Genomic DNA, 56034 nt, shown 5'->3' with positions numbered 1-56034 from the left:
CGACGCCGACGGCATCGATACTCCGTTCATCGATCAGGAACTGGCCAAGGATCCGACGGCGGCGGGCAAGCGGCATGCCGCGACCGCGGCGACCGCCCGTCCGCAGGCCGAGGTGAAGGAACAGGCCTGGGCCAAGGTGGTCGGCGACGACTCGATCTCCAACATCACCACTCGCGCGATCATCGCGGGCTTCGCCCCGGCCGGTCAGTGCGAACTGTTGACGTCGTATGTCGATCGGTACTTCGCGGAGGTGCCCAGCGTGTGGGAGCGTCGCTCCAGCGAGGTGGCGCAGACCATGGTCGTCGGGCTCTACCCGGGGTGGGCCATCAGTGACGACGCGGTTGCCAGCGCCGACAAGTTCCTGGGCGGAGATCACCCGCCGGCCTTGCGCCGCTTGGTGATCGAGGGCAAGGCGGGCGTCGAACGCGCCCTCCGCGCTCGGGCGCACGACGGGAAGTAACCACCGGTACAGACCGACCGAAGGCGACCTTCATCCCCCGAGACGGGGCGAAGGTCGCCTTCGGTCATGTCTGCGGAGGTCGCCGGTACTCCGGAATCAGCGGAACTTGTCGGTATTCGCCGCGGCCCACTGGGCGAAGGTGGTGGCGGGAGCGCCGGTGAGGTCGGCGATGGTGGTGGTCGGCTCGGGACGCCAGCCGACCATCGAGCCGGTCATTTCTACGTACCACTCGGCGGTGTCCATGGTTCGCGCGAAGATCTGGACCGCCTCGTCGGCGGGGACCTGCCGGACGGTGAGAGTGCGGCCGAGGGCGGTGCCGATCTGGGTGATGCGGTCGGCTCGGGTGAGTACTTCCGGGCCGGTGAGTTCATAGGTCTGGCCGTTGTGGCCTTCGGAGAGTAGAACTTTCGCGGCAACACGGGCGATGTCGCCCATGGCGATCGGGACGCTCTCGACCTCCGGGTACGGGTCGCGGATCTCGTCGGACGCGCGGATCTGTTCGGCCCAGACTGTGGCGTTGTCCAGAAAGTCACCGGCGAACAGGTGCGTCCATTCCAGCCCGGATTTCTCGACCGCCTGCGCGATCGGCGTCCAATGCGCCTCGCCGGACAGATCGACGATGTGCCGGATGCCCGCCTGCTTCGCCAGCGAGATGACCTCGTCGATGGTCTCCAGCATCGGCGCGAGATACATCCGGTCCACGCCCTCGAACGCGGCGGGCAGTGACGACACCCGGCCCAGGTAGCCCTCGGCGATCTCGACGCCCGCGGGCAGCGCGGCTCGCTCCGGATGGTTGGTCAGTGCTCTGACATCGTCGGCACCGCCCGCGAGCAGGTGGTCGACGACCATACGTCCGATGTTCCCGGTTGCTCCTGTCACAAGAATTTTCACCCCACCACCGTCCTTGTTTCGCGCGAACGGCGACAACCCCCAAATGTGGTGCTAGCGAACAGAAAATTTTCCGCGTCTAGCCGGATAGCGACCCGCAAACGCCACCGGCGCGCTCACCCGCATGGGTGAGCGCGCCGGAAGCATTGCTCGTGACTCCGCCGCGTGGGCGGAAGGCGTCAGCGGCCGATCGCTGCGGCCATCACGCGGACTGCGGAAACCAGGCCGTCGATCAGCTGGCCCTGCCGGAACGAGCTGGACGCGGCGGTGACGCCGAGCTGGCAGACCCGGTCGTTCGCACGGTCGGCGACGTCGCGGCCGGAGCGCACCTCGATCGCCTTGTCGTTGGGCGAGACGGCGATGAGCACCGAACGCGCCGCCTCGGGGGTCGACGGGAAGATCGCGTCCACACCCGCGGCCGGATCGGCGCCGAGATCGCCGATGTAGACGTTGAACCGCACCTTGGTCGCGCGAGTCGCCTCGGTCAGCACGTTGTCCATGGCGAGCCGCTCGTCATCGCTGAACGGGGCCTCCCGGAACACATCGCCGGCCTCGTGCACGCCGGAGACGCGTCCGCTGGTGGTGACCACATACCCGTGCGGCAGGTCGGCTTCGACCACCGCGGGCCACTTAGAACTTGCCACTTGCCCGGCCTCCGATCAGCTCCGCCTGAGTGGCCTCGATCGCCGCATGATGACCATGCGACGACTCGGCCGAATGATGACCGGTCGAGGTCACCTCGTCGGTCGCACTCCACAGCACCGGCTCCGACGTCCACTGCTGACCGAGGTCGTAGTGGGCGGGCTTCGAACCGGCGAGTGGCTTACCGAGATACGTCAATCCGGCGATCGCGCCGTATATCACCAGCGGGATGCCGAGGAAGACCAGCACAGTCTCGAGAATGCTCACGGTCCAACGGTAGACGATGCTGTGTAGTAGTTCCTCTTCTGGTCACACTCACTGTGCTTCGTGTCGAGTCAGACCAGCCAGGCGGCGGCGTTCGGCGGCAGTTGACCGCCCTCCAGCGGCGCGCTGGCCAGCAGCACATCGCCGGGCGGCAGCTGGGTGGGCGCCTTCGACGCGTTCAGCACGCAGACCAGGCCGCCCTCGCGGCGGAAGGCGAGACAGCCGAGCGGGCTGCCGTACCACTCGATCCGCATGCCGCTGAATTCCGGTCGCAGGCTACGCAATTCGATGGCCATCCGATACAGCGAGAGGGTGGAGCCGAGCTCCTCGAGTTGCGCTTCGACGGTGCGGACGGCCCAGTCTGCGGGCATCGGCAGCCACGGTGTGCCGGTGGTGAAGCCGAACGGCGGTGCGGTGCCCTCCCACGGGAGCGGTACCCGGCAGCCGTCGCGACCGCGTTCGGTGTGCCCGGAGCGCTCCCAGGCCGGGTCCTGCAGCACCGCGTCGGGGAGGTCATCCACGTTGGGCAGGCCCAATTCCGCGCCGTTGTAGATGAATACCGAGCCGGGCAGTGCCAGCTCCAGCAGTATCATCGCACGGGCCCGGTCCTCCCCTACCGCGCCGTCACCGTAGCGGGTGACCTCCCGCTTGATGTCGTGGTTGGACAGCGTCCAGGTGGGCGAGGCGGCGACCGGTGCGACCGCGGCGAGGGAGTTGTCGATCGCCGCGCGCACGTCGTCGGCGTCGAAATCGGTTTGCGCCAGCCGGAAATTGAAGGCCAGGTGCAGTTCGTCGGCGCGCAGGTACTCGCCGAACCGGACGTTGTCGTTGACCCACACCTCGCCGATCGACACCGCGTCCGGGTAGTCGTCGAGCACCTTGCGAATGCGGCGGTGGATCTCGTGCACGGCGGGGTTGTTGAAGCGCAGATCGTCGTCGTCGTTGGCGAGCAGGGCGGTCTTGACCTCCGCCATGTCGGGCAGGCCCGCCGGTTTCGCCATGCCGTGCGCCACGTCGAGGCGGAATCCGTCGACGCCGCGATCGAGCCAGAACCGCAGCGTCTTCTCGAAATCGGCAGCTACCTCGGGGTTTTCCCAGTTCAGGTCGGGCTGTTCGGGGGCGAAGATGTGCAGGTACCACTGGCCCGGCGTGCCGTCGGGTTCGGTGACCCTGGTCCAGGCGGGACCGCCGAAGATGCTCGGCCAGTTGTTCGGTGGCGCGTCGCCGCCGGGGCCGCGACCATCACGGAAGAGGTAGCGGGCGCGTTCCGGGCTGTCCGGACCGGCCTCCAGCGCCGCGAGGAACCAGGGGTGTTCGCTGCTGGTGTGGTTCGGCACCAGATCCATCGTGATCTTGATGTTGCGGTAGTGCGCCTCGGCGATCAGCTCGTCCATCGCGGCGAGCCCGCCGAAGAGCGGGTCGATATCGCGGGGGTCGGCGACGTCGTAGCCGCCGTCGGCCATCGGTGAGGTCATCACCGGACACACCCACAGTGCGTCGATGCCGAGCAGCTCGAGGTAGCCGAGCTTGTCGCGGACGCCCCCGAGGTCACCGACTCCGTCGCCGTCGGAATCCGCGAAGGATCTGGGATAAACCTGGTAGAACACGGCCGACCGCCACCATGGTTGCGTGGTGCGATCCACCGGCACCGGTACGGCGGGTGTATCAGTCACATACGTAATAGTGCCAAAGTTTTGCGGCAAAAACTCTTAGGCGGAGCACCGATCTCGACTTGGGGCAAACTGCCAGCGTCTGCCGGGACGCGCCGAAAACCCTCGGCCCGACTCGGTTCTCGACCGAAACGCCCTCACCAGGGGGCGTTCATCAGCGAATTCGCCGCCATCTCCAGGTAGTCCAGCAACGCCTTGCGATGCTCGTCATCGAGTAGCTCCGGCTCGATCTCCGCCACGGCGATTCGCATGCAACGCAACCACGCGTCGCGCTCCAGCGGACCGATGGTGAACGGGTTGTGCCGCATCCGCAGCCGCGGGTGGCCGCGCTCCTCGCCGTAGGTGCGCGGGCCGCCCCAATACTGCTCGAGGAACATGCGCAGCCTGCGCTCGGCCGGGCCGAGATCCTCCTCGGGGTAGAGCGGGCGTAGCACCTCGTCGGTCGCCACCTCGCGGTAGAACGCCGCGACGATCCGCCGGAACGTGTCCGCCCCGCCGACCGCCTCGTAGAACGACGCTGTCGTCTGTTCCGCCGAAGCCGCTGCTGTCTGCTCGCCCGAAGTCATAGACCCTCTCGATTCGCTGGATGCGCCGACGTCCATTGTGCCCGCGCTCGGCATCGGCAGCCCACACCGCGGTTTTCCGCGGCAGTAAATCGCGGGCCGGCGGCTCTTCAGCCACAGTTAACCGGACATTGTTGAAAATCACCGTGCAATAGCCGTCGTTCCATGGTCAACTGGGTGGCAATCTCTGCCGAGCTAACAGCATGATCCTGCCAATCATGAAATTGAGGTCCAGATGAAGCAGCGGCACAGCGCCAGGTCACACGAGGCGCGGACACACCGACAACTCCAGCCCGCCGACGTCCACAATCGTGGCTCGGGGGCTACTCCGCTGCATATCCTGTCCGATCATTATCCGGGCGCGCATCACGGTCATCCCGATCATGCGCACCGCTCAGCATCGCCGCCCAGTGAGACTCCGAGCTGGTTGAAGCGCCGGGTGCTGCTTCTGAACGCCACCTACGAGCCGCTTACCGCCTTGTCCGCGCGGCGCGCGATCGTCCTGCTCATCTGCGATAAAGCCGACACCGTCCATCACGACGCCGAAGGCCCGGTCGTCCATTCCGCCGAAGCCGCCGTCGCCATTCCCTCGGTGATCCGCCTGCGCACCTATGTCCACGTGCCGTATCGGGCCCGCGTCCCGATGACCCGTGCCGCCCTCATGCACCGTGACCGCTATCGCTGCGGATACTGCGGTGGCAAGGCGGAGACCATCGACCACGTCATCCCGCGCAGCCGCGGCGGCGAACACTCCTGGGAGAACTGCGTCGCCAGCTGCGCGCCGTGCAATCACCGCAAGGCCGACAAGATGCTGAGCGAACTGGGCTGGACCCTGCGCTCACCGCTCGTCTCACCGAAGGGGCCGCACTGGCGGCTGCTGTCCACGACGGCCGACCTGGATCCGATCTGGTTGCAGTACCTCGGCGAAGGCGCCGCCTGACTCACGTGTACTCGATCACCAGGGTTGCCCACGTGGCCGGCTCGAGTGCCTCGAAGACGTGCGGGAGATCGCCCGGGTAGGAGATGTAATCGCCCGGGCCCAGTTCGACGGGTTCGTCGATCAAGCCGACTTTCGCGCGTCCGCTCGCGAGGAGGACGTGCTCGAATACGCCCGGGATGTGCGGGTCCGAGCGGCGCGCGTGGCCCGGTTCGGCGGTGATCCGGAACAGGTCGCGGCGGGAGTTGGGCGGGCTGGCCGCCAGCAGGGTTGCGCGGTAATCGGATTCCGCCGCGGCGACGACCGGGCCCTCGCCCGCGCGGATCACCTGGACGGCCGGGCGCGGTGGGTCGAGCAGGCCGGAGAAGGGCATGTCCAGGGCGACGCACAGGGCCCAGAGGGTTTCCAGGCTCGGATTGCCGGTGCCCGATTCCAGTTGGGAGAGGGTGGATTTCGCGATGCCCGCGCGGTGCGCCACTTCGGTGAGCGAGAGGCCGGCGCGGGTGCGTTCGCGGCGGAGGGCAGCGGCGATCACCGCCTGGGGTGTGCCCGTCGGCGAGTCCTGCTGTGCCACTTGTCCTCCCATCGTGTGGTCTGCCACTCAACAGGAAACCATATTGACGGATCGGGTCGCGATGTTCACCATAAGCTACATGCGTTCGATATGGCGAACACTCGGACGGGATACGTTCTCCGGGATCGTGGCGGTGTGCCTGGCGGTTTTTGTGATCGGTGTGTCGTACGGCGCGACCGCGGTCACCACCGGTCTGCCTGCATGGCTGCCGATTGTGCTCGGCGTGGTGGTGCTCGCCGGGGGTGCGGAGTTTCTGTTCATCGGGATCATCGCGGCCGGCGGTAGTCCGATCGCGGCGCTGCTGGCCGGGCTGGTGGTCAATGCTCGGCATCTGCCGTACGGGTTGTCGGTGCCGGAGGTGGTCGGCACCGGGTGGCGGCGGTTTCTCGGTGTGCATTTGATGAACGACGAGTCGGTGGCGATGTCGCTGGCCCAGTCCACTGCCGAACGCAAACGAGCTGCCTACTGGGCGTGCGGTTTTGGTGTGCTGCTCGCCTGGCCGGGAGGCGCCGTGCTCGGTGTGCTGGTCGGAACCTTCGTGCCCGACACGTCGGCGTTCGGACTGGACGCGGTGTTTCCCGCAGTACTGCTCGCGCTGATCGTTCCCGCGCTGCGGGACACCGCGACGTTGCGCGCGGCCGCGGTCGGCGCTGCCGCGGCGGTGGCCAGCGCGCCATTCTTGCCCGCGGGAATGCCTGTGCTGGTGGCGCTTTCGGGATTGCTCTGCATCGGTCGATATCGGGAAAAGAAAGATATCGCCGAACCTGCTGTGCCAGTGGCAGTTACGAATCGCGAACTGAACGCTGTCGAATCAGGTGTCGAATGATATTGGTCGCCAGCATGATCGCCCTTGCCTTGGGAACCTACGCATTTCGTTGGTCCGGTCCAGCATTGCGCGATCGTATTCGCTTCCCACCCCGCACAATTCGGTTATTGGAAGTCGGCGCCGTCGTCCTGATCGCCGCATTGGTAGCCGTCACCACCCTGCCAACCGCCTCCGGGGAGTTCGGATTCGCCCTCCCCGCAGGCGTTCTCGTCGCCGCCGTGCTGGCGTGGCGCAAACAACCTATCCTCGTCGTGATCCTGGCCGCCGCCGCGACCACCGCCCTACTGCGCCTGCTAGGCCTCCCCTGACCCAGCGATCCGCTGACCGCAGTCGTTCAAGGTTTGCGCCCCACACCTGCCCAGATCCAGGCGGGTCCGGCATCGGGATCGACCTCGTACAGCGACTCCTCGGCGAGTTCGGGATGCCAGTCCTCGAGCGTGACCACGCCCGGCTCCACGATTTCGGTTCCGGCGAACAGCTTTTCGATCTCGGCGCGGGTCCGCGGGACCATGGCTATACCGGCGCGTTCGCAGGCATCCACAGCCTGCGCCGTGGCCGTCGGATTGAAATCCGCGGTGGGGTGACTGATCGTCAGGCTGCTGCCGGCGGGCACCGCCTCCAGTAGCCGCGCGATGATGCCCTGCGGATCGTCCGAATCGCGGAAATACATCATGATCAAGGTCAGTGTGATGGCGACCGGTTGATCGAGATCGAGCGTGGCGGTGATGGCCGGGTCGGCCAGAATCGACTCGGGATCGTGCAGATCGGCGTGGATGAACGCGGTCTTGCCCGCCTTGGCACTTGCCATCACCGCGCGGGCGTGGGCGAGCACGAGCGGATCCTTGTCCACGTAGACGATGCGGGCCGCCGGATCCACGTCCTGGGCCACCTCATGGGTATTGCGGGCGGTCGGCAGCCCGGTGCCGATGTCCAGGAACTGGGTGATACCCAGTTCGGTCATCGCATACCGCACGGCGCGACCGAGGAAGGCGCGGTTGTGCCGAACCATCGTGCGGATGGTGGGGACGTACGAGGCGATCCGGTCGCCGAGCGCGCGATCGACCGGGTAGTTGTCCGCACCACCGAGCCAGTAATCGTAGAAACGAGCCTCATGCGGTTTGGTCGTATCGATGGTGACCGGCAAACGCGGACCTGACCGACCGTGAGTATCCGACATGATGCTCCTTTCTTCGGGGCGGCCGCACAGGAATCTGCCAACCTCACCACATCAATGTGTCTCCGACACATAGCGACCCGCCAGAACGTACTGCGCCAGCATATTCCGGGGACTCCGCCCTCCGCCGCGAATCCGAGCCGAAATGGAACGCGCGCCGACGCCTCGGGTAGGCCGATGTGGGCGGGGAACATCACCGAACACGCTCATTGATGCGTCGGTCGAGGTGACTGAGGGCCAGCAGCGTGAAAATGTCGGCAAGGATCGGAATGGTGAAGCGCAGCGGTCGCGGCCCTATCGAATCGGAGATGGCGGCGATGCTGCCGTCATCACGCTGGCAGGACAGCAGGTAGGTCGCCGCGCGCGCGGCCGGTGCCGGGTCGTCCTGGCGGCACACGGCGATGAGGGCGTAGGCGGTACTGATCGGGTCGCTGGTTTCCCCGTGTTGCTGGCCCCAGCCGCCGTCGGCGTTCTGCCCGTCCAGCACGAGGGTCATGATTCGTTTGGTCAGCTGCCGCAGGTATGCGGGCTGGTGGCCAGGATTGCGGGTGCTGGCGAGCAGTGCGCGAAAGACGGTGTGCAGGCGGCTGCTCGACCAGTCCGGCGGGAAGGACCCGTCCTCGCGTTGCTGGCCGGCCAGGTACTCGAGCCCGGAGATGATGGCCGCGTGGTGGCGTTGCCACTTCGGGGTGAGCGCGTCGACGGCGGCGGCGGTCATGCAGGCTTCCGACGCGGCACCGGCGATGTAGGTGGGGAATCCACCGTCGGGGTTGCGGACCGCCATCAGTGATTGCTCGCCCCGGCGAATCGGTTCGCGGTACCTGACCGGGTCGAGGGTGCCCAGGAACTGGATGGCGACCGAGGTGTCATCGACGTCGGTTTGAAAGGCCAGGTCGGTGTAGGACCAGCCGCCGCCGGGCTGCTGCTGGGACACCAGGTGCCCGGCGACGGAGTGCAGGACATCGCGCGGAGCCCGGGCGGCGGCGAGGGCGACACCGGCGGTGGCGGTGCACCAGGTGTCGGTGTTGGCGACGAACGGCAACCCACCGTCGTCCCGCTGATGGGCCATGGCCTTGGTTACCCCCTCGGTCACGACGTGCTCGGTGTGCGGGAGGCGGTGCAGGGCGTGCAGCGCCCACAGGTGGATGAGGACGTTGTCCTCCCAGACCTGGCTCTGGCGTTGGGTTTCCAGCAGAATCCGCACGTCCTCGTCGCTGATCTGGTCGTGCCGGTCCGCGGCGTCGGCGAGAACTATCTTCACGGCGGTGACCTGCACTATTGCCCAACAGTGCAAGCCGGTCAGGTCGAAGGCGCCCGGGTCCAGCGGGCGCCAGGGTAGTAGGTCGTATAAGGCGAAGGTCGCATCCAACATGGCGTGTTTGCGAGCGCCGGTGAAGCCGGGTGCGCGAGCGAGGAACACCTCCGCCAGTCCCGCGGTGGGACCTGCGGTCGCGGAGCGGGTCAGGGCTAGATCGACGAGGATGCGATCCAGTGGGTCCGTCGTGGCCACCGCGCGCAGATAGTCGACGAGGCGAGTCCGTCGCTGGGGCTGCAGACCGGTCCGCTCCAGCAGGTTCAGCGCCAGCACGGACTCCAGCACTCGGCTGTGACAGGGGTCGCGGACCGCGCCGTCGGGACCGACGCGCGCCGTCAGCCGGGATCGCAGGCGCGCGGTCGCGGGGGCCAGTAGCGGCGGGAAAAGTTCAGGGGCCCAGCTGGTCTGGGCATGGGTGAGTGCTGCGGGTCGCATGGGCAGTCTTTCGGATGTTCGAGGTCGGTGCGTCGCGCGCCGTCGCCGCACTTGCCGCGCTGTCAGGGGATACCTCAACATGCTCCTCCCGCAACGGAACTGACGCACCGAAAAGACGATCTTGCTGCGCGACGAGCGCCGGTGATCGCAATTGGCCTGCCCGAAGGCATTTTCCACACATAGCGGCAGCGCCGAGACTCGGCCTTCGCGGCTAGGTCAGCTCGGGGACAGGGAGATGCTGCCCGCGCGGCGGCGGGCCACCGAGCCATAGCGGGCGTCTATCCGGAGCCAGGTGTTGGTGGCTCGGACGCGGACGATTTCGGTGGGGAGGATGCGGCGAGAGTCGGCCTTGTCACCGGAGTGCGGAATGAAATCCATTGCGGTGAGGGCGAATACGACACGCATCGGAACCTGGACCTGGGTGTCGGCGCCGGAGACGGTGAGCACGGTCTGGTCGAGCAGAGACGCGGGCGGGCCGTGGCTGCTGCCGTGTTCCTTGGCCAATTGGGCACCCTGTTCGGCGAGTTCGACCAGGGTGCGGGCGGGCACATCGTCGATGTGCACAAAACCGTCAACCGGGGGTAGCGCGCCGCGCCATGCGGAATCCATCGAATAGCCGAGATCGATGGGCAAGCCGGCGCCGAGCCCGACCAGCACCATGTCGGCGCCGACGGTGACGTCGTCGACGCCGAGCTCACCGACGATGGTGCGGACCGCGAGCGCCTCGAAACCCGTTGCCACCCAGGCGGCGACGTACCGGTCCCCGCGGCGGCGGATACGTACCACCGCCGCGGGGTCCAGCCGCACCGCCCGAGTCAGGAACGTCGCGAGGTTCTCCCGCTCCGCCGGATCGGACACGTGCAATACGCGTTGTTCTGCCATCACGGCTGTGCTGCCGTTCTCGACCAGCGACTACCGATGCGGATCAGTCCAGCCACTCGGCCAGATAGTCGCGTTCGGCCTCGGTGAGCCTGCGCAGGCGCTGCCCGGACATGTCGAACGCGGCGATCTGGGTGGAGGCGATCACCGCAGCGGGCGAGTCCGGTGCCGCACCCGCGGCCCGCACCTCGTAGCCGATGGTGAAGTCGACCGCCCGCAACTGTTCGATCCACATCGCGATATCGAGCGGTGTGTCCTCGTGCCTGAGCTGCCCGCGATAGCGCACCCGAAGGTCGGCCAGCACACAACCGGTGCCGAGTGCGGCGGTCGGCCGACCCGGCTCGAGCAGCCACGGGATGCGCGCCTCCTCCAGCAGGGTCACCATGCGGGCATGGTTCACATGCTGGAAAGCATCCATGTCCGACCACCTGACCTCGACCTGGGTGTGAAAACGCTTGGGCAGCACGACATTGCCGCCCTTCGCCTTCCCGCTACCATGCAACGAGCTGGTCAACGTGGTACCTCCGATTGGGCGCCCACCCCACTCACCATGCTTCGCACTTGCCGCGCAGCAACCGACAGCGTGGCGAGATCGTGGGTTCCGGACTCGAACAACTCCGACAGTGCGGCCCGGGCACGCCCGAGCCGAGACTGGTTCTTCGACTCCCAGTATGCAATCTTCTCGTCCGCGCTCTCCTCCGGGTCACCCGCGGAGAGCACATCGAGGGTCAGCGAGCGCAGCGACGAGTACATATCGTCGCGCAGCGCGAGCCGAGCCAGCGAGTGCCAGCGGTCGCCCCGTTCGAGGTGGCTCACCGCCTGGAGCAGCCAATCGATCTTGAGGTGCTCGTTGAGCGCGTAGTAGAGCGACCCGACCTCGTCACCGTCGCGATCGGTGATGTCGGCGATGTCCACGATGTCGAGCAGCGGGAACAGGTTGAGCAGCCCGAACACCTCGGTGGCCAGGTCGGTCGGCGCACCGCGGGCGATGAGCTCGGCCGACTGATCGGTGAGCGTCGCGACGTGATGTCCGCGCAGCCAGCCCGGCACCTTCGGCGCCAGCGCCTGCACATCCTGGCAGTACCGGTTGATCTCCGCGCCGACCGCGATCGGCTGCGGCCGGTTGCTCAGGAACCAGCGCGAGGCCCGGTCCAGTGTCCGTTTGGTCTCCAGTTCCAGCAGGTCACGCACCGCGGTGGCGGCGTCGGCCGCGCGGATCCGCGCCCACATCTCCGGCAGCCCGAAGATCTCGGTGGCCGCCGCGAACGCACGCACCGAGTCGGTGGGCGTCGCGCCGGTCTCCTCGCTCAACCGGTGCGCGTAGGTGATGCCGCCGTAGTCGACCATCTCGTTCACGATCATCGTGGTGAGGATTTCCCGGCGCAGCCGGTGCTTCTTGATCGCGGCGCCGAACCGCTCCCGCAACGGTGTCGGGAAGTAGTCGGGCAGCCGGGTGACGAAGAAGGAGCTGTCCGGCAGATCCGTGTCGAGCAGGTCGGCCTTGAGCGAAAGCTTCACGTGCGCCATGAGATTGGCGAGTTCCGGCGACGTGAGTCCCGCGCCCTCCTCCAGCATGCGCTTGAGCTGCGCCTCCGAGGGCAGGGCCTCCAACTCCCGGTCGAGGCCGCGGCGCGCTTCCAGATCGTCGATGAGCCGCATGTGCACGTTCAGCATCTGCGGTGCGTCGGTGCGGGACATGCCCATCAGGAAGTTCTGCGCCACATTGTCGTCCAGCACCATCTGCGCGACCTCGTCGGTCATCGAGGCGAGCAGCGGGTTGCGTTCCGGCTCGGGCAGCTGACCCGCGCTGACCACGCCGTCGAGCAGCACCTTGATATTGACCTCGTGGTCGGAGCAGTCGACGCCGGCCGAGTTGTCCAGGGCGTCGGTGTTCATCTTACCGCCGCTGCGGCAGAACTCGATGCGGCCGAGCGCGGTCGCGCCCAGGTTGCCGCCCTCGCCGATCACCTTGACCCGCAACTGGTTTCCATTGACCCGGACCGCGTCGTTGGACTTGTCGCCGACCTCGGCGTTGACCTCGGTGCTCGCCTTGATGTAGGTGCCGATGCCGCCGTTCCACAGCAGCTGAGCAGGGGCGAGCAGGATCGCGTGCACCAGTTCCGGCGGGGACAGCGATTCGACACCGTCGGCCAGCCCCAACGCCTTTCGGACCTCAGGACTGATCGGCACCGACTTCACCGTGCGGTCGTAGACGCCGCCGCCCTTACTGATGAGCGAGGAGTCGTAGTCCGCCCACGACGAGCGGGGCAGCTGGAACATCCGCTGCCGTTCGGCGTAGGAGGCGGCGGTGTCCGGGTTCGGATCCAAGAAGATGTGCCGGTGGTCGAACGCCGCGAGCAGCCGGATGTGCTCGGACAGCAGCATGCCGTTGCCGAAGACGTCACCGCTCATATCGCCGACACCGACGACGGTGAAATCCTGTGTCTGAGTGTCGATGTCCATTTCCTGGAAGTGGCGCTTGACGCTCTCCCACGCACCCTTGGCGGTGATGCCCATCGCCTTGTGGTCGTAGCCCGCCGAGCCGCCGGAGGCGAACGCGTCGCCGAGCCAGAAGCCATAGCGCTTGGCCACGTCGTTGGCGATATCGGAGAACGTCGCCGTGCCCTTGTCGGCGGCTACCACCAGGTAGGTGTCGTCGCCGTCGCGGCGCACCACCCTGGCGGGTGGCACCACCTCGCCGGTCGCGCGATCCACGTTGTCGGTGACATCGAGCAGGCCGGAGATGAAGGTGCGGTAGCAGCTGACGCCCTCGGCGCCGAGGGCCTGACGATCCGCGACCGGGTCACCGGTGGCGGCCGGCGGCTGCTTCACCACGAAGCCGCCCTTGGCGCCGACAGGGACGATCACCGCGTTCTTGACCGCCTGCGCCTTCACCAGGCCGAGCACCTCGGTGCGGAAGTCCTCCAAACGGTCGGACCAGCGCAACCCGCCACGGGCCACCGGACCGAACCGCAGGTGCACACCCTCGACCCGCGGCGAGTACACGAAGATCTCGAATTGCGGCCTCGGCTTGGGCAATTCGCTGATCTCGCGCGGCTCCACCTTCACCGACACGTAGTCACGCGGCATGCCCTCGGCATCGGTGACGTAGTAGTTGGTGCGCAGCGTCGCCCTGATCAGGTTGAGGATGGCGCGCAGGATCCGGTCGGCGTCGAGGCTGACCACGTCGTCGATCCGGCCGCGGACCTGGTCCTCCAGCTCGGCGGCATGCTCGGCCGAGACGGTGTCCGGGTCGAAGCGGGCCGCGAACAGGTCAACGAACAGCCGCGCCACGTCCGGATAGGTGAGCAGCACCCGGGAGATGTTGGCCTGGCTGTACGGAAAACCGGCCTGCTGCAAGTACTTCGCGTAGGTGCGCAGAATCGACACCGCACGCCACGGCAGCCGCGCCCGCAGCACCAGTTCGTTGAGCGGATCGGCTTCCGCGCGGCCGTACCAGGCCGCCTCGAACGCCTCGGTGAACCGCTCGCGCAGACCGCGGACCTCCGCCTCCAGCACAGCCGCCCGCTTGGACGACTCCAGCAGTTCCGCGTCCAGGTCCCGGTCGAGCGCGCTGCGCAGCAACTCGGGCCGGGCCAGCAGACCGAAGTCGTAGATCCAGCGTTCGCCGCCGGAGCTCGGGTCGCCAGGCTGGGCCTCCAGCTCGAGCTGGTACGGCCGCTCGTCGACGACCTCGACGCCGAGGCTCTGCAGCACCGGAAGCACCTGGCTCAGCGAGATGCCGGGACCGGCGACGTAGAGGGAGAACCGCCAGGAACCGGGGTCGGACACGATATTGCGGTACAGGTACTGATCGATGCCGCCGTCGCGCAGGTGCTCCAGGCGGACGATGTCGGCGAGCGCGCGGCCCGCCTCGAAGTCCTCCTTGTAGGCGTCGGGGAATGCCTCGGAGTAGCGCTGCACCACCGCGGGGTCGAGCATCGTCGAGGTGCTGACCTCATCGTTCAGCAGGTCTTCCCAGGTCCGGCTCGCCTCGCCGAGCAGCGCCTGGATGCGCAGCCGGTTGGCCTCGGAGGTGTCCGCGGCCGGTGCCGCGTAGCGCGGCGCGCCGTGCTCGGCCTCCGGCATGCGCACCGTGAAATACACACTGGCCAAGTCGCTTTCGCCGACTCTGGCGGAGTAATCGATGGAGACGCCACCCAGTTCGCGGACCAGGATGTCCTGCATCTCCAGCCGCACCCTGGTGGTGTAGCGGTCGCGCGGCAGGTAGACCATGCACGCCACGAATCGGCCATAGCCGTCCGCGCGCAGAAACAGGCGCACCTGCCGACGCAGCCCGATGTTCAGTACCGCGAGGGCGGTCCGGCGCATCGTCTCGGTGTCGGAGGAGAACAGTTCGGTGCGTGGGAAGGACTGGATGACCTCGAGCATCGCCTGCCCGGAGAACGACTCCAGGTCGAACCCGCTCTCCTCGATCACCGAACGCACCCGACGCTCGATCACCGGGATGTCGAGCACGTTCTCGTGCACTGCAGTGACCGTGAAGACGCCGATGAACAGGTGCTCGCCGACGATGGCGCCCGCGTCATCGAAGTCGGCGACGCCGATGAAGTACGGGTACACCGAGCGATGCACGGTGGCGGGCACCAGGCCCTGGGTCAGCATCAGCAGCGGCCGGTCGGCGGCGTTGATCGGCACCCGGAAATCGGTGCCCACGTCGGGCCGGAGCACGCCGAGGCAGGTGCCGGGCATCGGGTTGGACGACTCCCGCCCCTGCTCGGCGCTCAGCTGGTAGCGGGCGTAGCCGAGCACGGTGAAGTTGCCGCTGGCCAGCCAGCGCAACAGGTTCGCGGTGTCCACCAGGTCGCTGTCGGCGAACGGCGCGGTGCCCGACTTCGCGGCCAGTTCCAGATCGTCGGCCAGCCTGCTCTGTACGTCCTTGATGGACTCGGTGTCACCGATGACCTGGCGCACGTCGGCGACCACGTTCGGCATCGCGGATTCGATCCGGCTCAGCAGCGCCCGGCTGGTGGACGGGTGCAGTTGCAGGTGCATCCACGACTCGCGCAGCGCGGTCGCGCCGTTGGTGCCGTCCACTTCGTGCGGTGCGGCGTGCTGCAGCAGCCCGTCCGCATCGCGCTCCACCTCGAAGATCGGGTGGATCACTTCGCTCACGCTGACACCGAGCCGGGTCAGCGATGAGGTGATCGATTCGACAAGTAGCGGCATGTCATCGGTGACCAGCTGTACCGCCGCGCCGAGGCCGGAGCCGTCGTCGGGGTGATACACCCGGACCAGAGCCCGGTCCGCCGGGCGGTGCATGGCCAACTCCATGTGCCGCCGGAAGATTTGAGTGATGCCGGTGATCGCGCAGTCCACATCGCCAGCGTCGACGTGGCGGAAATACGCCTCTTCGAGAGTCGCGAGTTCGCCGCGCAGTGCCTGCGGCAAACTCGCGGCCCACGCCGCACTGGACAATTCGGACGAGACCGTCATTTTTTCGCCAACTCCTCGGATTCGGTTCCGTAACAAAGCGACGCCGGTCCGAGAGTAGCTGTGCGTGGAAGACGAGGGGGTGAAATCCCTTCCAATCCTGGGGTGTTCACCATCACGGCGGTGTTCGCCACGCGATTGCCCAGCTCGGATGAATGATCTCGGCACAGCATCGTTCGGACGCACGAACGTCAGGTGTGCGCGACAGGGTCTTTCTGCGGCGGCAGCGGGGCCGAAGCACCTCGGTTCAGCTCGGCTACCAGGTCGACGGTGGGGACCGCCGATTGCTCGAACTGTGCCTGCGCATTCACGTGTCCCACAGTAGCGAGATTCGTCACGGCCGTGGGACCGGGCCCAGTGCCGTTGTGCCGGATACGAGACATAACGGGCGTACGGTATTGCGGCTGGAGCCGGGACCGAGTCGTGACGTCACGTTCGACGCCTTCGACTCGATCCCGGATCAGCTCCGCAACCGACGGGCTCGGCCCGTCGTCGGATCAGTCGCGGGTCAGCTTGCGGTGCGTAACCCGGTGCGGGCGAGCCGCTTCCAGGCCGAGGCGCTCAATCTTGTTGGCCTCGTAGGCCTCGAAGTTGCCCTCGAACCAGAACCACTTGGCGTCATTGTCGGAGTCGCCCTCCCACGCCAGGATGTGGGTACAGGTGCGGTCCAGGAACCAGCGATCGTGGGAGATCACGACGGCGCAGCCGGGGAACTGCTCGAGCGCGTTCTCCAGCGAACCGAGGGTTTCCACGTCGAGGTCGTTGGTCGGCTCGTCGAGCAGGATCAGGTTGCCGCCCTGCTTGAGGGTGAGCGCCAGGTTCAGCCGGTTGCGCTCACCACCGGAGAGCACGCCGGCCGGCTTCTGCTGATCCGGGCCCTTGAAGCCGAACGCGCTGACGTAGGCGCGCGACGGCATTTCCTGGTTGCCGACCTGGATGAAGTCGAGCCCTTCGGACACCACCTGCCAGACGTTCTTCTTCGGGTCGATGCCGGCCCGGTTCTGGTCGACATAGCTCAGCTTGACCGTCTCGCCGACCTTCACCTCACCGCTGTCCGGCGCCTCCAGCCCGACGATGGTCTTGAACAGCGTGGTCTTACCGACACCGTTCGGGCCGATGACGCCGACAATGCCGTTGCGCGGCAACGTGAACGACAGATCCTTGATGAGCTGACGGTCGCCGAAGCCCTTGTCCAGGTGCGAGACCTCGACCACCACGTTGCCCAGGCGCGGGCCCGCCGGAATCTGGATCTCTTCGAAATCCAACTTCCTGTGCTTATCGGCCTCGGCCGCCATCTCCTCGTACCGGCCGAGGCGGGCCTTGTTCTTGGCCTGGCGGGCCTTGGCGCCGGAGCGCACCCAGGCCAGTTCGTCCTTGAGCCGCTTCTGCAGCTTCTGGTCCTTCTTGCCCTGGACCTCGAGGCGCTGGGCCTTCTTCTCCAGGTAGGTGGAGTAGTTGCCCTCGTAGGGGTAGGCGCGGCCGCGGTCGAGTTCGAGGATCCACTCGGCGACGTTGTCGAGGAAGTACCGGTCGTGGGTGACCGCGAGCACGGCGCCCGCGTACGCGGCCAGGTGCTGCTCGAGCCAGAGCACGCTCTCGGCGTCGAGGTGGTTGGTCGGTTCGTCGAGCAGCAGCAGGTCGGGCTTGCTCAGCAGCAGCTTGCACAGCGCGACGCGGCGGCGCTCACCACCGGAGAGGTTGGTGACCGGCTCGTCCGGCGGCGGGCAGCGCAGCGCGTCCATCGCCTGCTCCAGCTGGGAGTCGACGTCCCACGCGTCGGCGTGGTCGAGGAACTCCTGCAGCTTGCCCATCTCGTCCATGAGCTCGTCGGAGTAGTCGGTGGCCATCAGCTCGGCGATCTCGTTGAAGCGATCGAGCTTCACCTTGACCTCGCCGAGGCCCTCCTCGACGTTGCCGCGGACCGTCTTCTCCTCGTTCAGCGCGGGCTCCTGCATCAGGATGCCGACCGTCGCGCCGGGCGCGAGGAACGCTTCGCCGTTGTTCGGCTGGTCCACTCCCGCCATGATCTTCAGAACGCTGGATTTACCGGCGCCGTTCGGGCCGACGACACCGATCTTGGCGCCGGGAAGGAAGTTCAGGAAGACATCGTCGAGCACGACTTTGTCACCATGCGCCTTGCGAACCTTCTTCATTGTGTAAATGAACTCAGCCATAAGGAGGAAGCCTATCGGTGTCGGAAACGGTGAGTTGAACCGGCGGATACCCCTCGCAGCGCGCGGCCAAAAGTGCGCGGCCTGGTCAGGCGTCGGCGTGCTCGGGGTGGGTCGTTCGGGGTGGCGCCGTGGAGGCGGCTGCGACATTCTCCCCCAGCCCGTCGCCTGCCGGCACCTGATGTTCAGCACTGAAGCGGTCGCCAGTATTCCGCATCTCCGACCATCTGGTCACCCGGGCGGTGCAGCGGCCGAGATCGGGCCCGACGGCGGTGGCCCGCATCTCCAGGTCACGCCGTTCCATCCCGTCCCTGCTGCGATATTCGTGCGAACGCAACTGGCCGTGCGCGATGATCGGATCGCCGCGTCGCAGCGAGGCGTCGACGCCCGCCACCAGCCTGCGCCAGCAGCTCACGTTGAGGAACAAGGTGCCGTTGTCGACCCACTCCCCCGTGTTGTGGTCGAGTCGGCGCGAGTTGCTCGCCATCCGGAAGATCAGCATCTGCTCGCCGTTCGGCAGCTCCCGCTTCATCGGATGGTTGACGATCGTACCGACGACGGTCGCATTCGCCTCGTACATGATGACGCCCCTTCGCATTCGGCCCGTGGCGGGTGCCCGGAGACTTCGTCCCCGCGAGGAGGACTACTCCAGCCTCACCGATGCGACGGGCGATCGGGCGACGCGATCCGAGAATGTGGACAACTTTCTCGAATGTGGATATCCGGTGCTTCTTTCGAGGCCACCGGGGCAGCCGGGCGCGAAAGTGGTTACAGCACCGAGAGATCGGTGTTGGCGCCACAGAGAACGATCACCGGGCGCTCGTCGGGAGCGGGGACGTAGACGCCGCTCTGCACCGCGGCCAACGCGGCCGCACCGGCGAACTCCACCACGATGCGGAACTCGCGCCACAGATAGTCGCGGGCCGTCGCGATCGCGTCGTCGGTCACCAACAGCGAACGCACCTGATAGCGGCGCGTGATGTCCATCGCGATGTTCCCGATCCTGGTGGCGCCCAAGGATTCCGCCGCGATGCTGGACACCCCGACCTCGACCGGCCGGTTCGCCGACAACGCGGCGTGCAGGGTCGGAATGCCTTCCGGCTCCACGCCGATCACCTGCTGACGACGGCCGATCGCGGCCGCGATCCCCGCGACCAGCCCGCCACCACCGACCGCCGCGAGCACCGACGGCCGCCCACGCACCTGCTCCTCGATCTCCAGGCCGACCACACCCGCGCCCGCGACGATGGCGGGCAGGTCATAGGCGTGCAGCTGCAAAGCATTTCGTTCCGCGGCGAGCTGGTTGGCGTAGCCGAGCGCCTCGGTGTACGTCGTTCCGTGCCAGAGCACCTCGGCACCGTGCGACCACATCGCGGCGACCTTGGTGTGCGGCGCCGACTCAGGAACGACCACGGTGCAGGACTTTCCGAGATGCGCGGCCGCCAACGCGGCGGCGATACCCGCATTGCCACCGGAGGCGATGACCACCTGATCGGTGCCGTCCGGGGCCGCCAGCAGCGCGTTGAAGCTGCCCCGAACCTTGAAAGTGCCGCCGTACTGCAGGTATTCGAGCTTCATCGTGACCGGCACCGGACCGTTCGGCCCGGCGACGGTGGTGTGGAAGACCGGCGTCTTGCGGATCCGCCCGGCCAGCCGCCTACGTGCGGCCCGCACATCGGATCGATAGACCCGATCGATCGGTCTGTGTTCGGAGAAGACTACGGACCGCTCGTTCACAACCACACCTTGACCAATTCGACTCCACCATGACCTGAGACTTCATGCCCAAAGGCATTGCGCCGTCACCTACTTATGTACCCCTCGGTCACGTTTTGCCAGCTCAGCGAACATCGCGTTGTGCGCGGACAGCGCGGCGTCGTGGTCGCGGTCGGCGGCCCGATCGGTGCGCTGCGCCAGCTTCCGATCGCTGCGCGACCATTGGATGAGCAGCGCGAGCATCACCACCACCAGCGGCACCTCGCCGCTCGCCCAGGCCAGGCTACCGCCGGTGCGCTGGTCACCGAGCAGGTCGCCGTTCCAGCCGAGGCCGAGTCCGCGGTAGAACCAGCCGCCGAGCACCGTGTTCATGCTCATCAGCGCGATGCCGAAGAAGGCGTGGAACGGCAGCGAGCCGAACACCATGGCGAGCCTGGTCAGCGGTTCCACCCGGCGCGGTTTGGGGTCGATGCCGATGACGACCCAGTAGAACAGGTAGCCGCTGAGCAGGAAGTGCGCGTTCATCATCAGATGCGCCGCGTGCGAGTCCGCGTACGTGTCGAAGATCCCGCCCAGGTACAGCGCGTAGAACCCGCCGACGAAGATGACCGCCGCCACAATCGGATGGGTCAGGAAGCGCGACACCGGATTGTGCACGGCGGCAAGGATCCACTCGCGCGGACCCGGCGCGCTGGTGCGTCCGGCGGGCGGCAATGCGCGCAGCGCGAGGGTCACCGCACCGCCCAGCGCGAACAGGATCGGCGCCAGCATGGACAACGCCATGTGCGCGCCCATGTGCACACTGAACATCGCCGGCGAGTACCGCCCGACCCCGGACGAGGTGGCGATCAGCAGCACCGCGCAGCCGGACAGCCAGGCGATGGTCCGCCCGATCGGCCACGCGTCGCCGCGCGCCCGCAGGCGGCGCACGCCGAGCAGGTACAGCACCGCGAGCACGATCGACAGCGTTCCGAAGATCAGGTCGAAGCGCCAGTCGAACAGCAGCCGTGGCACATTCGGCGGGCCGGCCAGGTTGTAGCCGAGTTCGACCTCCGCGGGTGTCGGGATGGTGGTCGGCGGTGGCGGCGGGGTGCGGCCGAGTCCGACGGCCAGACCCATGGTCGCCGCGAAGACCAATACCTCGACACCGGCGAATCGGATCAGCGCACCGCGGTCCTTCGGGTTCGCGGCGAGCGCGGGCAGTGCGGCACGCCGCTGCGCGAAACCGATCAGGCCGAGCACGATCAGCGCGGCGGCCTTGGCGAGCACCAGCTTGCCGTAGGTGGTGGTGAGCAGTTCGTCCCACGGCACCCGGACCCAGGAGTTGATCACTCCGCTGACGCCGATGGTGACGAACGCGATAGTGGCGGTGAGCGAGAAGCGCCGCGCGGCGAGGTCGGTGTGCGCACCGCCGCGGCGTGCGTGCGCCAATAGCGCGAACAGGCCGCCGACCCACACCGCGGCCGAAACCAGGTGCAGGATCAGGCTGTTCGTCGCGACGTCGTGTGCGCCGCCGGAGGACGAGTGCCCGGTCAGCGCCAGCGGCATCATCGTCACGATCGACCCGGCGAACAGCACCGGCGTCCAGCCCCAGCGCAATGCGAGCCGGGCGCCGACCGCGACAATCAGTGCGAACAGCACCGTCGTGCGCCAGGCGCCGGCCAGCTCGATCTGATCGATGGCGCGCCACAGGGCTTCCGGGCGCAGGACGTCGCCGACCGGCTGCCCGGTGGTGTCGGAGACCGTCAGCGGGATCAGCAGCGCCGCACAACAAGCCCAGATCAGTGCGAAATTGGAGGCGCGGCGCACCGCGCGATACCCGCCGACATCGAGCAGACCGTTCGATTGCGGCGGCACCAGGAACGCGGCGAACAACAGGGACCCGACTGTCAACGCGGCCGACAGATCGGCGAGCGCGCGCACTGCGGGCAGGCCATACGTGGTCAGCGCACCCGGATCCGGAATGCCGAGCAGACTCAAGGCTTGTGCTGCGGAAAGGCCGACCACCAGCGCGGCGACCACCGCCGCGATCGCGCCGGTCAGCGCGATCAGCACAGCGTATGTCGCCGCCGTCCGGGTGACCTCCAGATCAGGTGAAGCGGACGGGTCCTGCGCTGACGACATACGACTGAGCGTAGTTCGATTGTTATCGCGTGGCCGCGTCGGGTTTGGGCCGATAGGGTGGTCGGCGGATCACGGAGGTGCAATGTCGATCGTGTCGATCGTGTTGATTGCCTTGGTGGCGTTGTTCTTCGCCGCCATGGGCGTCTATGGGCTGTTGCGGCCCAGCCAACTCGTCGACCCGCTCGGGCTGCTCGCCGATCGCGCGGATGCCCGCGCCGAGGTGCGAGCCGTCTATGGCGGCTTCGGTATCGCGATCGCGGTGGTCCTCGGGTTGGCCGCCGCCGATGTCGGCGACATGAGATTCGGGGTCTGTGTGGCCGTCGCGGCCGCGCTCGGCGGCATGGCGCTCGGCCGGGTCTGGTCGGGCATCGTGGAAAGCCCGCCCGCCTTCTTCCCCGTTTGGTTCTACCTGGTGCTCGAGGTGATCATGGCCGCAATGCTCGTACTCGCGGTCACGCTGAACACTTAGCCATCTGGTCGGTCGCTATAATTGGCGCGCTGGACAGCACGACCAATGTCGGCCATGGTGGAACCCACTGCCTCCGTAGCTCAGTTGGATAGAGCAAGGGCCTTCTAATCCCTAGGTCGCAGGTTCGATTCCTGCCGGGGGCGCCACACCCCCTGTGGCCTGCACGAACAGTGCGCCACAGGGGGATTACCCACCCAGCACATCACTCAAACACCCTCTTGATGCTGGTCAGCGTCGTCTGGGCGGTGGTGGTCCCCACCGCTCACGGTGCGTCAGACGATCGGTAAGCATCCGGTCTCGCGAAGGACGGATGCCACCTGCCCCTCGACGACGAGGGCGGCACGACGGCCCATCCCCTGCAGATCTCGGGTCCACGCGAATACCCGGAGTTACTGGAAATTCACCATCAGGCGAGATGCCAAGATCGAGAGTTCGTCGAATTCATAAGTGCCGTCCCCGTCGCGATCATTAGCGGAAACCTTGACAGGAAAGGCGGCACTGACGGTCCAGATGACCAACGGCTGTTCGCCGGACTCGTCGGTCAGGCGATCGACAGGTCGCGCTTGTCCACGTTGTCGTAGCTGACTCCTTCGGCCCATTGCTTCCAGACCCCGCTCACGCTGCCCGGTGCGCCCCGCCGCAGGGTGATGTTCACCGCCGACGCCTGCCCTGGCATCTGGAACCAGTTGCCGAGACCGTCCTTGTACTCGATCGTCTCCACACCCATTTCCAGTCCTGAGGCGGAGTTGAAAGCGACGGTTTCACCGCCGATCGTGCATCGATAACGGTAGGTCGCATCGGGTGCGGGAACAGCTTGGTCAGCCATGGTGGCACTCCTCGAACGACGTATCAGCAACAGGCACAATGGTATTCGCCAGGGATGATCACCGTGCTCGAAATGCCTGAACCCCGCCATTGCGCCGCCGGGCTACACCAACGATGTGGCAATGTTCGCTCACACCGCATATCGCGCGTGCGGCCTTATGCCAGATGCGACGGGAATCCTGAGAACGCGCCATGCCGCGACCCGCGCGTTCGGCCCGGCCGTAAAGCGGGAAGCCCCAATCGATCTCGCGAACCTCCGCAAACGCCGATGCGCGTGCGTGCATGGCGTCCGCCGACGAGTGTGCAGCATGTCGGTACCGGCAGACACAATGCAGGACATGGACAACGACGCTGCCCAGCCCTCCCCGGCTGTGAACAAATGAAAGGTGGGTCTGACCTGCGTCGCGGTCGTCGTGGTCGGCTACCTCATCGCCTTGCCGGTACACGAGCCGGAGCCCTCGGACCGGGCCGAAAGTGCTGACATGACTTCTCGGCGTAGGCAAATTCCACATACGCGCGCTGGTCATTTGCCGCCACCCATTTTCGGTGCAGGTCGACCCCGACGGCGAACACCCGAGGACGAAACCATGCGTGTCGCCGACAACGCCAATCCTGGTCAAGACACTTGAAACAGGGCATCGCCCCCCTCGGAACGGCGAGGTAGGTTCATGCGAAACGACGAGGGAAACAGGTGTGAAAGATCCACACGATCAACCGGAGTTGCCAACACCATCCCCCCACGGCGCGACCGCCGTCACCGCGGCCATCACCGCGCTGATCCTTGGTCCACTCACCGGAATCGCCGGAATCATGTGGGTTCTCTACGTGCTCGTCTCGATCGAAGATCAGGCCCGCGAACATCAAGAGGTCGGCGGGTACACAGACCTGATCGTCATGGGGGTCGTCGCCGTCGTCATCGGGCTGAGCTGGTGCGTCGGCGGATCCCTTCTGCTGGCGTACATGAAAACGGGTCGTTTCTTGTTGATCCTCGCGTCAGGGGTGGCATTGATCGCGAGCGGTGCACAGCTCTTCGATGGAGGTTTCATCTTTTGGTTTATTCCGACCATCGTGAGCCTGCTGATTCTCGTCCTGTGCGCGATGCCGGCAACCGGTCGCTGGATCGTGGCGAATGAACTAGAGCCGAATCCGCTTGCACACGATCAGGACCGGGACTGAGTTCGCCCACTCATGTGCTGGGTCGTCGGGCCCGATGGTTCCAGCTCTGTCCAGTCGGCTGCGGAGTTCATATTCGACCTCGCCGTGTTCGATGCCGGGAAGTGGATTGTCGAAGTGCTGGTGGAAAGTTCGGACGTAGGCGAGACCGGCTTTCTCCATCACGCGGCGAGACGCGATGTTGCCTTCCGTCCAGGACTCGCAGTCGTACTCGTGCAGGTGGTGTGCTGTTCACTTGGCAGCCAAGGTTTCCCGGATGACATGCACGGCGTCGCTCATGTTCGTATACAGCAGTTCGGCCAGCTCGTCGGGCAAGACATCGTGGATCCACACCAGTCGGCTGCGACCCGGACCGGTCGCGCATATCTGCATGGACGCATTGCTGTGCGCAGGCTGCACAGTGTCGCCGATGATCGAATACACGATGCGCCGCCGTTCCTCGTCGATGGCGACGAGCCGCTCGCGCACGATGATTCCGTTCTGCAAGGTCACCACCCGTACATCGGCGTCGGCCACGCACGCGCTCACCCAGCCCGGCGTTATCCGCTCGGGCGCGGTGGCGAAGTCGCCCACCACCTTCCACACCACATCGGCATCGGCGTCGATGTCGATGTCCATCTGCACGGTCGCCATGGCACATTCCTTCCCAACTTGCATTCCGGTCGCATATCACTGTCCGTGCCGGAGGGCGACACCGTCTTGTACGTTTGTTCCCAGTCGAGTTCTCGACCGACCTTCAGTCGGGTGCCGGCTCGTAGCATGAGGTGATGGGATCTACCGGACATGCGGTCGGATCGGTTGCCGCAACTTGGGATATCGCGCGACCGGTGCGGCTCGATCCAGTCGGCGGCGTCCGGATGGCCGGGTTTCGCAGTCTGAGTACGGGTCTGATCGAGCAGCAGGTAGTCCCCCACTCATCAGTCACGGTGATACTCGAATTCGGCGACTGCTCACTTGTCGTGGAGGACGCCACCGGCAGGCGGCAGCGGGGCAGTCTCGCCGCCGGGCTCGCGCTCCGCGCAGTCGGGATGCGCGGGCAGAGCATCGCGTGCCTGGAGGTGCGCTTGTCGCCGGTCGTCGCGCACGCTGTGCTGGGTGGCTGCCCAACGGACCTCGACCCCATGGTTGACCTCGATGCCCTCTGGGGCCGGGAAACATCAAGAATCCGAGAACAATTGAACGAGGCCACGTCGTGGGGCGACCGGTTCACGGCGGCGAATACCTTTCTCACCCGCCGACTCACGGCGGGACCGCCGATGGACCCGGAGGTGGCCTGGGTGTGGGAACGGATCGCCGTCAGTCGCGGCCGGGTCCGGGTCGATGATCTGGCCGTCGAGCTCGGCTGGAGTCGCAAACGTCTGTGGACCAGGTTCCGATCTCAGGTGGGCGTGCCACCCAAACGTGCCACGAAACTGGTGCGCTTCCACCATGCCGCCCACCACCTCGCCGCAGGCCGCCGCGCCGCCCTGGTCGCGGCGGAATGCGGCTATGTCGACCAGTCTCATCTGCATCGGGATGTCTTGGCGTTCAGCGGTACAACTCCCGTGGCTCTTGCCGGTAACCCAGGGCTCACAGCGAGCCATCTCGCGTTCGAAGATTCGCCGTCCGCCCAACCCCCGACATGACCTCGGTGCCGACCTCAGCCGAGGCGCCCGCGGTTCGGGGCCCGGTGCGTAAGCAAGCTCTCGGGAATGAATCCCAGGGCCTTGTGGCTGTCGATCAGGTCGGGTGATCACAGCTGCCCGGCTCCGTGTACGCAGTTTTGAGGGAGTGTCAGCACAATGTCCGTTACACAGCCTGCCGCCGAGCGCGTGCGCGTCTCCGCGGAACCCGACTGGTACGAGTCGGCCGGCATATCGCTCGGCGTTCAGGTCGGGAACTTGGTCTTCACCTCGGGGCAAGCGCCGATCGATGCTCAGGGAGCCACGGTCGGCGCGGGGGACTTCGAGCGGCAAGCCCGTCAGGCGCTCGCGAATCTCTCGACGGTCCTCACCAACGCGGGCTCCAGCCTCGCCGAGGTAGTCAAGGCAACCGTGTTCGTCACCGACATCGCACAGCAGGACATCTTCGCGAAGTTGCGTGCGGAACACTTCCCCGGCAAGCCGCACCTTGCGGAGTCGTTCGTGGAGGTCTCCGCACTCGCTGACCCCGAGTGGATGATTGAGATCGAGGCCATCGGCCTCGTCCGGTGATGCCACAGAGCGCGTGTCGATAAGTCGTCCAGATCTGTTGGTAGACAAGGCTGCTCAGATAAGGTTCAGCGCAAGGGCGATGGTGCGATCTGACGCTTCAGCGGTGATGGACTTCGAGGGCGGTGCGCACGGGCTCGCCGACGACGAGATCCGCGCCGCCACGTCGAGTCCGCCGCCCATGTCGCTCACGGTAGATCAAGAGGCGGTGACTCCCGCGTCTCGATGCCGACCGCGGTCACCGAGCAGAGCGTCGCGACAGGTGGTGAGCAGGGTATGAAGCTGGGCGAGACCGTTTGCGTCGAGTGGAGCGGTCATGGTCTCGGCGATCGCGGCAACCTCAGCACGTGCGCTGTGCAGGAGTGCAACGGCGGCGGGGGTCAGTGTTGTGGCGCGTTCGCCGCGTGGTCCGGATTCGTCGGAGCGTTCGATGAGGTCGCGCTTCTCCAGTCCTTGTAGAAGCACGTTCATCGACTGCCGGGAGACGAACGCTCGCCGGGCGAGCCCGGAGCCGGTGATGCCAGGCCGGTCGGAGAGAGCCTGCAGGCAGGCGTATTGCGGCACGTTCAGTCCGAGCGGGCGAAGCGCGTCGTCCATGCGCTGATTGAGGACGGCCTGGGTCTGCTTGATCAGTACGCCCAGTTCCTCCGCCGCGGTTCGCTCACCTATCTGCGCCATGTCAATAGTTTGACACACGGCAAGTTGAGTGTCAGGCTATTGACACTCAGTGATCGTGCGAAAGGAACCTGTCATGACGACTACCGGACCCAACTTCATCTCCTTCCAGGTGCGGGACAAGGATGCCTCGGCCCGCTTCTACGAGGAGACCGTCGGCCTGACCCGGCTACCCGCCTTGAACCCTGGTGCCGTGGTGTTTTCCGCCGGCATCGGCGTCGCCTTCGCCGTACGGGATCCGTTTCCCGGCGTCGACCTCGACGCGATCGGTCAGCTCGGCGCCGGTATCGGCGTCTGGTTCCACAACGAGGACACCGCCGGATTGCACGCGTGCCTGGCGGAGGCCGGGGTGCCGATCGTGCAGGAGCCATTCGAGGGAGCGTTCGGGCTGCAGTTCGCGTTCCGCGACCCCGACGGGTACGTCGTCACCATCCACTCCGCCAAGGCGTGAGACGACCGGCAATGCGGCACACAATGGACGTCACCCCGCAGGCCGAGCGCCGCCTCGACATCGAGAGCACCCGCCTCTACGGGCCCAGCGCAACTCTGTCCGACGTCTCCGAGACATGGCGGCCATTGCGGTCCTGGGCCGCCGTCCACCTCCGCGCGCGCCGTCACGAAATGAGCTGACGCCACAGCGGACGGATATCCACCTCGGCGAGGCCGACCCCTTCACACCTGACTACCAGTCTGGAAGTGAGTCTATGCCGCGACCCGGGTGTGTGCCCTGCGTGCACCGGGCGGTGTGATGGCGCGTCGCTGAAGCGCAGAAGGCACTGCGCTTCAGCGACACTCGTATCCGAACTGGCGCATCCCGTTGCTCGTGCGCAGCGATGCACCATCAAACATTCGGAGTCACTGCCGAGTCGGATTGCTCAACATCTCCGGGATGCCTCCGGGCTAGGCAGCCAATGATCTCGTGTTGAACTTGCCGCAGGTGAGTGGTTCCCTCCCACGCGAATGTCCGCGGCCGGGCGCTCGTCTGGGATCGGCGCCGGCGCGATGTCGGCGGCGCGGCTGAACCATCCCGGCGCGCGATACCGACGGGGCGTCGGCGATGCTGTGCGCGTGGAGTACGTGTCCAGAGTGCCGCGACCACCGCTGGACGGGCTGATCGACGACCTTTACTACCTGGCGGGTGCGCCGCCGTACGCCCGGCTGACGCTGCCGCCGATGCCGGCGGCGCTGCTCATCGTCAACCTCGGGGCGCCGTTCCGCATCCGCGCCGGCACAGACATCGAGACGGCCGAGTACGCCGACGGCTGCGTGGTCACCATGCCCACCCGCGCGTTGGAGTTCGGCTACCCGCTCCGGACCCGGTCCGTCGGCGTGCACTTCAAGCCGTGGGGGCTGGCGCCGTTTCTCCCGATGCCCGCGGCCGAGCTGCGTGACCAGCCGGTGACGGTAGAGCAGGTTTGGGGGCCTACCGTTGCCGAGCTGCGAGACCGGCTCGCTGCGGCGGACGGACCGCACGAGATGCTGACGCTGCTCGAGCAGGAGCTGATGCGACGGCTGCACGAGACCGCCGGCCTGGGGCTGGTCCGCCATACGAGCCACGTCATCGCGGCGACCACAGGAGGGGTGGCGATCGGCGACCTGAGCGCGGCAGCCGGTGTCAGCAGCACTCATCTGGCACAGCGGTTCAAGGAGCTCATCGGCGTCACGCCGAAGCGGCTGGCCCGCACCTACCGCTTCGCCGCCACCGTGTTCGCGATCAACCCCGCCGGACCAATCGACTGGGGCGAACTCGCCGGTGGCGCAGGCTACTTCGATCAGGCCCACTTCGGCCACGAGTTCCGGGCATTCACCGGGCTCACGCCGACCCGGTACATCGAAGTCCGGCGGCGGTTCCTGCGCGAACATCCCGGCCACGTGCTGGACAGCTGGCCGCTGCCTGCCGATTGATTTCTTACAAGAACGCCAGCTCACGACACGCTAATTTGAGGGCACCCGAAAGCAGAGGAGAGCCCCGTGGGCAAGGTGGTCATGTACAGCTCGGTGTCGGTGGACGGCTTCGTCGCGGACGAGAACGACCAGCCTGGACCGCTGTTCGACTGGTTGTCCAGCGGTGACGTCCCGTTGGACGAGAGCGGCGAGGTGAAGGTGTCGCAGACGTCCTACGACTACATCCGGCCGTACTGGGACCAGATCGGGGCGACACTCGTCGGCCGCCACGTCTTCGACATGACGGACGGCTGGGACGGGAAGCCTCCGAGCGGGATCGACCACGTGGTCGTCGTGACGCACCGGCCGCAGCCCGAGGGCTGGGACCCCGAGGCGCCGTTTCACTTCGTCGACGGCGTCGAGGCAGCCGTCGCCAAGGCGCAGGAGCTCGCGGGTGACCGCATCGTCGAGGTCGCCGCCGGCGACGTCGGTGGCCAGGTGCTTGCCGCGGGCCTGATCGACGAGGTGCGCATGGACGTCGTCCCCGTCGTGTTCGGGTCCGGCAAGCGTTACTTCGGGTCAGTCCACGTACAGCACCTGTTGACGGATCCTGACGTGGTGATTCAGGGCAACCGGGTGCTTCACCTGCGCTATCGGGTGCGCCGTTGACCGGGCCCGGTCGACCATGTGCTCGGGGCTGATTCGCCAACTCGGCACCGTGGCCGAAGACCCGAGCCGAGTCATGACAATCAGCAACCACGGCGAGGCGAGGCAACTCGGCGCACGCGTCAACCTCGCCCCTTCACCGCCACGACACCGGCTCTGGCCAGCACCTTCCTGCCCCATTACGCCGCGTTGGCGTCCGCCGACGAGTTCGGCCACCTCGCCTGGCATTCAAAGTCCTGGAGTCGGGTGAAGTTCTGCCAGGGTTGCACCCAGACTCTTGCTGTGCAGCGGTCTTGCCGCCCTTGGGGATCGACTGCGCAGTTGGTGTTCACGGTTTCGGTTTTGCGGCAGAATGTTTCGGCCATGTCGAAGACGATCCGGTATCGAACACCGGCGTTGATTTGCCGTTGGGCATCGACGATGCGGATCAGCTTGCTGTAGTGCGGCGCGTTGGACCGAATGTTGATGTCGCTCACCGCGAACGCCGTCGCGGTCGCTACCTCTCGGCTCTCCGGGTCCGCGGCGGACCATCCTCCGGCCGTGGATGGTTCAGCGTGCGTGGTACCGGTGCCGACAGCGATCGCGACACCCGCCACGATCAACGGAATCGAACCCAGACGGAGTCGATGAGCTGTCATGGCGGACATTCAACAATCACATCAATGCGCTGAAGGCGCGACGCGCCGTAGCCGCTGATCGTTTGGCCGTCAACGTCTCTCGAACGTCCCATACTGCCTGGGCGCGCGCTGGTCGGCCGTTCAAACCGGTTGATCGGCAACCCTTCCCAACGCGCGCACGTAGCCGATGTGCGGGCGTTGTCGAATGGTGGGTATCGGGATCGGCGTACGGCCCGAACGCGCACCGGATTTCGCGCGCCGCCCTACCCGACGACTGTCGGCCTGAACTCGAACCCCGGAGCGCCACTTCGCACTTTCTATGCCGATGTGCGTGCCTCTCACCAGGTTGGCGTGACCACGATGAGTTTCCGACTCCCGCTTCGTCTCAACCCATATCGCCGATCGGATGCGAAGGATGAAGTGGAATGTCTGAAGTGTTCCTGACCATGGCAATGTCACTCGACGGGTTCATCACCGGTCCCGATGACAACGCCGAGAACCCTGCCGGTACCAACGGGATGCGGCTGATGGACTGGCTCAGTGGCGGAGGTGCGTCCGATGCGGATGTGCCCCACACCTTCCGCCCCACGTATCCCAACAGCCGACTCGTTTTCGACGAGGCCATGGCGACCGGTGCCGTGATCACCGGGAAACGGACCGGAGACTTCGCCGGGTACTGGGGCGGGGACCACCACGACGGGGTGCCGATCTTCGTGCCGACGCACCGGCCACCGGCCGAGAACCCTTACGAGCGAGTGCATTACGTCACCGAGGGCATCGCCGCCTGTGTCGAACAGGCCAAACAGGCCGCGGGCGGGCGGAATGTGATGATGCACGGTGCCTACACCGGTCAACAGGCATTGAAAGCGGGCGTACTCGACATGATCGACATCCAGCTCCGGCCGGTCCTGCTCGGCCGCGGCCGACGACTGTTCGATCACCTCCCGGCCGACCACATAGAACTCGATCTGGTGCGCACGCTGGAGGATCCCGGCGTCCTGCACCTGCGGTACGTAGTGCGCAAATAGCCGCGCGACACGTGTGAACCACACAGCGAGCTCAGATGCCCGGGTCCACCGCACCGCGGATCTCATCCGCTAATAGCCGCGTGCCGCGCGTTCTGAACGGATGGCAGCGAGCCACTCCGCAGACACACCACCAACTGGTCGACAAGACACCATCGTTCGGTGGGGAACTGCTTCCCACCTCGTCCTACCCCTGCCCCACCACGATCCAGTGCACTATCGAGGACATCGACGACGGCATCGCTACCGTCAGCACATGGTGGCTATCCGGCGGCCCCAGCCATGTGCCATTCGTCTTCGGCGTACGACTCGACACCCTCGGTCCAACCGACCGTCTACCACCGTCGAAGCTTCTGCCCTAGGCAGAAGAAACTAGCCGCGGAGCGCGCGTATCGAGCGGATGGCGGCCGGCCTCGGACTGACCGGCCACCAACGCTTCTGAAACGTCCGGATCTAGCCGATTGCCGGGTACGAGAGTCGGCCAGGCGCTCCTGGGAGACGGCACCCGGTCACGATTCCCGCGACGGGACCGTGACGCACACTCGCTTCGTCCTGTCCTAGCGTCACCAACTCCCAGGCGCGCACGAAACCGGGTCCTGCCAGGCCGGCCCCCGTGTCTTATCGGCTGGGGAAGGAGGCGCGGTCGTGTTGTGGCGGTTACCCATCCGGGTGGCGAACTGCGCCGAATAGCTCTTCGTGACCCTATCGGTTGTCCAGTTGGGGACCCGTCCATCAACGACATCTATGGACACAGGTGACTCCGAGGTCTGGACCGACCTTCCCCGTAGAGAGGGATGAGAATGCGTTTTCGTACCCACAACCACTGGATGTCGAGCCGTTGTAAACGTGCTGCCATGACTGTCACAGCGGGCATCGCCGCGGTTTTCCTGACAGCAGGAGCCGCTTACGCGGAGCCGTCGAGCGCCAAACCGGCTTGCTCTGAACAGCTGCTCGCCTACTTCTCAGCTTTGAATACGCTCACCGACTTCGATACCGATGCCTTCATCTTGGCGGAGCCGGGCGTGGTGGCAGCAAAGGACAAGGAGAAGCAGGCCGCCCAGGTGCATGACGACAAATGGGCGAAGTTGAATGCTGCTGAACCCGGCACCCCTGAGCGAGAGAAGGCGTTCCAGGAGTGGAAGGACTCCCTGTCACCTGCCAACCAAGCGGTAAAGGATCGCGAGGCGGCCGAGAAGAAGGCGGCCCAGGAGGCCGCTTCGAAGCGGGATGGGCTGGAGAAAGCGCGAGACAAGACGAGCAGCGAGGTGCAGAAGTGCCTCGAGAGCTGAGGATGACCGGGTAGCCGGCACCCATCGGCGAATCGACAGGCTCGAGATGCATCGACGTCCGTATGCCTTGCGGCCCAGGGAGTCTGCCCAGATAACGGCTCAGTCCCGCCCAGGGTGGGGCGGTGGGGTTGTGCTCACCTCGATCGGTGGGCGGTGTGGTTGGGGGTCACTATTGCGCGGACGAGGTCGCTGACTTCGGGGGCCAGGGTGGTCAGTGTTTCGGGGTCCCCATCGGCGAGGTGCTGCACGATCATCTCGATGCCCGCGGCGGTGATCGCGTAACACAGTTGGGTGTCCAGCGGCGGCAGGGCTGGCTCGTATCGGCTGCGGAGTTGTTGCAGCGCAGGGGCGATGCCGGCCACGAACTCGGTGATCGACTCATTGCGGCGGGCTCGGACTCGGGGCCCGACGCCGAGGGCTTCGAGGAAGAACATTCGTGTCGCGGCGGGAATGATGGCGAGGAATTGCAGCAGGAACCGGCAGTAGTCTTCGATGGTGTCGGGGGCTAGTTCGGGTCGATCCTGCTCTTGGTCCAGGGAGTCGCGTGCTGCGTCCAGGAGCACGCTCACGGCTCGATACGCGTCGAGGAATACGTCTTCCTTGGAGTCGAACAACTCGTAGTAGGTCTTCCTGGAAACTCCGGCGCGCTGGGCGATATGCATGACCGTGGTGGCGGCGTAGCCCTGTTCGGCGAACAGGACGATCGCCGCGGCCAGTACACGCCCTGATTGGGTCTCGCGGACCTGCTCGCGCGACAGGTCGTGTTTGTGGCGTGGCAGTGGCGCCGGTGCGGAACCACTCAACACGGCCAAGGCTGTTTCGACAGCACCGGCTGAGTAGGTCACCGTGTCGGCGTGGCTCATCGCACCACAGTAGCGGCCGCCCGCAGGCCGGAATCAACCCAGCACAGGCCATGTTGTGGGAGGTGGCCGCCGATTCGGAGACCTTGGACGCGCGCCCTGTGGCGTGGGTTTTCGGTGGGGATTCGTCCGTCGGAATACGGTGCGAAATAGACGAGTCCGAGCAATCCGCCTGCGCCGTTCGTGAGCAACAGGCGCAGCTCTACCGCGCCGTCGCGGTTGTCTATGCGCACCAAGTTTGCACCGACAGTTAGTCGTAGTTTGTGGTCGTGCGCGGTAGCGGTCAGGGGCGGCATGGTGGCGAGTGTGCGGTGCCGCCTATTTGGGCGAACTGTCCACGCGGGAACAGCACTCCGTACAGGGAGATGTCGATCCCGCAGAAGTATCCGGCCGAATAGCCGCCCTCGGAGCTGACTTTGCCCAGGCCACCGACGATCGTGGTGAGGTCGAGCAGTGCCTGGTCGAGTTTCGTGCCGTTGTCCAACAGCAGTGTCAGTGCGGCCAGGGTCGAGGTTTGTGCGGTCCGCAGGCTGGGTTGGGCCCGGTCGAGTAGGCCGACCAGTGCGGTGCTCGACTCGGCGAGGCGGGCGGTGGATTGCTGTAGTGATTGGCCTTGGTCGTACAGTCCTCCGATCAGTGCTCGGGTTTGGGTGACCAGCGTTTCCAGCTCGTCGCCGCGGGCGGCCAATGCCGCCATCACGCTCGACAGGTTGGTGATGATGTCAGCCAGGATCGTGTCTCGGCGTTGAAAGTCACCGGCCAGGGCTGCGGCTTGAGTGATGAACGCGGCCAACGAAACCCGGTCACCTTGCAGGGCTTGAACCAGGGTTTGGGAGAGCCGGTTGACGTGTTCGGGTTCGAGCACGCTGAACAGGGGTTGGAATCCGTTGAGTAGTCCGGAGATATCGAAGGATCCTTCGGTGTGCTCGACTGGGATCGCTGCCTTGTTCTTCAGTGCAGTGTGGTCGTCGGTGGCGCCCGGGGCCAGCGCGAGGTAGCGCTGACCGATCAGGTTCTGGTATCGGACAAGCACTTTGGTGTCGTTGTAGAGCAATTGGTCACGCTGAACAATGAATCTCACTCTGGCGTGGTTGTGTTCGTCGAGCCCGATCTGTTCGACCTTGCCGACCCGCACGCCCGCGATGCGGACATCGTCGCCGGTGCGCAGGCCTTGGACGTTGGTGAAGGTCGCGGCGTAGGTGAAGGTGTCACCATCGACGGTGCGGGCCAGGGTGTTCCAGATCAGGACCGTGACCAGCACCGCTGTCAACGCGAAGGCCCCGAACCAGATCAGCGGTCTGGCGCTGCTCACTGCGAGGGCGGGCAGTGGCGGGGGCGGTAGCGGATCTCCACCCCGCCCCGGGGGATGACCACCGCTGATCGGCGGACGGGTCGGTCCTCGTGGGAATGCACGGGTGTGAAGTCGCCTTCTCGCAGCAGTGTGTGGGTGGCGATGATGAGCTCACGCTGGGAGAAGCTGGCGCCCAGGCAGCGTTTGATGCCACCACCGAACGGGATCCAGCCGTAGGTGGAGGGCCGTGTTCCGAGGAACCGTTCGGGCTGGAACCGGTGTGGTTCGAGGTATGTTCGTGGGTTTTTGTTGACCGCGTCGATGTAGAGCACGATCCGGGTGCCGGGCTCGAGGAGGTAGTCGCCGAGCTGGTAGTGGCCGGTGGTGACACGGGCTGTGAATGGAACCGGGGGCCGCAGTCGCATCGTCTCGTTGATGACCGCCATCGTGTATTCGGTTGCGCCGGTTTCGGCTTCGGCACGTACCCGGGCGAGGGCATCGGGACGATGCAGCAGCTCATCGAACATCCACGACAGGGTGGTGGCGCTGGTTTCGTGTCCGGCCAGCATGAGAGTGATCAGGTCGGCGATGATTTCGGAGTCGGTCATCGCTTCTCCGGTGTCGGTGCGCGCACACATCAGTAGCGACAGCATGTCTTGGCGCGCAGACAGTTCCGGATCACGGCGACGCTGCGCGATCAACGGTGCGACCACCGAGACCACATCACGGTTGATCCGCGCCAGCCGCGGCCACCACCGCATCGTTCCGATATCGCGCAGCATGTAACGCACGACGGCCACGTCGGTCAACCCCAGATCGAGCAGCTCCTCGAACGGGTGCCCGAGCCGCGCGATCTCGGCACGATCACTCACCCCGAAGATGACCCGAACAATGATATCGAGAGTGAAACCCCTTGCCGCCCGCAACATCCGGAACGGGCGATCGATCGGGAACCGGGCCATCGCACGGCGAGTCTCGTCGGCGATGATCGGACCGTAGCTCTCCAGAGCTTGCCCGTGCAGCGGTGGAGTGAGCAATTTGCGACGACGGAGATGCTCGGGCTCCTCGAGCACGAACATCGATTCGTGTCCGTAGATCGCGGCCGCCGGTCCGACACCCTCGCCGCCGAGCAGGACATCCGGTTTCGCGGTGAATACCTGCTTGACCAGTTCGGGATCCGAAACCACCGCCAGCGTGCCGAGCCCCACTATCGGTACCCGCATGACGGGCCCGTAGTGCTCGATGAGCCTGTGGGCCAACCGTTCTCCGCCGATGAGGTACCCCGCACCGTAAGCGGCACCGAACAGCGCATCCAATCCCGGCAGAGTCGGCAGCCCTGGAGGCGCACCGATCGGCCCCGGATCCGACTCGACTGAAACCTGCTTGGAAACGATGGCCACGATGCCTGCCTTCTCCCGCGATACAAAAGCAACTTCTGGAGAGAAACACTATGATTCTCTCTTGTGAGAGTACATACTGTTTCTGGTTGGTCAAGGTGGCATCTTCCGAAGCCTGAACCTGACTGACGCCGTGCCGACACCCGCCACGCAACGGCTACACGAGCGTTTTCCGACCTGCCCAGGGAGAGCAAGTGAGGCAATTCGCTACGGCGGGCCGTATGCGACGGGCTCGGTCAAGCGTTGACCGCACCGCTGGCCACGAAGTCCCCGATCGCGTGCGCGGTGGATTCACGGGCAGTGGCGTCGAGCTGGCCGCGCAGCACGCGCCGGATGGCCGCCAGGGTGACTCCGGTCAGCGCGTCGGCGACCGCCATCGTGTTCAGTCCTGTTCGCAGGTAACCGTTTTCCACACCGACGTCGAGATAGGCGGCGGTGGCCGCAGCGAGTTGATCGGTGAGCTCATCGATCGCGTCCGGGCGAGCGGCGGGTGCGTGGATCAGCAGGACTCGCATCAGAGCCTGCTCTTGCGCGGCCATCTCGAGCAGCCGGTGCGCCACGGTGGTGATCTGATCGGCGAACTGGGCGCCGGTGCTCACCGCGTCAGTGGCGACGGCCGGGTCCTCGCGCATCGCCGCGAGGATGCGCCGTACACCGTGGTCGATGATGTGGTCCATCAGATCGTCTTTGCCGGTGAAGTACCGGTAGATGGTTCCCTGCCCGATCCCCAGACGGTCGGAGATGTCGGCGATGCGGGTGTTGGCGTAGCCGCGTTCGTCGAACACCGCGCACGCGCCCAGGGAGATTTCCTTGCGCCGCCGCCGGGTGAGGTCGTCGTCCACGGCTCCGGCACCGTTGGACTTCGGGGACGATTTCGGGGCGCTCATCAGGCCATCCTAATCGGCCGACGAGCGTGGAGTGACGAGTCAGTCAGCGACGGACTGACTAATCATTCCCCCTTGTGCGGTACCAGCGGTAGCACCTACCATCATGGAATGACCAGTCAGTCTGCTCGCAGAACCCTTTCCCGCAAAGCCACGACCAGCGCGGAGAGCCGCCCGGTGGAGCCCGGCGACCGCACCGGTACCGGAACCAAACATGCGGCGGCCCGAATCGAGGAACCCTCAGCGCTGCTCGCACCGGGGTCGGTGACCTACCGGGTCCTCGGCGACGCGGGAACGATGACCTACGTGTCCATGGCGGGCATGGTGCTGGGCACCTTGATGCCCAAAGTCGGCCGTGGCATCGAGGAACACGAACCCCTGCTCAACGGCGACATCGCCCCCGCAGGGACCGGGCACTCGATTCGGCGGCTGTTCGACAGCTATGAGCTACTGGCCGGGATCGTGCTCGGCGCGACAGCCCAAGACCGCGCCGACGCCGCGAACGCACTACGTGAGTTGCACCGCAAAATCAGCGGAACCATGCCCGACGGCGCGCGCTACCACGCCTGGGAACGCGAGACCTGGGCCTACGCCTGGACCGGAATCTTCCAAGGAGTGATCGAGGCCTACGACTTCTCCCGCGGGTTCACCTGCGATACCGAACGCGACGAAGCCCTGGCCGGCATGGTCGAACTCGGCCGGAGTTTCGGCGTGCAGGGCATCCCCGACACCCGCGAGGAGTTCGACGCCTACTGGACCGACTACCTGTGCAACGTCGCCGAAAACAACCCCACCGTCGAGTGGATCATGAAACAGATGGGCCCCGAGACGCGCAAACCCGCTTCGGCTCCATGGATCCCGCAACCGGTGTGGCGAGTGATCACCTTCCCCCTGCGTCGCCTCTTGCGCGTCGGTGCCCTCGCCACCTTCCCCGAAGTGCTCGACGAACGACTCGGGCTCCACCGCACACGAATCGACGCCGTGGAACTCGCCCTGCACAAAGGTGTTTGGCGGCTGGTACCGAAAGCGCTGTCGCAGACCGCAGGGCCGATCTTCTTCCGCGCCCGCCAACACATCGGCCCAAAACCCCCGTGGCAGAACCGGTTCTCCCGAGACAACCTGGCCCATCGCCGCGCCGAACTCGACATCGTTCGGGCCGAGTCCGACACGGGCTCCGAGTGAGGGGCGAGTACGCGACGACGGAGGGTGGGCGATGACAATGTCCCGTATACCTCGTGTGGTGATCATCGGTGCCGGTATATCCGGCATCGCCGCTGCGATTACACTGCAACGCAATGGTTTCCATGATTTCGTGATCCTGGAGAAGGGATCCGATGTCGGCGGGGTCTGGCATTGGAATCACTACCCGGGACTGACCTGCGATGTGCCCTCACAGCTGTATCAGTTCGGATTCGCGCCCAAACCCGACTGGTCGCAGGTGTTCGCACCCGGCCCCGAGATCCAGCGGTACCTCGCCGACGTCGTCGACCAGTTCGGACTGCGCCCGCATCTGCGGGTCGACACCGAGGTAGTAACAGCGGAATTCACCGGCACCGGCTGGCGGGTCGGCACCGACGACGGTGACAGCTACGACGCCGATTTCGTCATCGCCGCCACCGGGGTCCTCCATCATCCGGCCTGGCCCGACATCGCGGGACTCGACGAATTCACCGGCGACATCCTCCACACCGCCCGCTGGGACGACACCATACCGACCGCCGGGCGGCGCATCGCGGTCATCGGTACCGGATCTACTGGTGTGCAAGCGGTTTCGGCACTACAACCACACGCCCGTCAGGTCACCCATTTCGTGCGCAGCCCGCAATGGGTCATCTGGGCTCCGATGCGGTTGTCGCAACCGGCGTTTCTCAGCACCGTCCTGGATCGGCTGCCAGCACTCAACCGGGCCCTGTACCAGGCAGGAATGCTCGGCGCGAAGGCGTTCACCGATGTCGTCACCCGCCCCAGCTGGCGGCGGCGCTTGGTCCAGCAGTACGCACGCCTGAGCTTGCGCGCACAGATCAGCGACCCGCGACTGCGCGCGGAACTCACCCCTGACTATGAGCCGTTGTGTAAACGACAAGTGTTGTCCGGCAGCTACTATCGCGCCCTGCGCGCGCCCAACACCGAACTCGTCACCACCGGCATCGACGCGATCACCGCGACCGGCATCCGCACCATCGATGGCCGCCATCATGACGTCGAGATGATCGTGTTCGCCACCGGTTTCCGTGCTCATGACTACATGCGGCCGATGAAATTGACCGGCCGCGATGGTATTTCGATCGACGAAACATGGGCCGAGGGCCCGCACGCCTACCGGATGACCGCGATCCCCGGTTTCCCCAACCTGTTCACCGTGCTGGGCCCCAACTCGCCCACCGGCTCCATCCCGCTCCATCACGCCGCCGAAGTCAGCGCCCGCTACATCACCGCCTGGATCCAGCGTTGGAGCACAGGGGAATTCGACGCCGTCGAGGTCACCGACACCGCCGCCGAACGATTCGGCACCGAGGTCGTCCAAGCCCTCGGCCCGACAGTGTGGAACACCGGCTGCAACTCCTGGTACATCACCGAAAACGGCAAGATCGACCTGCTGCCCTTCGACCGCCGCACCATGGAAACAATGCTCAGCCACCCAGACGACGACGACTTCCACCTCAACAGATCCAGCCGATGAACTCGTCCCGGCGTCCGCAATGGCCGATGGACCGGCACCGCAGTACATCGAAGCGACGCAACGACTCTCACAGCCGACCGTCGCGAACACGATCCGCCTCTCCGACCAACGAAATGGCCCTACCGAGCCGTTCGGCAAGCCGAGGAAAACAATGAGCTACCGCGACATCCTGTATTCGGTGCGCGACCATATCGCCACAGTCAGCCTCAACCGCCCACACGTCAGCAATGGCTACACCTGCACCATGGGCACCGAACTCGGCGCAGCGATCACCGCAGCCGATAACAACCCAGAAGTACGCGCGATCATCCTCACTGGCGAGGGCTCGGACTTCTGCGTCGGAATGGACCTCTGCTCCGGGTTCACCGCACCACCACCCGAGCACGACTGGCTCGAACCCGCAGGCCAATGCTCACAGCGGATCTTCGAATGCCACAAACCCGTGATCGCCGCGATCCGCGGCGCAGCCATCGGCGCCGGGTCCACGATCATCCTTCCTGCCGACTATCGAATCGCGGCCACCGACAGCCGATTCGGATACGTCTTCACCCGCCGCGGATTCTTCCCCGAAGGCGCCTCGACATGGCATCTGCCACGCATCGTCGGCATGGGCTGCGCGATGGACTGGATGCTCACCGGCCGGGTCTTCCCCGCCGCAGAAGCACTCGCCAGTGGACTGGTACACCGCGTCGTCGAACCCGACGAAGTACTACCCGCCGCACAGCAATACGCGCGAGACCTCATCACGAACACCGCACCGGTCTCGGTCGCAGTCACCCGTCAAATGCTGCTGCGACTCAGCGCCTACGACACCCCGTACCCCGCACACACACTCGAATCGAAACTCATCGCCGGACTCGTCACAAGCCCCGACGCCGCCGAAGGCATCATGTCCTTCCTCCAACGCCGAACACCGAACTTCCCCGGCCGCGTCCCCGCCGACATCCCCACAATCGTGGGTTGGGAAGCAGCAAGCGACTGATCAGCCTTTGCGAGAAGTCGCCCAATACGTCAATACGAAAGGCGACTGTTTCAACATCCGATAATAGCCGCGGAGCGGGCGTTGGACGGCCGTCCAAAATGGTTGGCACAGAACCTTCCAACGCCCGCAAATGCCGATTACAGGATGTCAACTTGATGCGACCGGAGGGCGGTCTGGCAGCCTCTCGGCCAGGCTCAGATGGGAAGTTCTCGAGCCAGCACCTCCCCGGGCGGAGGTCATAAGCGGCATCGTCGTTATCCTCACCAGGGCACTGTCCGACCCGAGCGGTCCAGATACGCCAGACCAGGCGTGCCCGATTTGGCCAGCAGGACGTCCACCAGCAGCGGGACGCTTTCCGCAACGGTGAACGGCGCGTCCGGCCCGCCGAGCGCGGTGCTGATCCAACCAGGCGCCAAGAGGATGAAGCCGCGCTGCGTCTCGGCCTGCCGGACCGCGAAACCGCGCATGAACATGTTCAATGCCGCCTTGCTCCCCCGGTAGACCTCGCGGCCTGCGGTCGTGTTGTTCGTGATGCTGCCCTGACCGGACGACATCGCTCCGATGAGGCCGGTGGGAGACACCAGGTCTTCGAGCGCCTCGATGACCCGCATAGGACTGAGAGCGTTGGTGATCATCACCTCGACGAAATCGTCTGTTGCCACCTCGCCGATGGGCATCTGCTCGCTGTTCGTGGTGCCTGCATTGACGAAGAGCACGTCGAGCGGGCGGCCCGCCAGACGCTTGTGCAGGGGCGCAAGGTGGTTGGGCTCGTTGATGTCGAGGAGCTCGACGCTGACGCGCCCCTTGGCCCGGTCGGCGAGATCGTCCAAGGGCGTGCGCACAGACGTGTCGCGAACTGTGCCGATGACGTTCCAGCCGCGGCCGAGGAATTCAGCCGCCATCGCGTGGCCGAGACCGCGCGAGGCTCCGACGAGCAGGGCGGTCGGCGTGTGGCGCCCTGTGACAGTTGATGACATGCGCGTCATCTCCGTTCTCTACTTCGCGAGCTCACCGCGTACGTCCCTAACCCGAGACCGTCTCGAGCGGCATGCAGTACAGCTCTGCTGTGGCCTTCATCGGTACGAGACGAGTCTGCTCGTCGAGTTGTCGCAGGCGCGATTCAGACACGAACATTTGTAGGATTCTCGCTATGACAGGTGCATCAATGTCTGAATCCTTCGCAGTACGGCCTGATGATGTGCGAATCATTCGGGCGCTGCAGATTGCCCCGAGAGCCTCCTTCGCCTCGATAGCCGGCGCGCTCGGTCTCACCGAAGGCACCGTCACCCGCCGGTATCGGCGCCTGCGCACCGACGGCGTCATCCGCGTCGCCGGCGTGGTCAACCCGGGAGCGTTGGGACAGAGCAGATGGCTGGTACGAATACGCTGTCGGCCCGGCAGCGCCGCTGCGATCGCGGGCGCACTCGCCAAGCGAAATGATGTCAACTGGGTAGCCTTGGGCGCGGCGGGCTGCGAAATCACGTGCGCGACTCAGTCTCGGAGTGAAGCACAGCGGGAAGATCTACTCGGGCAAAAGCTTCCGCGTACCGCGGCGGTGCTCGACATCAACGCCTTCGCTATGCTTCGCCAGTTCATGGGAGGTCGCGGTCACTACTGGGCCGCACTCCACGGCGTGCTGACCCCGGAGCAGGAAGCCATGCTCGGGAGCGACGGCCCCCCATTCACGGAGTCGCCGGTCGTCACCGACACCTCCGTATATCTCACCGCCGAAGACGAGAAAGTTCTCGGCACGCTCGCCACGGATGGTCGAGCCAGTCTCGTCGACCTCGCCACCGCGGCGGACTCCACACCAGGCCGCGTATCTCGCCGCCTCGACGTCCTGCTCCTGAAACGCGTCATCCACCTCGACGTCGAGATCGCCCCCGCAGCTTTGGGCTACCACGCGCGGGCAAATCTGTGGCTACGGGTGCATCCGTCGGAGGTGAAGAACGTTGGACGCGCGCTGGCACGAGAACCCGAGATCGCCTTCGCCGCCGCCATCTCCGGGCCCTACAACATCCATGCCGTCGCCCACTGCCGAGACCTCGACGAACTGTTCGAATTCACCTCCGATCGCATCGGGTCACTGCCCGGCCTCCAGAGCATGGAAATCTCACCTGTCCAACGGCACGTCAAGCAGGCGGGTACGTTGCTATCCGGCGATCGTCTCGCCGAGCCACCGACTCGCGCGTGACGCAAGGCAGGACCGCTTCAGCCGCGAGGACCGAGCCTGACACCCGAGATCCGACGGGTAGACGGGCTGATCGAGATGGCGGTCCAGCTGATCGTCGGCGCACCGCTGCTCGTGGCACGGAGGCTCGGGCTGGTCAGTTCGCGCGTCGACGTCTATCGGGAGCAGGAAAACCACTTGGCCTCGCTCACGGTGCTCCGCGTACCGGGTTACCGGCGTTGGTCGGTCGCCCAGATCCGTTGGTAGACAAGGGTTCCCAACGCACGCAAATGCCGACTATGTGACGTTGGGCGGGCGGGCCTCTCTGGCTGTGCAGCATCGCGTCGTTCGGCTGGCCGACATCGCAGCTGAGGATCTATCGACTGCCCCAGCCATCCAGTCGGCGGAGTTATTTGGCCGACTGGCCGGTTTCGCCGGTCGTCGCCGCGGTCTATGTTCGAACCGTGCTAGCGATCGTGGCCAGTCGGTATCGCCGACGCAGCGAACCGTGTTCTCGGTTCTTCTTCTCGCCGAATGGAACTCGGTCGTGACCACAGCAACCACTGCGCGCTCGAGCACCTTGTCTCGGCGGTGGGATCGCTTCGGCCGCGGACTGATGGCCCTCAACTCCGCAGCCGCCTTCGCGGTGTTCATCAACGGCTGCTTCCTGATGGCGGACGTGAGCGAGGACCGCCTGCTGGTGGAGGGCTGGCGAACCTTCGGATACCTGGTGTTCAGCGTGATGTGGGCGATGCTCGCCTACCGGCCGCGTCGGGTTCCCGCGATCTGGGAAGTGGTGATCTTCCACAAAGTGGCGGTAGCGGTACTCGCCTTGACCATCCTGGACACCACCGAGGGTATGCAGTCCGCGATCACCGACTCCATCGTCGCCGCACTCACGATATTCGCCTATGTTGCTTGTCGTGGGTGGGAATCGTGGAAGGTCATCAATGGAGAGTGAGAAGTCCGGCGCCTGCCTATCGTTGCTCGATGATGCCCGTAGTGCGGCAAAGGAATTGGCGGTCGAAGCCGCCGCGACCGAGCGGGATCGCAGGGTCACCGCGGCGAGCGCCGCGGCAGCTCGGCGCGCGGGGGCGTTCGCCTTGGGCGTGCGCCGATCCGAGGGTGGACTCGAGGCCGACCTCACCACCAGGGTCGGGTTCCTCGGTGAGCTCGGGCGGGGCTGCCCGTCAACGGCGTGGATCGCGGCCACGACCTACGAAGCGAAACGGCTGTTGCAGATCGGGGTGTCGGACAAGGCGTATGCCGACGCGTTCGACGACGTCGACAGCGTGGTGTGTTCCTCGGCGCGGCCGGGGCAGGCCGTGCGTGAGCCCGGCGGACTACGCATCTCCGGTCGGTGGCCCTACGCCTCGGGCTGCGAACTGGCCGAGTGGGCGATGCTTTCGGTGCTACTGCCTGGCGACGCTGCGCCGCAGCCTGCCGCGGTATTCGCCCGTACCCGGGACCTGGTCGTCGACCGAGACTGGCATATGGCGGGACTGGGCGGCACCGGAAGTCACACCCTCGTCGGCCATGATGTGTGGATCCCGGACTCCCACGAACTCGACTTGCCCCGGATCGCTGCCGCACTGTCCAATATCGCGATCGCGGTGGGCCTGTTCGCACCGCTGTGGGGTGCGGCGCGCGGCGCCCTCGACGTGGTGGCCGCTGTCCTCGCGGCACGGTCGTCACCGAATCCTGCCCACGCCACGCTGGCCGACTCGCCCGGGGCTCGGCGCAACTTCGCCGTCGCCGCACACAAAATCGATACCGCCCAGCGCCGCATGCTCGGAATCGCCGCCGCCGTCGACGCCACGCTGCCCGGCGAGGCGCTCACGGCCGAGGAACGTGCGCGGCTGCGGATGGATCTGATCACCGCGGTACGTGAGTGCCGCAGCGCACTCGAGGACCTGTTGGACCTGCACGGCTCCAGCGGTCTGGACAACGCCAACCCACTGCAACGGTACTGGCGAGACTTCGCGGTGGGATCGCGCCACGTCCAATTCACCTCACACGTCGTCGAGGAGGACTACGGCGTCCTGCTGCTAGGAGTAGACGACGCACCCTCCGCGATGCTTTAAACCCTGTCGGCCGCGGCCGAAGTGCCGATAAGACCCCGCATATCGCGCGGCCAGCCGAACGTCCGCACATGCCGTTGCGACACGAAGTCACACGATGCGAGTGAACTCGCAGATAGGAGGGCCGAACGTGGTTTCGGCTGTGTGAGTTTCGGGTGCGTGCTCGATGCCCGGCCCCGCTCTGACGTGCGTTGCTGGTAACGGCAGGGTGCGAAGCTTAGGAACGCCGAAGGGTCTCCGTTCCATCCGGAGGCCACGGGCCAGGGGCAGGCCGGACGGGTGAATCGCGTGAACCTTCGTTGATGTCTCGTAAAGCGGACCCTGTCGATGGATAGCAGTTGGCAGAGGGAAGGGACTGGCCGTTGAAATGTGGCAGGCGCCGGTCGAGGGCGGCACTCGATCGGGAGAGCACCGCCGTCCCCGGGATATAGGAGGCACCCTCCCCGGCCGAATCTCGCGCGTGTGAAACGTGGTAACCCCGACGGGGTCCAGGCATCGAAAGTTGGTGTCGGGTAGGCCGACTGTGAGGAAAGCTGAACTCCCCCGAGCGGGATTGGGATGGCCCGAGAAGCGAATGCCGGTGGCCGAAAGGCAACGGGAAACCGCCACGGTAGTCATCGGCCCCTCCGCTGGTGCGTGGTGGATAACCGGCCGGATACCGGCCCCTGTGTCCGGACTCGAAAGGGTGCTGACGCGGGCCAGGTGAGCCTGTGAAGGAAGAGGGTGGCCAAGACGCTGGAACCGACGGACAAGTTAGACGCCGAGTACTCGGTGAACGGACCAGAGGGCAACGTCTTCGATTGCGCCGCTGCAGGATTGGCGGACAGTCAGGACGCGTACGGCGACGTACGGCACCTGACCTCCACGGGCTTGGTTGAGCCGGATGCATAGCAATGTGCACGTCCGGTTCTGAGGGGGGCCGGGCGCAGTAATGCGCCCGGCCTACCCGGCCTGCGCGCTCGTTCTGTGGTGCAGAGCCGTTGTTCGGCAGTCGATCTCGCGAGCGTTGATATCGAACACTGGCGAGCCAAGCTGTACGAGGATCACCGCACCCCTGAAGGGCCAGACTGCGTCACGCTGCTCGACCTCGAGGGCAACGAGTTCTGTGTCGAGCGCAGCGCCGTCGAGCGCGGGTTCTAGACGAGTAAGTCTTATGGGATACCCCGATGCGTGCGTGTCAGGCGTCGAGCCCGCCGGGTGCTGGGCACTTTCACCCGGCATCGAATCGCGCCCGGCCACGATCCACGGCTGGAGTAATAGGCGATCTGTACCGTGACAGTACTTTTTGGGGATCGTGCGCGGGCGCTGTGCGACTTAGGCTTGCCGGGTCATTTCCTTCGAAACCCCTTCCGCCACAAGAAGAGAGTCGTGTGATCGTCGAATATCTCTGGACTGCCGAACGGCGGACCACCACGCCTAGGAATCGGATCATCGAACTGGCTCTCGCCACGGCGGTGGGGTTCGCCGGCCCGGCCATGCTGGCGGGCCCGGCCATGGCGGCCCCGTCCCCCAGTATCACCGCCGACGCCATCCAGCACCTCAACGCCGACGGCACTGTGCGGATCACCGGCACCTACACCTGCACCGGCGGTCAGGGCAAAGTTCTCGGGAGCAGCACGTTTAGTCAAGGGGATGGCGACAACAGGACCCTTAGCACCTTCAGCTACACGGATAAGCGGCCGGGGCTGTTGACCTGCGATGGCACCGCGCACCAGTACACCATCGACCAACCGGCGCCCCAGTCTGACCCATTCCAGCCCGGTCCCGCCAAAATCCTCATCCTCTGGAACTTGTACACCTCCGACGGGAACGACAGCAGCGGGTTCGAACTCGACGACGCCCCCGTCACCCTGCAGCGCTGACCGTTCCGCGGACCCGATGGCACCGTGGGTATCCGACAGGGGAACCTGCCGGGATGCTACCCGGCCGCAAGTCGACGCAAGTGCGCTCTCATCAGCGTAAGACGTTGTACGCCGACCGACCTCTGACTTCAGTCATGACGAGTGAGCGCTCATGCCGCGGAGCGCGCGTTGGTCAGCCGTCCAGAAATTATTGGCTCACAGAGCCTTCCAACGCGCGCACATGCCGATGCGCGTGCGTTCGACCGGCCCTGATCAAGCGGTCGGCCGAGCGCTCGGAGCACGTCCGGATAGGAGCTGGATCGCCTGATCGAAACCGCTGCCTATCGAGCACGATCCCACCTGATCGACCTGTTCAGCAGCTGGGCCAGGTGGGTCAACATCCATCCGATATGCTGCGGGGCGTGCGTTGGTCAAATGTCCAGAATTGTTGGCTGACAGCACTTCTCAGTGCGCGCTCACGGCCGATGTGCGGATAACCGCAACTTGTGGCGTCTACTTTGACCTCGAGCGCAGTTGAGCTTCTAGCGTCGTCGACGACGATAGGAGTTCGACAATGACAACACTGGTTACTGGCGCTACCGGTAACACCGGCAGGCACGTGGTGAGAGAGTTGATGCGCCGAGGAGAGCGGGTTCGGGCTCTGACGCGGAATCCTGCTGCGGCCGTGGGGCTTTTCCCGCCGGGGGTGGAGTTGGTGGCGGGTACGCACACCGCTCCGGAGACGCTGGATCCTGCCCTCGAGGGGGTCAGCCGATTGCATATCACCGTGACGTCGGGGCTCGCCGAAGTCGGCCCCGAGCTGGTGCGGCGGGCGGTCGAGGCGGGCGTGCGGCGCATCACCGTGGTGTGGGGTGGTGCGGTCGGGCCGGTCGAGCAAGCCGTGGCGGATTCCGGTGTGGAGTGGACGCGTCTGGAACCGCAAGAATTCATGTCGAACACACTGAACTGGATCGACACCGTGCGGGCCGAGGGCATCGTGCGTGAACCATACGACTTCCCCAGTGCGCTGGTGCACGAGGCCGACATCGCGGCCGTGGCGGCGGTGGCACTGCTCGACAACGGCCATGCGGGACGTGCTTACAACCTCACCGGACCGCAGTCGCTCACGCCGCGGGAGCGGATCGCGATCCTGTCGCGAGCTGTCGGGCGCGATATCGCCTTTGTCCCGATCACGCATGAGCAAGCCGTCGACCGGCTGATAGCCACTGGTGTACCCCGAGCAGATGCCGAATACGTGATCGACTGGTACTCCACATCCGACGATGCCGCCACGACTGTCGTCGACACCGTCGACCAGATAACCGGTCGTCCAGCAAGGACTTTCACCCAATGGGCCGACGAGCACGCGGAACGCTTTCAGGAGCCTGCGGTCACCGACCGTCTGACGACCCCCTGACGACCGCAAAGTTCGCCCGCCGTCGCGACAACCGGCAGTACCACTGATCACGCTGTCCTGGAAGGACATCCGTGGCCTTTACTGGGTCAATAGTTACAGCGGACTCCCGGCTTTCCGGTCTTGCCGGAGCGCAGCAACTCGTGCTCCGTAACGCAGTTGTGGCAGTCGCCGTCGAAATCGACGGTGCCGTCCGACTGGACGATGTACATCGAATTATCGATGAGGCCATGACCTTTGGAGTCGACGACCGCGGCATCGGGATGGCGTTCGCGGATGTATGCACCGCAGTACACACCGGCCGCCAGCGCTACCTTGCTGAGTGTCGGCCCTGTGCCGGTGGCGCTTTCGTCTTCGTCGCTTTGCTCTTCACCAGGCTGATGTACAACCTGAACATGCGCCAGGGCAGGCACCGCGCCTCCCACGTGGGCATGAGCTGGGGCGACGACGCCTCCTACTGTGCCCATGGCCACGATCGCGGCAACAGCCAGCAACGCTTCGTTCACTCGCATATGACGCTGCACAACGACCTCCCACTACCGGGACAAGGACTTGGAGCAAATCGCCCAGAGACTACAACGGATTCAGCCGCCTATCCCGCACCACGCCGCCACGGACCTGTCACCACAGGCACCCGGCACACGACTCGAGGGCGCTCCGAACCGAGTCACCGGAACGCACGGCCCTCGGCTACTTCCTCAGCCGGCGTAGAACTCGGCGGCGGGCATCACCTGGTGTGGCATATCCGTCGTCGTGGTGATGCTGACGCGGCCGACTCCGGTGAAGAAGGTGGCCCGGCTGATGGCGCCGCTGTTCGCGGGCAGGGCGAAACCCCAACCGCCACTGAGCGGAACGTCCACGGAGCCGGAGTCTCCGGTGTCGAGGTTGGTCCAGTGTGCGGTGACGGTCACCGTGCAGGGGGTGTAGACGAAGGCGCGGTGCTGGAAGCCGTACCAAACGCCGACGGTGCCCAGCGGACCGAGATCGGGGCGGCTCTGCGCGTTGCCGTTGATCTCGGTAGGGATGGGAAAGTCGCGGCAAGCGGTGGGAGTGTTCGCCAGCTGAGCGCCGTAGGGTCCGGCCGCGCTCGCGGTTGTGCCGGACGAAAGCAGTGCCGCGGCGACGCACGCTCCGATGATCGGCATCCGAACGAGCATATTGCGGTGTCGCATGGTGTCTCCTGAGAATTGATGGGGAAACGCATTCGATCTGCGTGCCGCAGTATTCAGGTCTCCGCTCGGAGTCGCGGATCGCACATCCCGATGGGAACGTCACGAACCCAGAAACATTGCGTCACGCGTCGGGACGGTACACCGACCCGAGGCACGCCCACAGAATTGCGGGCACGGATACAGCAACTCGCTCGACGGTCCCTCGCCGTGCTGGATGAGCCACCGCATCAACGTCTTTGCCGCATCGGCGCGCCCGCGACGGCGGTAGCGACCACCACCATCGAGCATGCTAGGGCGACATTATCGTGCGTTGGCCTGCTCGGTCTGTCGGTCGTTCGCCAGCGCGACGTTGAGAAGTGCTGCCGGCCAACCAAATTGGACGGCCGACCAGCGCCCCAAGCGGCCAGATACCGCGCGTTCGATCTGATGCCGTTCAGTTGGGTAGGGGTTCGGGTTGGGCGAGGGCGTCGTCATGCAGCGTGGGGCTGACGACGGCGATCAACGCCAGCAGGCCCATGGCCGCGGCGATGGTCAGAGCTGTGGTCCGGGTGCCGAAGCTGCTCAGCAGCAGGCCGCCGACGAACGCGCCTGCGGACGCCGTGCCGGACGAGACGAGCGCGAAGACGCTGCTGACCCGTCCCTGCAGCCCGCCGGGGGTCGCGCCCAGCTGGCGTACCCCGACCACCACGTTCATCAGCGCGCCGGCGAAACCCATTCCGGCCATGAGTAATCCGAGCGCGAGGGGCTGGCTGGTTAAGGCTACGGGCGTCATCAGCGCCGTCCAGACGATGAGCGCGCCGGCGATCACGGTGAACAGCCGCACCCGTCCGACCACCCTGGCCCCGGCCAACGCCCCGGCTATGCCGCCGAGCCCACCCACCAATCCGATGAGACCGACGGACAACGCCGAGCCGCCGTGTTCCTTGACGGTGAGCGAAAGGGTCAGTACGAGAACCTGAAAGAGCAGGTTGCTCGCGGCGATGAGCCCGAAGGCAGCCCGCAGGAACCGCTGCCGCCACACCCACCGCATGCCTTCGAGCACCTCGGTCCGGACATTGCGGGCGGATGCGGTCCGCGGTCCCTGCAGATCCTTGCGGATGAACAGCAACGTGACGAGAGCCAGCAGATGCGCCATGGCGGTGAAACCGAACGGCACCCAGGAGCCGAGGGTGAAAAGGCCGCTCCCCGTGGGCTGGCCGAGCAACCCGGCCGCCTGGCCGCGCGCCTCGTTCTGCCCCATGGCCTGGGGCAGTTGGTCGTTGGGCACGATATGGCTGATGGCGGCCCGCTCGCCGAGCCGGTAGCAGAGCGCCGCCGATCCATCGACGAACGCCGCCACCATCAGCACGGGCAACCACAGGTTGCCCGAAGCCAGCATCGCCACCACCACGGCCATGGCCAGCAACCCGGCGAGGTCACTGCCGATCAGCAGCCGCCGCCGATCCCAGCGGTCGACCAGCGCGCCGGCCGGCAGTTGCACCACCAATTGCGGTAGCAGGGCGGCGAATCCGACCAGACCCGCGCCCATCGGGCTGTTCCCGTACCACAGCATGAGCAGCGGGTAGGCGACCACGCTCGCGCGCAGACCGAGCATCGAGACGCCGGCGCCGGTCCACAGCAGCAGGAAGTCCCGATTACGACGCAGCGGAACCGTCTCGGCGCGCACACCTCCCGGTGCGGACTCGTCGAGCAGACTCATAGGTGCCCGCCGGCGGCCGCGACGACGCCGACCCGGCACCACTCCAATACCGCCATCGCGCTGTGCATCTTGTTCTCGGCCTGGTCGAAGGCGATGCTGCGCGGACCGTCCAGCACCTCCGCCGTCACCTCCTCACCCCGATGGGCAGGCAGGTCGTGCAGGAAGACGGCCTTGGGACTGTCCTGCCACAGTGCCTCGGTGACCTGGAACGGCGCGAAGATCCGGCGCCAGTCGGGATCGGGCTTGCTGGTGCCGGTGGTCTGCCACCGCGTGGTGTAGATGGCGTCCACATCCGCGGGGAGGTCGGTCATATCGTGCCGCTCGCGCAGCATCGATCCGTGTGCCGCGGCCCAGGTCTCGGCTCGGCGCCGGATATCCGCGGTGAGTCCGTAGCCCGGCGGCGTGCGCAGTTCCAGTTCGGTGCCGGGGAAGCGGGTCAGCCCGAGGGCGAGTGCGGCGGCGGTGTTGTTGCCCTCGCCGACGTAGAGCACGCGCAGCCCCGACAGCTGGCCGAAATGCCGCAGCAGCGTGGTGAGATCGGTCAATCCCTGGGTGGGGTGCTCGTCTTCGCTCATCGCGTTCACCACCGACATGCGGTCCTGGGCCGCCCAGACGCGCAGCTCGGCGGGATCGCCCGCGGTCCGAGCCACCAGTGTGTCGAGCATGCGGGACAGCACCCGGCCGGTGTCCTCGCTCGTCTCTCCGGTGTTGATCTGCAGATCGGCGCCGTTGTACGCGATGATCTGCGCGCCGAGTCGCAGCGCGCCCGCGGAGAAGGCGGTCCTGGTCCGGGTCGAGGTCTTGCGGAAGTAGATGCCGGTCACCGTTTCCGCTAGCGGTCGGCCGGAAGTCGGTGCGCCCGAAGCGAACTCGGCACCGCGAGTCACCAGGGACTGCAGGTCGACATCGGTGAGGTCATCGAGAGAAATGAGATGGCGGATGGCCACAGCGTGCTCCTTTCCAACCTCCAGCGTCGGCGACGGGTCTATCGGTTTTCTATTTAGAGACGCCGTATAGCCGCCGGGGCCAGGGTCGACCGGAACCGGGCCGTGGATCGTCCGGTCGCGACCGGCTATCGAGAGGAACGAACAGGCATGCTGATCCTTCGGCGATCCGACGTGGTGGAGACCCTGCGAGACCAGGAATTGGCGATCATCGACGTTGTCGCCGAGGCGTATCGGCTACACGACGCGGGCAGCACGACACTGCCGCATTCGACGTTCCTGCGCTTCCCGGAGGAGCGTCACCGGCGTGACCGCATCATCGGCCTGCCCGCCTATCGCGGCGGCGCCGCGCCGATCGCCGGGATGAAATGGATCGCTTCCTTCCCCGGCAATGTCACGGCCGGCCTGGAGCGGGCCACCGCAACCGTCGTCCTCAACTCGGTCGAGAACGGCCGCCCGACCGCGTTTCTCGAGGGCTCGGTCATCTCCGCCAAGCGCACCGCGGCCAGCGCCGCCCTGGCCGCGCGCCTGCTCGTCGGCCTGGACACGCCCACCGGCGTGACGCTCGTCGGCTGCGGCGTGATCAACCTCGAGATCCTGCGCTTTCTCGCGGCCGCCCTGCCCGGCTTGGCCGAGGCCACGCTCTACGACCAGGATCCGGCGCGCGCCGAGGCGTTCGCGCGGACCAGCGCCGAGGCCGTGCCCGGCGTGCGGACGGTGCTGGCGAGCACCCTCGACCAGGCCCTCGCCGCCCACCCGCTGCTGTCGCTGGCGACCACCGCGGCCGAACCGCACCTGGACCTGTCGCCCTGTCCCCCGGGCAGCACGGTCCTGCACGTCTCGCTGCGCGACCTGACCGTGCAGACGATCCTCGACGCCGTCAACATCGTGGACGACACCGATCACGTCTGTCGTGAGCGGACCTCGCTACACCTCACCGAACAGCACACGGGTAACCGGGATTTCGTGACCGCGCAGATCGGGGCGCTGCTGCGCGGCACGGCACAGCTGCGGCGCGAGCCGGAGCGGCACGTGGTCTACTCCCCCTTCGGGCTCGGCGTGCTCGACATCGCACTCGCGGAATTCGTGCGGGCGCGAGCGGAGCGCGACGGGCGGGGCACCCGGGTGCACGACTTCCTCGCGTCGTGACGCCGGCCGGGTGAAACCTGTTGTGCCGGAGGGAAAACCCTACCTCGGATTGGTCGGTATCCTTGGCTGACCGGTCCGTCGCCGATCGCCAGACTGGAAGACATGCTGAGTTGGCCAGAACATCGTCCCCTCGTGACCCGGCCGCGGCGGGCTGCGCAGTCCCCGGGCCACCGATGGGCGGTGCTGTGCGCAGGAGGCGTTACGGTGCTTCTTATTCCATGGTGCGTCATCCTCTTCGCCACCCTGCCGCAGACCGTGCGGGTGGGGAACTGGCCGCTGCTCTGGCTCGGTCTCGACGCCGCGGAGGCCCTCTGCGCGGCGGTGACCCTGCTGTTGCTGCTGCGCCGCAGCACCGCGGCCGCGCTGAGCGCCTCGGTCGGCGCCGGGCTGTTCTTCGCTGACGGCGTGTTCGACATCGGAAGCTCACTGTCCGCCGGTGGATTCACCGCGTCGCTGCTGATGGCGGTGTGCCTGGAATTCCCGGTCGGTATCGCCGCACTGTGGTTCGCCGCGCGGGCACTGCGGGAGCGGACACTGCCGTCGGACAGTGAGAGCGCCGACGACGTTTCGCGGCATCGATCGCGCGGGCGGGCCATGGAGAATCGCGCATGACGGCACCGTCCGTGCTCTCGATTCCGGTGCGCCTGCTGCGCCCGTGGCGGACGGCGGCGTTGTGGACGGCGTGCGCCCACGTGGCCGTCGACGGCGTGGTCGCCGTGCTCGGCGCGCTGGCGGTGACGTGGTTCGCGGTGGCACTCGTCCTGGTGCCGATCGGTCTCGGGATTCCGCTGGTGATCGCCGCCAGGTGGACGTTGTACGGGCTGGCGGCGTTCGAGCGCAACCGGTTCGCCGCCACCGGAGGCCGGGACATCCCGCCCGCGACGCCGCCGGATCTGTCCGGCCCGGTGATCCAGTCCGCCCGCCGCCTGATCACCGATCGCACGCTCTGGCGCCACATCGGCTACTTCGTCCTGCTGGTTCCGGTGTCGGCGGTGACCCTGGGCGGCCTGCTGATCGCCTGGTCGTTTCCGCTGGCACTGCTGCTGATGCAGGTGTACTGGGCGCGCAGGCCGGCGGGCGAGATCGTCGTCGGCCCGTTGGCGCTCGGCGGCGTCGGCGCGGCGATCGCGGTGACGGTGCTAACGCTGGCGCTCGGCGCGGTGCTGGTGCCCAGGGTGATGCGGCTGCTGCTGGCGCTGGACATCGCCCTCGCCGACGCGCTGCTGCTCCCGTCGCCGCACGCGGTACTCACCCAGCGCGTCGAGCATCTGCAGCGCACCAGGGCCGCGACCATCGAGGCGGCCGAGGCCGAGCGACGGCGCATCGAACGCGATCTGCACGACGGTGCCCAGCAGCGCCTGGTCGCTCTTTCGATCATGCTCGGCCGAATCAGCGCCCGCCTGAAGAAATCCGGCGACCTCGAGACCCGCGCCCTTGCCGAAGAGGCCAAAAGGAATGCGAACGAGGCGATTACGGAACTGCGCAATCTCACCCGCGGCCTGCACCCGCCGGTGCTGACCGATCGGGGTCTGGATGCCGCGCTGTCCGCGGTGGCCGCCCAGTGCCCCATCCCGGTCGAGGTCGACGTGCGCGTGACGCCGCGCCCGTCGATCACGGTGGAGAGCATCACCTACTTCGTGGTGACCGAGGCCCTGACCAACGTCGCCAAGCACTCTCGGGCCGAGCGGGCGCGGGTGGCGATCACCCGCACCGGCGACCGCCTCACCGCGACAATCACCGACGATGGTGTCGGCGGCGCCGATCCGGCGTGCGGCAGCGGGCTACGCGGCCTGACCGACCGCGTTGCCGGCGTCGACGGGCGGATCCGCATCGCCAGTCCCGCCGGTGGCCCTACGGTCATCGAAGTGGAGATGGCATGCGAGTGATGATCGCCGAGGATTCGGCGCTGCTGCGGGAAGGCATCGCGGCCCTGCTACGGGAGCAGGGCATCGAGGTGTGCGCCACCGTCGGCGATGCCGATGCCCTGCTGAGCGCCCTCGGTGACGACGAGCCCGACGTCTGCGTCGTCGACGTGCGGATGCCGCCGACCTTCGTGGACGAGGGCCTGCGCGCCGCCCTGACGATTCGCTCCAGCTGGCCCGGCGTGGGTGTGCTCGTGTTGTCCCAGTACGTCGAGGAGCGCTATGCGCTCGACCTCATCGGCGCCGACAAGTCCCGCGACGACCCCGATGCCGGCGGTGGTCTCGGATACCTGCTCAAGGACCGGGTGTCCGAGGTCGACGATTTCGTCGACGCCCTGGCCCGGGTCCATCGCGGTGAGACCGTCCTGGATCCCGAAGTGGTCAAACAGCTACTCGCCCGAAGCCGCCGGCAGGATCCGCTGGCTACCCTGTCGGCCAGGGAGCGTCAGGTGCTCGCGACGATGGCAGAGGGACGCTCCAATGCCGGAATCGGCGCCGAACTGTTCATCGGCGCGGCCGCCGTGGAGAAACACATCCGCAATATCTTCACGAAATTGAGCCTGCCCGCCGAGGACGGTGACAACCGCCGTGTCCTCGCCGTGCTGCAGTACCTGGGGGTCGCCGAATGACACCGCGGACCCGCC

59 protein-coding genes and 1 tRNA gene (2 of these 60 only partly in view) are annotated in these 56034 nt (G+C 66.2%); 31 read left to right on the top strand and 29 right to left on the bottom strand.

The window, feature by feature from the left end; genetic code table 11:
• Nucleotides 1-460: the 3' end of an aminopeptidase N gene (gene pepN, locus ABZ942_RS41310; RefSeq protein WP_357391725.1), read on the top strand. It extends 2120 nt beyond the left edge of the window; 460 of the gene's 2580 nt are visible here — the last part of the coding sequence; its start codon lies beyond the left edge, outside the window; its stop codon occupies nt 458-460.
• Nucleotides 461-556: 96 nt separating this feature from the next.
• Here the strand turns inward: pepN and ABZ942_RS41305 are convergent, their stop codons facing one another.
• The 5 genes from ABZ942_RS41305 to ABZ942_RS41285 all read right to left on the bottom strand — a co-directional run bounded on the left by ABZ942_RS41305 (nt 557) and on the right by ABZ942_RS41285 (nt 4490).
• Entirely contained in the window at nt 557-1351 is a 795-nt protein-coding gene (locus ABZ942_RS41305) for an NAD(P)H-binding protein (RefSeq protein WP_357391724.1), read from the bottom strand.
• 176 nt (nt 1352-1527) lie between these two features.
• On the bottom strand, nt 1528-1992 hold the full coding sequence (locus tag ABZ942_RS41300; RefSeq protein WP_357391723.1) for a DUF5130 domain-containing protein: 465 nt from the start codon (nt 1990-1992) through the stop codon (nt 1528-1530).
• Nucleotides 1979-2257 (bottom strand): hypothetical protein, encoded by a 279-nt coding sequence (locus tag ABZ942_RS41295; protein ID WP_357391722.1) that lies wholly within the window; start codon nt 2255-2257, stop codon nt 1979-1981. Before ABZ942_RS41295 ends, ABZ942_RS41300 begins: the two co-directional genes overlap by 14 nt.
• Nucleotides 2258-2325: 68 nt before the next feature.
• Nucleotides 2326-3927: an alpha-amylase family glycosyl hydrolase gene (locus ABZ942_RS41290; RefSeq protein WP_357391721.1), complete on the bottom strand. Its 1602-nt coding sequence runs from the start codon at nt 3925-3927 to the stop codon at nt 2326-2328.
• A 134-nt stretch (nt 3928-4061) separates the two neighbouring features.
• Nucleotides 4062-4490, bottom strand: coding sequence for a globin (locus ABZ942_RS41285; protein WP_357391720.1), 429 nt, complete (start codon nt 4488-4490; stop codon nt 4062-4064).
• 232 nt (nt 4491-4722) lie between these two features.
• On the opposite strand from ABZ942_RS41285, the gene ABZ942_RS41280 reads away from it, so the two are divergent.
• Nucleotides 4723-5427, top strand: coding sequence for an HNH endonuclease (locus ABZ942_RS41280; protein ID WP_357391719.1), 705 nt, complete (start codon nt 4723-4725; stop codon nt 5425-5427).
• Between the two features lies 1 nt (nt 5428).
• Here the strand turns inward: ABZ942_RS41280 and ABZ942_RS41275 are convergent, their stop codons facing one another.
• Nucleotides 5429-5998 carry an XRE family transcriptional regulator gene (locus tag ABZ942_RS41275; protein ID WP_357391718.1) on the bottom strand — a complete coding sequence of 190 codons (570 nt, stop codon included), beginning with the start codon at nt 5996-5998 and terminating at the stop codon, nt 5429-5431.
• 79 nt (nt 5999-6077) lie between these two features.
• On the opposite strand from ABZ942_RS41275, the gene ABZ942_RS41270 reads away from it, so the two are divergent.
• Both ABZ942_RS41270 and ABZ942_RS41265 read left to right on the top strand, forming a co-directional pair.
• Nucleotides 6078-6824, top strand: a complete 747-nt coding sequence (locus ABZ942_RS41270) for an AzlC family ABC transporter permease (RefSeq protein WP_357391717.1) — start codon at nt 6078-6080, stop codon at nt 6822-6824.
• Nucleotides 6821-7132 carry an AzlD domain-containing protein gene (locus ABZ942_RS41265; protein ID WP_357391716.1) on the top strand — a complete coding sequence of 104 codons (312 nt, stop codon included), beginning with the start codon at nt 6821-6823 and terminating at the stop codon, nt 7130-7132. Before ABZ942_RS41270 ends, ABZ942_RS41265 begins: the two co-directional genes overlap by 4 nt.
• Before the next feature lie 26 nt (nt 7133-7158).
• Here the strand turns inward: ABZ942_RS41265 and ABZ942_RS41260 are convergent, their stop codons facing one another.
• The 9 genes from ABZ942_RS41260 to ABZ942_RS41220 all read right to left on the bottom strand — a co-directional run bounded on the left by ABZ942_RS41260 (nt 7159) and on the right by ABZ942_RS41220 (nt 22092).
• A complete protein-coding gene (locus ABZ942_RS41260; protein WP_357391715.1) occupies nt 7159-8001 on the bottom strand; it encodes an SAM-dependent methyltransferase in 843 nt (280 codons plus the stop codon).
• Between the two features lie 190 nt (nt 8002-8191).
• Nucleotides 8192-9748, bottom strand: coding sequence for a prenyltransferase/squalene oxidase repeat-containing protein (locus ABZ942_RS41255; protein ID WP_357391714.1), 1557 nt, complete (start codon nt 9746-9748; stop codon nt 8192-8194).
• A gap of 216 nt (nt 9749-9964) precedes the next feature.
• Entirely contained in the window at nt 9965-10630 is a 666-nt protein-coding gene (locus ABZ942_RS41250; protein ID WP_357391713.1) for a hypothetical protein, read from the bottom strand.
• A gap of 43 nt (nt 10631-10673) precedes the next feature.
• Nucleotides 10674-11129 (bottom strand): thioesterase family protein, encoded by a 456-nt coding sequence (locus ABZ942_RS41245; RefSeq protein ID WP_357391748.1) that lies wholly within the window; start codon nt 11127-11129, stop codon nt 10674-10676.
• 8 nt (nt 11130-11137) lie between these two features.
• Nucleotides 11138-16084: an NAD-glutamate dehydrogenase gene (locus ABZ942_RS41240; protein ID WP_357391712.1), complete on the bottom strand. Its 4947-nt coding sequence runs from the start codon at nt 16082-16084 to the stop codon at nt 11138-11140.
• 494 nt (nt 16085-16578) lie between these two features.
• The gene (ettA, locus tag ABZ942_RS41235; protein WP_357391711.1) at nt 16579-18255 is read right to left on the bottom strand and encodes an energy-dependent translational throttle protein EttA; all 1677 of its coding nucleotides are present in this window, start codon (nt 18253-18255) and stop codon (nt 16579-16581) included.
• A gap of 85 nt (nt 18256-18340) precedes the next feature.
• Complete coding sequence (locus ABZ942_RS41230; protein WP_357391710.1) at nt 18341-18832, bottom strand: single-stranded DNA-binding protein; 492 nt, start codon at nt 18830-18832, stop codon at nt 18341-18343.
• 188 nt (nt 18833-19020) lie between these two features.
• Nucleotides 19021-19989 (bottom strand): serine/threonine dehydratase, encoded by a 969-nt coding sequence (locus ABZ942_RS41225; protein ID WP_357391709.1) that lies wholly within the window; start codon nt 19987-19989, stop codon nt 19021-19023.
• Between the two features lie 69 nt (nt 19990-20058).
• Entirely contained in the window at nt 20059-22092 is a 2034-nt protein-coding gene (locus ABZ942_RS41220) for a cytochrome c oxidase assembly protein (protein WP_357391708.1), read from the bottom strand.
• 82 nt (nt 22093-22174) lie between these two features.
• Here ABZ942_RS41220 and ABZ942_RS41215 point away from each other — a divergent pair, with 82 nt between their 5' ends.
• Nucleotides 22175-22561, top strand: coding sequence for a DUF4345 family protein (locus tag ABZ942_RS41215; RefSeq protein WP_357391707.1), 387 nt, complete (start codon nt 22175-22177; stop codon nt 22559-22561).
• A 69-nt stretch (nt 22562-22630) separates the two neighbouring features.
• A tRNA-Arg gene (locus tag ABZ942_RS41210) sits at nt 22631-22707 on the top strand.
• Nucleotides 22708-23102: 395 nt separating this feature from the next.
• Here ABZ942_RS41210 and ABZ942_RS41205 read toward each other — a convergent pair.
• Nucleotides 23103-23387, bottom strand: coding sequence for a phage tail protein (locus tag ABZ942_RS41205; RefSeq protein WP_357391706.1), 285 nt, complete (start codon nt 23385-23387; stop codon nt 23103-23105).
• A 692-nt stretch (nt 23388-24079) separates the two neighbouring features.
• Between ABZ942_RS41205 and ABZ942_RS41200 the strand changes: the two genes are divergently transcribed.
• Complete coding sequence (locus ABZ942_RS41200) at nt 24080-24562, top strand: hypothetical protein (RefSeq protein ID WP_357391705.1); 483 nt, start codon at nt 24080-24082, stop codon at nt 24560-24562.
• A gap of 228 nt (nt 24563-24790) precedes the next feature.
• Here the strand turns inward: ABZ942_RS41200 and ABZ942_RS41195 are convergent, their stop codons facing one another.
• Nucleotides 24791-25192, bottom strand: a complete 402-nt coding sequence (locus tag ABZ942_RS41195; RefSeq protein ID WP_357391704.1) for an SRPBCC family protein — start codon at nt 25190-25192, stop codon at nt 24791-24793.
• Between the two features lie 134 nt (nt 25193-25326).
• On the opposite strand from ABZ942_RS41195, the gene ABZ942_RS41190 reads away from it, so the two are divergent.
• Together ABZ942_RS41190 and ABZ942_RS41185 are read left to right on the top strand one after the other, a co-directional pair.
• The gene (locus ABZ942_RS41190) at nt 25327-26184 is read left to right on the top strand and encodes a helix-turn-helix domain-containing protein (RefSeq protein WP_357391703.1); all 858 of its coding nucleotides are present in this window, start codon (nt 25327-25329) and stop codon (nt 26182-26184) included.
• Nucleotides 26185-26340: 156 nt separating this feature from the next.
• The gene (locus tag ABZ942_RS41185; RefSeq protein ID WP_357391702.1) at nt 26341-26751 is read left to right on the top strand and encodes a RidA family protein; all 411 of its coding nucleotides are present in this window, start codon (nt 26341-26343) and stop codon (nt 26749-26751) included.
• A 54-nt stretch (nt 26752-26805) separates the two neighbouring features.
• On the opposite strand, the gene ABZ942_RS41180 is transcribed toward ABZ942_RS41185, so the two are convergent.
• Entirely contained in the window at nt 26806-26931 is a 126-nt protein-coding gene (locus tag ABZ942_RS41180; RefSeq protein WP_357391701.1) for a hypothetical protein, read from the bottom strand.
• A 15-nt stretch (nt 26932-26946) separates the two neighbouring features.
• Nucleotides 26947-27426, bottom strand: coding sequence for a MarR family transcriptional regulator (locus ABZ942_RS41175; RefSeq protein WP_357391700.1), 480 nt, complete (start codon nt 27424-27426; stop codon nt 26947-26949).
• A 73-nt stretch (nt 27427-27499) separates the two neighbouring features.
• On the opposite strand from ABZ942_RS41175, the gene ABZ942_RS41170 reads away from it, so the two are divergent.
• From ABZ942_RS41170 to ABZ942_RS41155, 4 genes are all read left to right on the top strand, one after another.
• Nucleotides 27500-27874 carry a VOC family protein gene (locus ABZ942_RS41170; RefSeq protein WP_357391699.1) on the top strand — a complete coding sequence of 125 codons (375 nt, stop codon included), beginning with the start codon at nt 27500-27502 and terminating at the stop codon, nt 27872-27874.
• Nucleotides 27875-27885: 11 nt separating this feature from the next.
• Nucleotides 27886-28053 carry a hypothetical protein gene (locus tag ABZ942_RS41165; RefSeq protein WP_357391698.1) on the top strand — a complete coding sequence of 56 codons (168 nt, stop codon included), beginning with the start codon at nt 27886-27888 and terminating at the stop codon, nt 28051-28053.
• Nucleotides 28054-28491: 438 nt separating this feature from the next.
• Nucleotides 28492-29328 carry a helix-turn-helix domain-containing protein gene (locus ABZ942_RS41160; protein WP_357391697.1) on the top strand — a complete coding sequence of 279 codons (837 nt, stop codon included), beginning with the start codon at nt 28492-28494 and terminating at the stop codon, nt 29326-29328.
• A 66-nt stretch (nt 29329-29394) separates the two neighbouring features.
• Nucleotides 29395-29976: a dihydrofolate reductase family protein gene (locus ABZ942_RS41155; RefSeq protein ID WP_357391696.1), complete on the top strand. Its 582-nt coding sequence runs from the start codon at nt 29395-29397 to the stop codon at nt 29974-29976.
• A 176-nt stretch (nt 29977-30152) separates the two neighbouring features.
• On the opposite strand, the gene ABZ942_RS41150 is transcribed toward ABZ942_RS41155, so the two are convergent.
• A complete protein-coding gene (locus tag ABZ942_RS41150; protein ID WP_357391695.1) occupies nt 30153-30611 on the bottom strand; it encodes a cystatin family protein in 459 nt (152 codons plus the stop codon).
• Nucleotides 30612-31015: 404 nt separating this feature from the next.
• Here ABZ942_RS41150 and ABZ942_RS41145 point away from each other — a divergent pair, with 404 nt between their 5' ends.
• Nucleotides 31016-31618, top strand: coding sequence for a dihydrofolate reductase family protein (locus ABZ942_RS41145; protein ID WP_357391694.1), 603 nt, complete (start codon nt 31016-31018; stop codon nt 31616-31618).
• Between the two features lie 851 nt (nt 31619-32469).
• Complete coding sequence (locus ABZ942_RS41140; protein WP_357391693.1) at nt 32470-32904, top strand: hypothetical protein; 435 nt, start codon at nt 32470-32472, stop codon at nt 32902-32904.
• Between the two features lie 134 nt (nt 32905-33038).
• Here ABZ942_RS41140 and ABZ942_RS41135 read toward each other — a convergent pair whose 3' ends face one another.
• The 4 genes from ABZ942_RS41135 to ABZ942_RS41120 all read right to left on the bottom strand — a co-directional run bounded on the left by ABZ942_RS41135 (nt 33039) and on the right by ABZ942_RS41120 (nt 37339).
• Nucleotides 33039-33767: a helix-turn-helix domain-containing protein gene (locus ABZ942_RS41135; RefSeq protein WP_357391692.1), complete on the bottom strand. Its 729-nt coding sequence runs from the start codon at nt 33765-33767 to the stop codon at nt 33039-33041.
• A gap of 280 nt (nt 33768-34047) precedes the next feature.
• Nucleotides 34048-35076: an MlaD family protein gene (locus ABZ942_RS41130; RefSeq protein WP_357391691.1), complete on the bottom strand. Its 1029-nt coding sequence runs from the start codon at nt 35074-35076 to the stop codon at nt 34048-34050.
• Nucleotides 35073-36455 (bottom strand): cytochrome P450, encoded by a 1383-nt coding sequence (locus tag ABZ942_RS41125; protein ID WP_357391690.1) that lies wholly within the window; start codon nt 36453-36455, stop codon nt 35073-35075. Before ABZ942_RS41125 ends, ABZ942_RS41130 begins: the two co-directional genes overlap by 4 nt.
• Nucleotides 36456-36688: 233 nt before the next feature.
• On the bottom strand, nt 36689-37339 hold the full coding sequence (locus tag ABZ942_RS41120; protein ID WP_357391689.1) for a TetR/AcrR family transcriptional regulator: 651 nt from the start codon (nt 37337-37339) through the stop codon (nt 36689-36691).
• A 108-nt stretch (nt 37340-37447) separates the two neighbouring features.
• Here ABZ942_RS41120 and ABZ942_RS41115 point away from each other — a divergent pair, with 108 nt between their 5' ends.
• The 3 genes from ABZ942_RS41115 to ABZ942_RS41105 all read left to right on the top strand — a co-directional run bounded on the left by ABZ942_RS41115 (nt 37448) and on the right by ABZ942_RS41105 (nt 40998).
• Nucleotides 37448-38518, top strand: a complete 1071-nt coding sequence (locus ABZ942_RS41115) for an oxygenase MpaB family protein (protein ID WP_357391688.1) — start codon at nt 37448-37450, stop codon at nt 38516-38518.
• A 31-nt stretch (nt 38519-38549) separates the two neighbouring features.
• Nucleotides 38550-40016, top strand: coding sequence for an NAD(P)/FAD-dependent oxidoreductase (locus ABZ942_RS41110; protein ID WP_357391687.1), 1467 nt, complete (start codon nt 38550-38552; stop codon nt 40014-40016).
• Nucleotides 40017-40167: 151 nt separating this feature from the next.
• Complete coding sequence (locus ABZ942_RS41105; RefSeq protein ID WP_357391686.1) at nt 40168-40998, top strand: enoyl-CoA hydratase-related protein; 831 nt, start codon at nt 40168-40170, stop codon at nt 40996-40998.
• Nucleotides 40999-41258: 260 nt separating this feature from the next.
• Here ABZ942_RS41105 and ABZ942_RS41100 read toward each other — a convergent pair whose 3' ends face one another.
• The gene (locus ABZ942_RS41100; protein ID WP_357391685.1) at nt 41259-41975 is read right to left on the bottom strand and encodes an SDR family NAD(P)-dependent oxidoreductase; all 717 of its coding nucleotides are present in this window, start codon (nt 41973-41975) and stop codon (nt 41259-41261) included.
• 188 nt (nt 41976-42163) lie between these two features.
• Here ABZ942_RS41100 and ABZ942_RS41095 point away from each other — a divergent pair, with 188 nt between their 5' ends.
• From ABZ942_RS41095 to ABZ942_RS41060, 8 genes are all read left to right on the top strand, one after another.
• Nucleotides 42164-43192 carry an AsnC family transcriptional regulator gene (locus ABZ942_RS41095; protein WP_357391684.1) on the top strand — a complete coding sequence of 343 codons (1029 nt, stop codon included), beginning with the start codon at nt 42164-42166 and terminating at the stop codon, nt 43190-43192.
• Nucleotides 43193-43267: 75 nt separating this feature from the next.
• Nucleotides 43268-43435 carry a hypothetical protein gene (locus ABZ942_RS41090; protein WP_357391683.1) on the top strand — a complete coding sequence of 56 codons (168 nt, stop codon included), beginning with the start codon at nt 43268-43270 and terminating at the stop codon, nt 43433-43435.
• A gap of 280 nt (nt 43436-43715) precedes the next feature.
• The gene (locus ABZ942_RS41085) at nt 43716-44129 is read left to right on the top strand and encodes a hypothetical protein (RefSeq protein ID WP_357391682.1); all 414 of its coding nucleotides are present in this window, start codon (nt 43716-43718) and stop codon (nt 44127-44129) included.
• A complete protein-coding gene (locus ABZ942_RS41080; RefSeq protein ID WP_357391681.1) occupies nt 44119-45252 on the top strand; it encodes an acyl-CoA dehydrogenase family protein in 1134 nt (377 codons plus the stop codon). Before ABZ942_RS41085 ends, ABZ942_RS41080 begins: the two co-directional genes overlap by 11 nt.
• 720 nt (nt 45253-45972) lie before the next feature.
• Complete coding sequence (locus ABZ942_RS41075; RefSeq protein ID WP_357391680.1) at nt 45973-46140, top strand: hypothetical protein; 168 nt, start codon at nt 45973-45975, stop codon at nt 46138-46140.
• Nucleotides 46141-46215: 75 nt separating this feature from the next.
• Nucleotides 46216-46389 (top strand): hypothetical protein, encoded by a 174-nt coding sequence (locus ABZ942_RS41070; protein WP_357391679.1) that lies wholly within the window; start codon nt 46216-46218, stop codon nt 46387-46389.
• Between the two features lie 230 nt (nt 46390-46619).
• A complete protein-coding gene (locus tag ABZ942_RS41065; RefSeq protein WP_357391678.1) occupies nt 46620-47111 on the top strand; it encodes a DUF6299 family protein in 492 nt (163 codons plus the stop codon).
• Nucleotides 47112-47664: 553 nt separating this feature from the next.
• Nucleotides 47665-48507: an NmrA family NAD(P)-binding protein gene (locus ABZ942_RS41060; RefSeq protein WP_357391677.1), complete on the top strand. Its 843-nt coding sequence runs from the start codon at nt 47665-47667 to the stop codon at nt 48505-48507.
• 86 nt (nt 48508-48593) lie between these two features.
• Here the strand turns inward: ABZ942_RS41060 and ABZ942_RS41055 are convergent, their stop codons facing one another.
• From ABZ942_RS41055 to ABZ942_RS41040, 4 genes are all read right to left on the bottom strand, one after another.
• Nucleotides 48594-49010: a hypothetical protein gene (locus ABZ942_RS41055; RefSeq protein ID WP_357391676.1), complete on the bottom strand. Its 417-nt coding sequence runs from the start codon at nt 49008-49010 to the stop codon at nt 48594-48596.
• Nucleotides 49011-49202: 192 nt separating this feature from the next.
• Nucleotides 49203-49649 (bottom strand): hypothetical protein, encoded by a 447-nt coding sequence (locus ABZ942_RS41050; protein WP_357391675.1) that lies wholly within the window; start codon nt 49647-49649, stop codon nt 49203-49205.
• 460 nt (nt 49650-50109) lie between these two features.
• Entirely contained in the window at nt 50110-51375 is a 1266-nt protein-coding gene (locus ABZ942_RS41045; protein ID WP_357391674.1) for an MFS transporter, read from the bottom strand.
• Nucleotides 51372-52322: a hypothetical protein gene (locus ABZ942_RS41040; protein WP_357391673.1), complete on the bottom strand. Its 951-nt coding sequence runs from the start codon at nt 52320-52322 to the stop codon at nt 51372-51374. Before ABZ942_RS41040 ends, ABZ942_RS41045 begins: the two co-directional genes overlap by 4 nt.
• Before the next feature lie 147 nt (nt 52323-52469).
• Here ABZ942_RS41040 and sbnB point away from each other — a divergent pair, with 147 nt between their 5' ends.
• From sbnB to ABZ942_RS41015, 5 genes are all read left to right on the top strand, one after another.
• Nucleotides 52470-53468, top strand: coding sequence for a 2,3-diaminopropionate biosynthesis protein SbnB (gene sbnB / locus ABZ942_RS41035; protein ID WP_357391672.1), 999 nt, complete (start codon nt 52470-52472; stop codon nt 53466-53468).
• Nucleotides 53469-53672: 204 nt separating this feature from the next.
• Complete coding sequence (locus ABZ942_RS41030) at nt 53673-54080, top strand: hypothetical protein (protein ID WP_357391671.1); 408 nt, start codon at nt 53673-53675, stop codon at nt 54078-54080.
• Nucleotides 54077-55354, top strand: coding sequence for a sensor domain-containing protein (locus tag ABZ942_RS41025; RefSeq protein ID WP_357391670.1), 1278 nt, complete (start codon nt 54077-54079; stop codon nt 55352-55354). The genes ABZ942_RS41030 and ABZ942_RS41025 overlap by 4 nt, the downstream gene beginning before the upstream one ends.
• Entirely contained in the window at nt 55345-56019 is a 675-nt protein-coding gene (locus ABZ942_RS41020; RefSeq protein WP_357391669.1) for a response regulator transcription factor, read from the top strand. Before ABZ942_RS41025 ends, ABZ942_RS41020 begins: the two co-directional genes overlap by 10 nt.
• Nucleotides 56016-56034, top strand: the start of a protein-coding gene (locus ABZ942_RS41015) for a DUF4097 family beta strand repeat-containing protein (RefSeq protein WP_357391668.1). 731 nt of this gene lie beyond the right edge of the window; 19 of the gene's 750 nt are visible here — the first part of the coding sequence; its start codon is at nt 56016-56018; its stop codon lies off the right edge, out of view. The genes ABZ942_RS41020 and ABZ942_RS41015 overlap by 4 nt, the downstream gene beginning before the upstream one ends.

The sequence above is a fragment of the Nocardia sp. NPDC046473 genome (assembly GCF_040645995.1).
GTDB lineage: Bacteria > Actinomycetota > Actinomycetes > Mycobacteriales > Mycobacteriaceae > Nocardia.
Note: the sequence above shows the minus strand (reverse complement) of the source record. Positions and strands in the feature narration are given on the sequence as shown.

Excerpts from the sequence above, each read along its gene's own strand:
- ABZ942_RS41175 (WP_357391700.1), bottom strand. The coding sequence starts at position 27,426 with ATGGCGCAGATAGGTGAGCGAACCGCGGCGGAGGAACTGGGCGTACTG.
- ABZ942_RS41180 (WP_357391701.1), bottom strand. The coding sequence starts at position 26,931 with ATGGGCGGCGGACTCGACGTGGCGGCGCGGATCTCGTCGTCGGCGAGC.
- ABZ942_RS41185 (WP_357391702.1), top strand. The coding sequence starts at position 26,341 with ATGTCCGTTACACAGCCTGCCGCCGAGCGCGTGCGCGTCTCCGCGGAA.
- ABZ942_RS41230 (WP_357391710.1), bottom strand. The coding sequence starts at position 18,832 with ATGTACGAGGCGAATGCGACCGTCGTCGGTACGATCGTCAACCATCCG.
- ABZ942_RS41080 (WP_357391681.1), top strand. The coding sequence starts at position 44,119 with ATGGAGAGTGAGAAGTCCGGCGCCTGCCTATCGTTGCTCGATGATGCC.
- sbnB (WP_357391672.1), top strand. The coding sequence starts at position 52,470 with ATGCTGATCCTTCGGCGATCCGACGTGGTGGAGACCCTGCGAGACCAG.
- ABZ942_RS41050 (WP_357391675.1), bottom strand. The coding sequence starts at position 49,649 with ATGCCGATCATCGGAGCGTGCGTCGCCGCGGCACTGCTTTCGTCCGGC.
- ABZ942_RS41205 (WP_357391706.1), bottom strand. The coding sequence starts at position 23,387 with ATGGCTGACCAAGCTGTTCCCGCACCCGATGCGACCTACCGTTATCGA.
- ABZ942_RS41280 (WP_357391719.1), top strand. The coding sequence starts at position 4,723 with ATGAAGCAGCGGCACAGCGCCAGGTCACACGAGGCGCGGACACACCGA.
- ABZ942_RS41270 (WP_357391717.1), top strand. The coding sequence starts at position 6,078 with ATGCGTTCGATATGGCGAACACTCGGACGGGATACGTTCTCCGGGATC.
- ABZ942_RS41150 (WP_357391695.1), bottom strand. The coding sequence starts at position 30,611 with ATGACAGCTCATCGACTCCGTCTGGGTTCGATTCCGTTGATCGTGGCG.
- ABZ942_RS41115 (WP_357391688.1), top strand. The coding sequence starts at position 37,448 with ATGACCAGTCAGTCTGCTCGCAGAACCCTTTCCCGCAAAGCCACGACC.
- ABZ942_RS41100 (WP_357391685.1), bottom strand. The coding sequence starts at position 41,975 with ATGTCATCAACTGTCACAGGGCGCCACACGCCGACCGCCCTGCTCGTC.
- ABZ942_RS41145 (WP_357391694.1), top strand. The coding sequence starts at position 31,016 with ATGTCTGAAGTGTTCCTGACCATGGCAATGTCACTCGACGGGTTCATC.
- ABZ942_RS41265 (WP_357391716.1), top strand. The coding sequence starts at position 6,821 with ATGATATTGGTCGCCAGCATGATCGCCCTTGCCTTGGGAACCTACGCA.
- ABZ942_RS41090 (WP_357391683.1), top strand. The coding sequence starts at position 43,268 with ATGGCGGTCCAGCTGATCGTCGGCGCACCGCTGCTCGTGGCACGGAGG.
- ABZ942_RS41195 (WP_357391704.1), bottom strand. The coding sequence starts at position 25,192 with ATGGCGACCGTGCAGATGGACATCGACATCGACGCCGATGCCGATGTG.
- ABZ942_RS41240 (WP_357391712.1), bottom strand. The coding sequence starts at position 16,084 with ATGACGGTCTCGTCCGAATTGTCCAGTGCGGCGTGGGCCGCGAGTTTG.
- ABZ942_RS41260 (WP_357391715.1), bottom strand. The coding sequence starts at position 8,001 with ATGTCGGATACTCACGGTCGGTCAGGTCCGCGTTTGCCGGTCACCATC.
- ABZ942_RS41120 (WP_357391689.1), bottom strand. The coding sequence starts at position 37,339 with ATGAGCGCCCCGAAATCGTCCCCGAAGTCCAACGGTGCCGGAGCCGTG.
- ABZ942_RS41105 (WP_357391686.1), top strand. The coding sequence starts at position 40,168 with ATGAGCTACCGCGACATCCTGTATTCGGTGCGCGACCATATCGCCACA.
- ABZ942_RS41020 (WP_357391669.1), top strand. The coding sequence starts at position 55,345 with ATGCGAGTGATGATCGCCGAGGATTCGGCGCTGCTGCGGGAAGGCATC.
- ABZ942_RS41045 (WP_357391674.1), bottom strand. The coding sequence starts at position 51,375 with ATGAGTCTGCTCGACGAGTCCGCACCGGGAGGTGTGCGCGCCGAGACG.
- ABZ942_RS41285 (WP_357391720.1), bottom strand. The coding sequence starts at position 4,490 with ATGACTTCGGGCGAGCAGACAGCAGCGGCTTCGGCGGAACAGACGACA.
- ABZ942_RS41255 (WP_357391714.1), bottom strand. The coding sequence starts at position 9,748 with ATGCGACCCGCAGCACTCACCCATGCCCAGACCAGCTGGGCCCCTGAA.
- ABZ942_RS41190 (WP_357391703.1), top strand. The coding sequence starts at position 25,327 with ATGGGATCTACCGGACATGCGGTCGGATCGGTTGCCGCAACTTGGGAT.
- ABZ942_RS41095 (WP_357391684.1), top strand. The coding sequence starts at position 42,164 with ATGTCTGAATCCTTCGCAGTACGGCCTGATGATGTGCGAATCATTCGG.
- ettA (WP_357391711.1), bottom strand. The coding sequence starts at position 18,255 with ATGGCTGAGTTCATTTACACAATGAAGAAGGTTCGCAAGGCGCATGGT.
- ABZ942_RS41170 (WP_357391699.1), top strand. The coding sequence starts at position 27,500 with ATGACGACTACCGGACCCAACTTCATCTCCTTCCAGGTGCGGGACAAG.
- ABZ942_RS41025 (WP_357391670.1), top strand. The coding sequence starts at position 54,077 with ATGACGGCACCGTCCGTGCTCTCGATTCCGGTGCGCCTGCTGCGCCCG.
- ABZ942_RS41215 (WP_357391707.1), top strand. The coding sequence starts at position 22,175 with ATGTCGATCGTGTCGATCGTGTTGATTGCCTTGGTGGCGTTGTTCTTC.
- ABZ942_RS41060 (WP_357391677.1), top strand. The coding sequence starts at position 47,665 with ATGACAACACTGGTTACTGGCGCTACCGGTAACACCGGCAGGCACGTG.
- ABZ942_RS41110 (WP_357391687.1), top strand. The coding sequence starts at position 38,550 with ATGACAATGTCCCGTATACCTCGTGTGGTGATCATCGGTGCCGGTATA.
- ABZ942_RS41165 (WP_357391698.1), top strand. The coding sequence starts at position 27,886 with ATGCGGCACACAATGGACGTCACCCCGCAGGCCGAGCGCCGCCTCGAC.
- ABZ942_RS41220 (WP_357391708.1), bottom strand. The coding sequence starts at position 22,092 with ATGTCGTCAGCGCAGGACCCGTCCGCTTCACCTGATCTGGAGGTCACC.
- ABZ942_RS41135 (WP_357391692.1), bottom strand. The coding sequence starts at position 33,767 with ATGAGCCACGCCGACACGGTGACCTACTCAGCCGGTGCTGTCGAAACA.
- ABZ942_RS41250 (WP_357391713.1), bottom strand. The coding sequence starts at position 10,630 with ATGGCAGAACAACGCGTATTGCACGTGTCCGATCCGGCGGAGCGGGAG.
- ABZ942_RS41140 (WP_357391693.1), top strand. The coding sequence starts at position 32,470 with ATGACTGTCACAGCGGGCATCGCCGCGGTTTTCCTGACAGCAGGAGCC.